53 protein-coding genes (2 of these 53 running past the window's edge) are annotated in these 57671 nt (G+C 33.8%); 25 read left to right on the plus strand and 28 right to left on the minus strand.

What is annotated here, in order from left to right:
• The 3 genes from rpoC to ABEB18_RS07095 form a co-directional block, all read left to right on the plus strand.
• Positions 1 to 388 carry the end of a DNA-directed RNA polymerase subunit beta' gene (gene rpoC / locus ABEB18_RS07085; RefSeq protein WP_348798501.1) on the plus strand. Its footprint begins 3920 nt before the window's first position, so the window shows 388 of its 4308 coding nt (coding positions 3921–4308); its start codon lies off the left edge, out of view; the stop codon is at positions 386 to 388.
• Positions 389 to 451: 63 nt separating this feature from the next.
• The gene (locus ABEB18_RS07090; protein ID WP_348798503.1) at positions 452 to 763 is read left to right on the plus strand and encodes a DUF3467 domain-containing protein; all 312 of its coding nucleotides are present in this window, start codon (positions 452 to 454) and stop codon (positions 761 to 763) included.
• A gap of 187 nt (positions 764 to 950) precedes the next feature.
• Entirely contained in the window at positions 951 to 1325 is a 375-nt protein-coding gene (locus tag ABEB18_RS07095) for a hypothetical protein (RefSeq protein WP_348798505.1), read from the plus strand.
• A 76-nt stretch (positions 1326 to 1401) separates the two neighbouring features.
• Here ABEB18_RS07095 and ABEB18_RS07100 read toward each other — a convergent pair whose 3' ends face one another.
• Positions 1402 to 2991, minus strand: a complete 1590-nt coding sequence (locus tag ABEB18_RS07100) for a peptide chain release factor 3 (protein ID WP_348798506.1) — start codon at positions 2989 to 2991, stop codon at positions 1402 to 1404.
• A 364-nt stretch (positions 2992 to 3355) separates the two neighbouring features.
• Between ABEB18_RS07100 and ABEB18_RS07105 the strand changes: the two genes are divergently transcribed.
• The 5 genes from ABEB18_RS07105 (at position 3356) to ABEB18_RS07125 (ending at position 13252) form a co-directional block, all read left to right on the plus strand.
• Positions 3356 to 4783 (plus strand): peptidylprolyl isomerase, encoded by a 1428-nt coding sequence (locus ABEB18_RS07105; protein ID WP_348798508.1) that lies wholly within the window; start codon positions 3356 to 3358, stop codon positions 4781 to 4783.
• A gap of 77 nt (positions 4784 to 4860) precedes the next feature.
• A complete protein-coding gene (locus ABEB18_RS07110) occupies positions 4861 to 5814 on the plus strand; it encodes an AAA family ATPase (RefSeq protein ID WP_348798510.1) in 954 nt (317 codons plus the stop codon).
• A gap of 462 nt (positions 5815 to 6276) precedes the next feature.
• The gene (locus tag ABEB18_RS07115) at positions 6277 to 9048 is read left to right on the plus strand and encodes a bifunctional aconitate hydratase 2/2-methylisocitrate dehydratase (RefSeq protein WP_348798511.1); all 2772 of its coding nucleotides are present in this window, start codon (positions 6277 to 6279) and stop codon (positions 9046 to 9048) included.
• Positions 9049 to 9180: 132 nt separating this feature from the next.
• On the plus strand, positions 9181 to 11442 hold the full coding sequence (locus ABEB18_RS07120) for an aconitate hydratase (protein WP_348798513.1): 2262 nt from the start codon (positions 9181 to 9183) through the stop codon (positions 11440 to 11442).
• Between the two features lie 337 nt (positions 11443 to 11779).
• Complete coding sequence (locus tag ABEB18_RS07125) at positions 11780 to 13252, plus strand: C40 family peptidase (RefSeq protein WP_348798514.1); 1473 nt, start codon at positions 11780 to 11782, stop codon at positions 13250 to 13252.
• 262 nt (positions 13253 to 13514) lie between these two features.
• Here the strand turns inward: ABEB18_RS07125 and ald are convergent, their stop codons facing one another.
• Positions 13515 to 14639, minus strand: coding sequence for an alanine dehydrogenase (gene ald / locus ABEB18_RS07130; RefSeq protein ID WP_348798516.1), 1125 nt, complete (start codon positions 14637 to 14639; stop codon positions 13515 to 13517).
• Between the two features lie 215 nt (positions 14640 to 14854).
• On the opposite strand from ald, the gene ABEB18_RS07135 reads away from it, so the two are divergent.
• On the plus strand, positions 14855 to 15313 hold the full coding sequence (locus ABEB18_RS07135; RefSeq protein WP_348798517.1) for an Lrp/AsnC family transcriptional regulator: 459 nt from the start codon (positions 14855 to 14857) through the stop codon (positions 15311 to 15313).
• A gap of 51 nt (positions 15314 to 15364) precedes the next feature.
• On the opposite strand, the gene ABEB18_RS07140 is transcribed toward ABEB18_RS07135, so the two are convergent.
• From ABEB18_RS07140 to ABEB18_RS07200, 13 genes are all read right to left on the minus strand, one after another.
• Positions 15365 to 16027: a thiamine diphosphokinase gene (locus ABEB18_RS07140; protein ID WP_348798519.1), complete on the minus strand. Its 663-nt coding sequence runs from the start codon at positions 16025 to 16027 to the stop codon at positions 15365 to 15367.
• Between the two features lie 136 nt (positions 16028 to 16163).
• The gene (locus tag ABEB18_RS07145; protein ID WP_348798520.1) at positions 16164 to 17000 is read right to left on the minus strand and encodes a DUF4249 family protein; all 837 of its coding nucleotides are present in this window, start codon (positions 16998 to 17000) and stop codon (positions 16164 to 16166) included.
• 6 nt (positions 17001 to 17006) lie between these two features.
• The gene (locus tag ABEB18_RS07150; RefSeq protein ID WP_348798522.1) at positions 17007 to 19397 is read right to left on the minus strand and encodes a TonB-dependent receptor; all 2391 of its coding nucleotides are present in this window, start codon (positions 19395 to 19397) and stop codon (positions 17007 to 17009) included.
• A gap of 147 nt (positions 19398 to 19544) precedes the next feature.
• Entirely contained in the window at positions 19545 to 20816 is a 1272-nt protein-coding gene (locus ABEB18_RS07155) for an MFS transporter (RefSeq protein ID WP_348798523.1), read from the minus strand.
• 11 nt (positions 20817 to 20827) lie between these two features.
• The gene (locus ABEB18_RS07160; RefSeq protein WP_348798525.1) at positions 20828 to 21055 is read right to left on the minus strand and encodes a hypothetical protein; all 228 of its coding nucleotides are present in this window, start codon (positions 21053 to 21055) and stop codon (positions 20828 to 20830) included.
• Positions 21056 to 21066: 11 nt separating this feature from the next.
• The gene (locus ABEB18_RS07165) at positions 21067 to 21657 is read right to left on the minus strand and encodes a TetR/AcrR family transcriptional regulator (protein ID WP_348798527.1); all 591 of its coding nucleotides are present in this window, start codon (positions 21655 to 21657) and stop codon (positions 21067 to 21069) included.
• Between the two features lie 167 nt (positions 21658 to 21824).
• A complete protein-coding gene (locus ABEB18_RS07170; protein WP_348798529.1) occupies positions 21825 to 24062 on the minus strand; it encodes an NADP-dependent isocitrate dehydrogenase in 2238 nt (745 codons plus the stop codon).
• A 285-nt stretch (positions 24063 to 24347) separates the two neighbouring features.
• On the minus strand, positions 24348 to 24698 hold the full coding sequence (rplS, locus tag ABEB18_RS07175) for a 50S ribosomal protein L19 (protein WP_348798530.1): 351 nt from the start codon (positions 24696 to 24698) through the stop codon (positions 24348 to 24350).
• A gap of 230 nt (positions 24699 to 24928) precedes the next feature.
• Positions 24929 to 25288, minus strand: coding sequence for a hypothetical protein (locus ABEB18_RS07180; RefSeq protein WP_348798531.1), 360 nt, complete (start codon positions 25286 to 25288; stop codon positions 24929 to 24931).
• Positions 25289 to 25351: 63 nt separating this feature from the next.
• Entirely contained in the window at positions 25352 to 25723 is a 372-nt protein-coding gene (locus ABEB18_RS07185; protein ID WP_348798532.1) for a hypothetical protein, read from the minus strand.
• 69 nt (positions 25724 to 25792) lie between these two features.
• The gene (gene trmD / locus ABEB18_RS07190; protein ID WP_348798533.1) at positions 25793 to 26470 is read right to left on the minus strand and encodes a tRNA (guanosine(37)-N1)-methyltransferase TrmD; all 678 of its coding nucleotides are present in this window, start codon (positions 26468 to 26470) and stop codon (positions 25793 to 25795) included.
• Positions 26471 to 26535: 65 nt separating this feature from the next.
• Positions 26536 to 27183, minus strand: a complete 648-nt coding sequence (locus ABEB18_RS07195; protein WP_348798534.1) for a DNA/RNA non-specific endonuclease — start codon at positions 27181 to 27183, stop codon at positions 26536 to 26538.
• Positions 27184 to 27213: 30 nt separating this feature from the next.
• Entirely contained in the window at positions 27214 to 27657 is a 444-nt protein-coding gene (locus tag ABEB18_RS07200; RefSeq protein WP_348798535.1) for a DUF1569 domain-containing protein, read from the minus strand.
• A gap of 408 nt (positions 27658 to 28065) precedes the next feature.
• Between ABEB18_RS07200 and ABEB18_RS07205 the strand changes: the two genes are divergently transcribed.
• From ABEB18_RS07205 to ABEB18_RS07245, 9 genes are all read left to right on the plus strand, one after another.
• Positions 28066 to 28503 (plus strand): hypothetical protein, encoded by a 438-nt coding sequence (locus ABEB18_RS07205; RefSeq protein ID WP_348798536.1) that lies wholly within the window; start codon positions 28066 to 28068, stop codon positions 28501 to 28503.
• Between the two features lie 174 nt (positions 28504 to 28677).
• The gene (locus ABEB18_RS07210) at positions 28678 to 29166 is read left to right on the plus strand and encodes a hypothetical protein (RefSeq protein WP_348798537.1); all 489 of its coding nucleotides are present in this window, start codon (positions 28678 to 28680) and stop codon (positions 29164 to 29166) included.
• A 228-nt stretch (positions 29167 to 29394) separates the two neighbouring features.
• Positions 29395 to 29889 (plus strand): hypothetical protein, encoded by a 495-nt coding sequence (locus ABEB18_RS07215; RefSeq protein ID WP_348798538.1) that lies wholly within the window; start codon positions 29395 to 29397, stop codon positions 29887 to 29889.
• A gap of 154 nt (positions 29890 to 30043) precedes the next feature.
• Positions 30044 to 30442, plus strand: coding sequence for a tautomerase family protein (locus ABEB18_RS07220; RefSeq protein ID WP_348798539.1), 399 nt, complete (start codon positions 30044 to 30046; stop codon positions 30440 to 30442).
• Between the two features lie 99 nt (positions 30443 to 30541).
• Positions 30542 to 31177, plus strand: coding sequence for a lipoprotein (locus ABEB18_RS07225; protein WP_348798540.1), 636 nt, complete (start codon positions 30542 to 30544; stop codon positions 31175 to 31177).
• Positions 31178 to 31710: 533 nt separating this feature from the next.
• Positions 31711 to 32154 (plus strand): hypothetical protein, encoded by a 444-nt coding sequence (locus tag ABEB18_RS07230; protein ID WP_348798541.1) that lies wholly within the window; start codon positions 31711 to 31713, stop codon positions 32152 to 32154.
• 27 nt (positions 32155 to 32181) lie between these two features.
• On the plus strand, positions 32182 to 32541 hold the full coding sequence (locus tag ABEB18_RS07235; RefSeq protein ID WP_348798542.1) for a cupin domain-containing protein: 360 nt from the start codon (positions 32182 to 32184) through the stop codon (positions 32539 to 32541).
• Between the two features lie 73 nt (positions 32542 to 32614).
• The gene (locus ABEB18_RS07240) at positions 32615 to 33775 is read left to right on the plus strand and encodes an MFS transporter (RefSeq protein ID WP_348798544.1); all 1161 of its coding nucleotides are present in this window, start codon (positions 32615 to 32617) and stop codon (positions 33773 to 33775) included.
• A gap of 288 nt (positions 33776 to 34063) precedes the next feature.
• Positions 34064 to 34996 carry a peptidylprolyl isomerase gene (locus ABEB18_RS07245; RefSeq protein ID WP_348798545.1) on the plus strand — a complete coding sequence of 311 codons (933 nt, stop codon included), beginning with the start codon at positions 34064 to 34066 and terminating at the stop codon, positions 34994 to 34996.
• A 73-nt stretch (positions 34997 to 35069) separates the two neighbouring features.
• On the opposite strand, the gene ABEB18_RS07250 is transcribed toward ABEB18_RS07245, so the two are convergent.
• The 7 genes from ABEB18_RS07250 to ABEB18_RS07280 are packed head-to-tail and all read right to left on the minus strand — an operon-like array spanning position 35070 to position 41806.
• Positions 35070 to 36191 (minus strand): ABC transporter permease, encoded by a 1122-nt coding sequence (locus ABEB18_RS07250; RefSeq protein ID WP_348798546.1) that lies wholly within the window; start codon positions 36189 to 36191, stop codon positions 35070 to 35072.
• Positions 36188 to 37294, minus strand: coding sequence for an ABC transporter permease (locus ABEB18_RS07255; protein ID WP_348798548.1), 1107 nt, complete (start codon positions 37292 to 37294; stop codon positions 36188 to 36190). Before ABEB18_RS07255 ends, ABEB18_RS07250 begins: the two co-directional genes overlap by 4 nt.
• 1 nt (position 37295) lies before the next feature.
• Entirely contained in the window at positions 37296 to 38039 is a 744-nt protein-coding gene (locus tag ABEB18_RS07260) for an ABC transporter ATP-binding protein (protein WP_348798549.1), read from the minus strand.
• Entirely contained in the window at positions 38029 to 38979 is a 951-nt protein-coding gene (locus ABEB18_RS07265; RefSeq protein ID WP_348798550.1) for an ABC transporter ATP-binding protein, read from the minus strand. The genes ABEB18_RS07260 and ABEB18_RS07265 overlap by 11 nt, the downstream gene beginning before the upstream one ends.
• A gap of 6 nt (positions 38980 to 38985) precedes the next feature.
• The gene (locus tag ABEB18_RS07270) at positions 38986 to 39888 is read right to left on the minus strand and encodes an HlyD family secretion protein (protein WP_348798551.1); all 903 of its coding nucleotides are present in this window, start codon (positions 39886 to 39888) and stop codon (positions 38986 to 38988) included.
• Between the two features lie 11 nt (positions 39889 to 39899).
• Positions 39900 to 41216: a TolC family protein gene (locus tag ABEB18_RS07275; protein ID WP_348798552.1), complete on the minus strand. Its 1317-nt coding sequence runs from the start codon at positions 41214 to 41216 to the stop codon at positions 39900 to 39902.
• Positions 41186 to 41806, minus strand: a complete 621-nt coding sequence (locus tag ABEB18_RS07280) for a TetR/AcrR family transcriptional regulator (protein ID WP_348798553.1) — start codon at positions 41804 to 41806, stop codon at positions 41186 to 41188. Before ABEB18_RS07280 ends, ABEB18_RS07275 begins: the two co-directional genes overlap by 31 nt.
• Before the next feature lie 147 nt (positions 41807 to 41953).
• On the opposite strand from ABEB18_RS07280, the gene ABEB18_RS07285 reads away from it, so the two are divergent.
• Positions 41954 to 42289 (plus strand): tRNA-binding protein, encoded by a 336-nt coding sequence (locus tag ABEB18_RS07285; RefSeq protein WP_348798554.1) that lies wholly within the window; start codon positions 41954 to 41956, stop codon positions 42287 to 42289.
• 31 nt (positions 42290 to 42320) lie between these two features.
• Here ABEB18_RS07285 and ABEB18_RS07290 read toward each other — a convergent pair whose 3' ends face one another.
• The 4 genes from ABEB18_RS07290 to capB all read right to left on the minus strand — a co-directional run bounded on the left by ABEB18_RS07290 (position 42321) and on the right by capB (position 46048).
• Positions 42321 to 43139: a sulfurtransferase gene (locus ABEB18_RS07290; RefSeq protein WP_348798555.1), complete on the minus strand. Its 819-nt coding sequence runs from the start codon at positions 43137 to 43139 to the stop codon at positions 42321 to 42323.
• Position 43140: 1 nt separating this feature from the next.
• Positions 43141 to 43689 (minus strand): RBBP9/YdeN family alpha/beta hydrolase, encoded by a 549-nt coding sequence (locus ABEB18_RS07295; protein WP_348798556.1) that lies wholly within the window; start codon positions 43687 to 43689, stop codon positions 43141 to 43143.
• On the minus strand, positions 43686 to 44516 hold the full coding sequence (locus ABEB18_RS07300) for an alpha/beta hydrolase (RefSeq protein WP_348798557.1): 831 nt from the start codon (positions 44514 to 44516) through the stop codon (positions 43686 to 43688). The genes ABEB18_RS07295 and ABEB18_RS07300 overlap by 4 nt, the downstream gene beginning before the upstream one ends.
• 269 nt (positions 44517 to 44785) lie before the next feature.
• Complete coding sequence (gene capB / locus ABEB18_RS07305; RefSeq protein WP_348798558.1) at positions 44786 to 46048, minus strand: cysteate-C-fatty acyltransferase; 1263 nt, start codon at positions 46046 to 46048, stop codon at positions 44786 to 44788.
• A gap of 509 nt (positions 46049 to 46557) precedes the next feature.
• Between capB and ABEB18_RS07310 the strand changes: the two genes are divergently transcribed.
• From ABEB18_RS07310 to ABEB18_RS07335, 6 genes are all read left to right on the plus strand, one after another.
• Positions 46558 to 50064, plus strand: coding sequence for a leucine-rich repeat domain-containing protein (locus ABEB18_RS07310; protein WP_348798559.1), 3507 nt, complete (start codon positions 46558 to 46560; stop codon positions 50062 to 50064).
• 21 nt (positions 50065 to 50085) lie between these two features.
• A complete protein-coding gene (locus ABEB18_RS07315) occupies positions 50086 to 51675 on the plus strand; it encodes a leucine-rich repeat domain-containing protein (protein WP_348798561.1) in 1590 nt (529 codons plus the stop codon).
• 42 nt (positions 51676 to 51717) lie between these two features.
• Positions 51718 to 52824: an AAA family ATPase gene (locus ABEB18_RS07320; protein WP_348798562.1), complete on the plus strand. Its 1107-nt coding sequence runs from the start codon at positions 51718 to 51720 to the stop codon at positions 52822 to 52824.
• A 3-nt stretch (positions 52825 to 52827) separates the two neighbouring features.
• Positions 52828 to 54030, plus strand: coding sequence for a vWA domain-containing protein (locus ABEB18_RS07325; RefSeq protein WP_348798563.1), 1203 nt, complete (start codon positions 52828 to 52830; stop codon positions 54028 to 54030).
• 308 nt (positions 54031 to 54338) lie between these two features.
• Complete coding sequence (locus tag ABEB18_RS07330) at positions 54339 to 55142, plus strand: NYN domain-containing protein (RefSeq protein ID WP_348798564.1); 804 nt, start codon at positions 54339 to 54341, stop codon at positions 55140 to 55142.
• A gap of 97 nt (positions 55143 to 55239) precedes the next feature.
• Positions 55240 to 56748 carry an FMN-binding glutamate synthase family protein gene (locus ABEB18_RS07335; RefSeq protein WP_438861438.1) on the plus strand — a complete coding sequence of 503 codons (1509 nt, stop codon included), beginning with the start codon at positions 55240 to 55242 and terminating at the stop codon, positions 56746 to 56748.
• A 21-nt stretch (positions 56749 to 56769) separates the two neighbouring features.
• Here the strand turns inward: ABEB18_RS07335 and ABEB18_RS07340 are convergent, their stop codons facing one another.
• Positions 56770 to 57111, minus strand: a complete 342-nt coding sequence (locus ABEB18_RS07340) for a hypothetical protein (RefSeq protein ID WP_348798566.1) — start codon at positions 57109 to 57111, stop codon at positions 56770 to 56772.
• Positions 57112 to 57436: 325 nt separating this feature from the next.
• Positions 57437 to 57671 carry the 3' portion of a NanQ anomerase/TabA/YiaL family protein gene (locus ABEB18_RS07345; RefSeq protein WP_348798567.1) on the minus strand. Its footprint extends 332 nt past the window's final position, so the window shows 235 of its 567 coding nt (coding positions 333–567); its start codon lies beyond the right edge, outside the window; its stop codon occupies positions 57437 to 57439.

A 57671-nucleotide genomic window follows, 5' to 3' on the forward strand; every position in this document is an offset into this window, starting at 1 on the left:
AGATTCATCTGTGTTAAAAGCAGGTCAAATTATAACTCCTCGTCAATTACGTGATGAAAATTCATTGCTAAAACGTACAGATAAAAATCTTGTTGTGGCTCGTGATGTAATTACGGCTACTGCAACTCCTGTACTACAAGGTATTACTAGAGCTTCTCTTCAAACTAAGTCATTTATTTCTGCTGCTTCTTTCCAAGAAACAACAAAAGTATTAAACGAAGCTGCAGTTGCAGGTAAAGTTGATTTATTAGAAGGATTAAAAGAAAATGTAATTGTTGGTCATAGAATCCCTGCTGGAACTGGTATGAGAGAATATGATAATGCAATTGTAGGTTCTAGAGAAGACTATAATGATATGATGGCAAATAAAGAAGAGTATATTTATTAATTCTTTCTTCAATATTCTCTCTCTGTAAATACGGAGAGAGAGTGTTGAAAAATTCAACTTTTTATGAGCAATTCTAACCAACAACAAGAACAGATTAATATCGAATTAGATGAAAAAATAGCGGAAGGAATTTATTCTAACTTGGCTATAATTAATCATTCTTCATCTGAATTTGTATTAGATTTTGTATGTATTATGCCTGGAGTTCCAAAGGCAAAAGTGAAATCAAGAATTGTTTTGACTCCGCAACATGCTAAAAGATTGCTTAAAGCACTTGGAGAGAATGTTCATCGTTTCGAATTAGCTCATGGTGAAATAAAAGAAGGTGAGCAAGTCCCGATTCCTTTAAATTTTGGTCCAACAGGGCAAGCATAAGCATAATAAAGAACAAAAAAAAACTCCAAAAAGGAGTTTTTTTTTGTTCTTTATTTTAAATATTATTTTTCCGTTAAGCATGTGTGAATAATGTATTTTGTCGATTATTTTGGTATTTGGTCGATTATTTTTTTTAACGGCGTGCCATACTTATATTTTCGCACCTCTTTTAAATAAAAAAAACAAGATGGTGACAGAATTTTTTTTTGGAATGAAACAAAATAATACTAGATTTTTTTTTCTATTCATTATTTTATTTGTTTTTTTTAATAATACTGTAGTTTTTTCGCAAAGTGTAAGTCTTGAGGAGCCAAGTGAAGATGTGTTAATGATTCATGGTTCTAATAGTGACATTAGGAAGCCCGAGACAGTTTTAGAATCTAAAGTAGATTCTAATGTGAATTTTATATTATGGTTTATGGGGACTAAAGAGAATTTTGAGAAGACCGCTGTTGATGAAGTGATTTTTTCTAAAAAAAGTTTAATGACATCAGGAAGAAGACCTAATCATTTATTAGTTAAAACACTTTTGAAAAGAACATTAAATAGTATGACTTCTTAACAAGGAAATAATAAGGTTGAATTTAATTTATATGGAAAGCGCCAATTCAAAATTGGCGCTTTTTTGTTTTGGTAACTTAATCAAATTCAGAAGTGAAAAATAATTTCACACTTGGGTATTTGTTTTGAGTCATTTGAATTGTAAAGTCAGAGTCGGCTAAGAAAACAAGTTGATTGTATTTATCTTTTGCCAAAAACTTTTGTTTGATACGTTTGAATTCTTTGAATTCTTCATTCTTAGGGTCATCAGGTTTTACCCAACAAGCCTTGTAAACAGGGAAGTTTTCATATGTACATTTTGCACCATATTCATGTTCTAAACGATACTGGATAACCTCGTATTGTAAAGCTCCGACAGTTCCGATAATTTTTCGGTTGTTAATTTCTAAAGTAAATAATTGAGCAACACCTTCATCCATTAATTGATCGACTCCTTTGTCAAGTTGTTTGGCTTTCATCGGATCAGCATTGTTAATGTATCTAAAATGCTCTGGTGAAAAACTTGGAATTCCTTTAAAACTCATGATTTCCCCTTCAGTCAATGTATCACCAATTTTAAAATTACCAGTATCATGTAATCCTACAATGTCTCCAGGATATGAAATATCTACAATTTCTTTTTTTTCAGCAAAAAAAGCATTCGGACTAGAGAATTTAAGGTTTTTCTTTTGACGAACGTGGTAATACGGTTTGTTGCGTTCAAAAGTTCCAGAGACAATTTTGATAAAGGCTAATCGATCTCTATGCTTTGGATCCATATTAGCATGGATTTTAAAAACAAAACCCGACATTTTTTCTTCAGTTGGATCGACTAATCTGGTTTCTGAATCTTTTGGTCTTGGAGCAGGGGCAATATTTATGAAACAATCTAAGAGTTCTCTAACTCCAAAATTATTTAATGCAGATCCAAAAAACACAGGTTGTAATTTTCCGTCTAAGTAGTCTTGTCTGTTGAATTTTGGATAAACTTCATCTATTAATTCAATTTCTTCTCGTAAACGATCAGCTGGCTTTTGACCAATAATTTTTTCTAATTCAGGATTTTGAATATCAGAGAAAGCAATAGTTTCTTCAATATTTTTACGGCTATCACCACTAAATAAATTAATGTTTTGCTCCCAAAGGTTGTAAATTCCTTGAAAATCATATCCCATACCAATAGGGAAACTTAACGGGGTAACAGTTAATCCGAGTTTTTGTTCAACTTCGTCCATTAAGTCAAAAGCGTCATTCCCTTCGCGGTCTAATTTGTTAATGAAAACAATCATCGGAATGTTTCGCATTCTACAAACCGCTACCAGTTTCTCGGTTTGTTCTTCGACTCCTTTGGCAACGTCAATGACTACAATAACACTGTCAACAGCTGTTAATGTTCTAAATGTATCTTCGGCAAAATCCTTGTGTCCAGGTGTATCAAGGATATTTATTTTTTTGTCTTTATAATTAAATGCAAGTACAGAGGTCGAAACGGAAATTCCTCTCTGACGCTCAATTTCCATAAAATCGCTCGTAGCCCCTTTTTTGATTTTATTACTTTTTACAGCTCCAGCTTCTTGGATTGCCCCTCCAAAGAGAAGTAATTTTTCTGTTAATGTTGTCTTTCCTGCATCGGGATGTGAGATAATCCCAAAGGTTCGTCTTCTTTGTATTTCTTCTAAAAAGCTCATATTTTTATTTCAATAGTTTGCAAAAGTACTATTTATATATGCCATTTGAAAAATATATAGTTGTAAAAACACAAGCCAGTATGTAGTATTTGTTTTATTATACTTCTTTTTCGTATTCTTCTTTGTTTTTAACACTTAATAAATTTTTGTTAATACCATAAGGGAAACTTGTTTAATGCATCCGAATTGTTATTTTTGTTCGGCTTATATTCGGAGTATTGTGAGTATTTTTGCTGAATTCTGATGATTCGGTTATGTAATATTTACAAGGGATGTGCTTTTTAATTTTAAAGAGTAGTATTTGAATACGATGCTTTTTTAGATTAATTTTTTTATAAAATATCAATACTATAAAATATTTAAAATGCCTTTAAAAATTATGCAAATAGAATTCATAACGCGTAAAGTTATGTTATCTTTTTTTCTTTTGTTTTCTGTTTTTACTTTTGTAAATGCCCAAGAGATTATTAAAGATTCATTAGTGGTAGCAGAGAATATCCCGACAGCAACAAAAAGACTTAAGGTTGATGGTGTAGTGGCAACAGTTGGGGATTATATTGTTTTGGATTCTGATATTGATAAAGGATTTTTGGAAATTTCAAGTTCAGGAGGTTCTGTAAAAGATATTACTAGATGTCAGGTTTTGGGTTCGTTGTTAGAACAAAAACTGTATGCGCATCAAGCGATTCAGGATAGTATTATTGTAAGTGATGCTGAAGTTAAAGGGATGATGGATGAAAGACTAAGTTATATGCTGGAACAGATTGGTTCTATGGATAAATTGGTAAAATACTATCAGAAAGATTCAGAAGAAGAATTCAGGACTTATTTTTTTGATGTTTTGAAGGAGCAAAAACTGACTTCCGAAATGACTAAATCTATCACAGAGAAAGTTGAGATTACTCCCGAGGAAGTTAGAGAATTCTTTAAAACCATACCAGCAAATGATTTGCCAGTTTTTGGTGCAGAATTAGAAGTGGCACAAATTGTAATTAAACCACAAGTTACAGATGCTGATAAGCAAAAAGTAATTGATAAATTAAATGCTTTTAGGAAAGAGTGTTTGGAAGGATCTAGTTTTGCAACAAAAGCGGTGTTGTATTCTGAGGATCCTGGTTCGAGTAAAAATGGAGGGTATTATAAAATGACCCGAAAGACTCCATTTGTAAAAGAATTTAAAGATGTAGCTTTTAGTCTTGCTGAAGGTGAAATTTCAGAGCCTTTTGAAACGCAATATGGTTATCATATAATCTATGTTGAAAAGATAAAAGGGCAAGAAATTGAGTTAAGGCATATACTAATATCCCCTGCGGTAACTCAAGAATCTTTAAAAGAAGCCAAAGAGAAAATCACCTTAATTAGGAAAAAAATTCTTGATAAAGAAATCACTTTTGCCGAAGCTGCTAGAACAATGTCAGATGAAAAAGAAACAAAAGCGAACGGTGGAACTTTGATCAATACAAAAACGCAAGATACTCGATTTGAGTTGACTAATATGGATCCGTCTATATATACTCAGGTTTCTAATCTGAAGGATAACGAGATTTCGATGCCGTATCTAGAAGATGCACAAGGGAAAAAGTATTATAAAATTATGACAGTTACCAATAGAATCGATTCTCATACTGCTGATTATGCTAAAGATTATGTGAAAATTAAAGATTTGGCTCTCAAAGAAAAACAAATCAAGGCTATCGGGAAATGGTTCGAGACAAAAATAAAGGATACTCATATTAAGATTGTCGATGAATATAGAGATTGTCCTTTTACCAATAACTGGATCAAAAAATAATTTTCATTAAATAAATAAAAGAGTTAGTTTTATGTTTTCATAGTACTAACTCTTTTTCATTAAATAAATATTTTAAAATGTCGGATGTAACAGCGATTCAAAATTTAGTTCAGAAACGTAATGAATTAAAAAAGGAGATATCCAAAATTATTGTAGGTCAAGAAGCTGTTGTAGATCAAATTTTGCTTTGTGTTTTTTCTGGTGGACATGCTCTTTTGGTAGGGGTTCCTGGGCTTGCAAAGACTTTGTTGGTAAATACTTTGGCAAGAGCATTGGGTCTTGATTTTAAAAGAATTCAATTTACACCAGACTTAATGCCTTCCGATATATTAGGGAGTGAAATATTAGATGAGAATAGGCAATTTAAATTTATAAAAGGCCCTATTTTTTCGAATATTATTTTAGCTGATGAGATTAATAGAACACCACCTAAAACTCAAGCTGCTTTATTGGAAGCTATGCAAGAGCGGTCGGTAACTATTGCGGGTGTAAATCATAAATTAAGTTTACCTTATTTTGTATTGGCTACTCAAAACCCAATTGAGCAAGAAGGAACTTACCCGTTGCCAGAAGCTCAATTAGATCGTTTTATGTTTTCGATAAAATTAGAGTACCCTACTTTTGAAGAAGAAGTACAAGTGGTTAAACAAACCACTACAGACACCGACAAAAAAATTGATGCTTTGTTTACAGCGCAAGAAATAATAGATTTTCAGCATTTAATCCGTAGAATTCCTGTGGCAGATAATGTGGTGGAATATGCTGTTGGGTTGGTTAGTAAAACACGTCCAGACAATAAGCTTTCAAATGAGTATGTTAAAAATTATTTAGATTGGGGGGCAGGACCAAGAGCATCACAGAATTTGATTTTAGCGGCTAAGGCAAATGCAGCTTTTAAAGGAAAATTTTCACCAGATATTGATGATGTTCAGGCTGTTGCGATTGGGATTCTTCGACATAGGATAATTAAAAATTATAAAGCGGATGCTGAAGGGATTACGGAAGAAGCGATTATTAAAAAGTTGTTGTAAAAAGTAATCTAAGATTTAAAATTATAGCCTGATTGTGTAAAAACAAGTCAGGCTTTTTTTTAATTTTTAATTTTTCCTGAATAAGAGCGTTTGAAGGTGAAAAAATGCTTTTAAAGCAAAACTATATCGATATAGGTGTTTATTTAGAATGTTTCTTTGTGTAAAAAGAAGAAAAATACCACTTGCTTTCTAACATTAAATTTTTTCTTTGTTAAATTAAAGAAGTTGAATTGTTGAAAAATTATTTTTTTAATAAAAAAATAACAATAATTTAATTTTACGCATTGATATTGGTTTTTTTGCAAATTATTTTTTTGAAAATCCAGCATCCTTTATATTTTTTTTAATTCTCAGCTTTAATTATTAAATTTGCGTGCAAAAAATAAAAATAACTAGTTACTAGGCATTTGGTTTTGAAATGATCAAAGAAATTTGCCTTTAACATTGAAAAGACCTACTATTATGAGTATTTATAACGATTATCTTAAGGAAATCGAGGAGCGTAAAGGTCAAGGGCTTCACCCTAAACCAATTGATGGCGCTGAATTATTAAGCGAAATTATTGCGCAAATTAAAGATGTTAATAATGCAAACCGTGCAGACTCTTTATCATTTTTCATTTACAACACCTTACCTGGAACTACTAGTGCTGCTGGTGAAAAAGCTAAGTTTTTAAAAGAAATAATTTTAGGTGAATCTGTTGTTGCAGAAATTACTCCAGCTTTTGCGTTTGAATTATTGTCTCATATGAAAGGAGGACCTTCAATCGAAGTACTTCTTGATTTGGCTTTAGGAAATGATGCTGCAATAGCAAAAGAAGCAGCAAAAGTCCTTAAGACACAAGTTTTTCTTTATGAAGCAGATACCAATCGTTTGAAAGACGCTTTTGAAAGTGGTAACGGAGTTGCAAAAGAAATCCTTGAAAGTTATGCACAAGCTGAATTCTTTACAAAATTACCAGAAGTTGCAGACGAAGTTAAGGTGGTTACTTTTATAGCAGGTGAAGGAGATATTTCTACAGATTTGCTTTCTCCAGGTAACCAAGCTCACTCAAGATCCGACCGTGAATTGCACGGTAAATGTATGATTACTCCAGAAGCTCAAAAAGAAATTCAAGCACTTCAAGCACAACATCCAGATAAAAGTGTGATGTTGATTGCAGAAAAAGGGACTATGGGAGTTGGTTCATCTCGTATGTCAGGGGTTAATAACGTGGCGCTTTGGACAGGTAAACAAGCAAGTCCATACATTCCATTTGTGAATATAGCTCCAATTGTTGGTGGTACAAACGGAATTTCTCCGATTTTCTTAACCACTGTGGATGTTACTGGAGGAATAGGACTGGATCTTAAAAACTGGGTTAAAAAAGTAGATGCTAATGGAAATCCTGTTCGTAATGAAGCTGGAGAACCAGTTTTAGAAGAAGCTTATTCTGTTGCTACAGGTACCGTTCTTACCATCAATATCAAAGAGAAAAAATTATACAATGGAGATCAAGAATTAATTGATATATCTAAAGCGTTCACACCACAAAAAATGGAATTCATTAAGGCTGGTGGATCTTATGCTATTGTATTTGGGAAAAAATTACAAACATTTGCCGCTAAAACTTTAGGAGTTACTGCTCCGATTGTATATGCCCCTTCAAAGGAGATTTCGCATGAAGGACAAGGACTTACAGCTGTAGAGAAAATTTTTAATAGAAATGCTGTTGGGAATACTCCAGGAAAAGTGTTGCATGCAGGTTCTGATGTTCGTGTAGAAGTTAATATTGTAGGATCTCAAGACACTACAGGATTGATGACTGCTCAGGAATTAGAGTCTATGGCTGCTACAGTGATTTCGCCAATCGTTGATGGAGCTTACCAATCGGGGTGTCATACAGCTTCAGTTTGGGATAAAAAAGCACAAGCAAACATCCCTAAATTGATGAAATTTATGAATGACTTCGGTTTGATTACGGCTCGTGATCCAAAAGGAGTTTACCATTCAATGACAGACGTAATCCATAAAGTATTGAACGATATTACTATTGATGAGTGGGCTATCATTATTGGTGGTGACTCTCATACTCGTATGTCTAAAGGAGTTGCTTTTGGAGCTGACTCAGGAACTGTGGCTCTTGCATTGGCTACAGGGGAAGCTTCTATGCCAATTCCAGAATCTGTAAAAGTGACTTTCAAAGGAGATATGAAAGGGTATATGGATTTCCGTGATGTGGTTCATGCTACTCAATCTCAAATGTTGAAACAATTCAATGGAGAAAATGTTTTCCAAGGTAGAATCATTGAGGTTCATATTGGGACACTTACTGCAGATCAAGCCTTTACATTTACTGACTGGACTGCTGAGATGAAAGCTAAAGCTTCTATCTGTATTTCTGAAGATGATACATTAATCGAGTCATTAGAAATAGCTAAAGGAAGAATTCAAATCATGATCGATAAAGGAATGGATAATGCTAAACAAGTATTGAAAGGACTAATCGAAAAAGCAGATAAGAGAATTGGTGAAATTAGATCAGGTGCAAAACCTGCTTTGACTCCAGATGCAAATGCAAAATATTATGCAGAAGTTGTAGTTGATTTAGATGTTATTGCTGAACCAATGATTGCTGACCCAGACGTAAATAATGCAGATGTTTCTAAACGTTATACGCATGATACTATTAGACCGTTGTCATATTATGGAGGAGACAAGAAAGTAGATCTTGGTTTTATCGGTTCTTGTATGGTGCACAAAGGAGATATGAAAATCCTAGCTCAAATGTTGAAAAATGTTGAGGCACAAAAAGGGAAAGTTGAATTTAATGCTCCTCTTGTAGTTGCGCCACCTACTTACAACATTGTTGATGAGTTGAAAGCAGAAGGAGATTGGGAAGTATTACAAAGATACTCTGGATTTGAGTTTAATGATGATGCACCAAAAGGCGCAGCGCGTACAGAATACGAAAACATGTTGTATTTAGAGCGCCCAGGTTGTAACCTTTGTATGGGGAACCAAGAAAAAGCGGCTAAAGGAGATACAGTAATGGCTACTTCAACTCGTCTTTTCCAAGGAAGAGTTGTTGAGGATTCTACTGAGAAAAAAGGAGAATCATTGCTTTCTTCTACTCCAGTTGTGGTTTTGTCAACTATATTAGGTAGAACTCCTACTATCGAAGAATATGTAGAAGCAGTAGATGGTATCAACTTAACTAAGTTTGCTCCTTCGCATAAATTATTAGTTAAATAATCATAAGATTAGATTTAATCCTATTTTAAAGCCCGAGTCCTAGACTCGGGCTTTTCTTTTATAACTCCTTTATTTTTTGTAACTTGTGGTGTTTATGAACGGAATAATGTAAATTAATTTAATATAAATCGTATGGCTTTTGATATTGAAATGATTAAAAAAGTGTATGCAAACATGGCAAGTCGTGTTGATGCTGCACGTGAAATTGTGGGTCGCCCACTTACATTAACAGAGAAAATTTTATATACTCACCTTTGGGACGGTGTTGCAAAAGAATCGTATAAACGAGGTGTTGATTATGTAGATTTTGCACCAGATAGAGTAGCTTGTCAGGATGCGACTGCACAAATGGCGTTGTTGCAATTTATGCATGCTGGAAAAAAAACAGTTGCTGTCCCGACAACAGTGCATTGCGACCATTTGATTTTAGCAAAAAATGGAGCCGAATTTGATTTGGCCGCAGCCAATACACAATCAAAAGAGGTTTTTGATTTTCTTTCATCGGTTTCTAATAAATATGGAATTGGTTTTTGGAAACCGGGTTCAGGGATCATCCATCAAATCGTTTTGGAGAATTATGCTTTTCCGGGTGGAATGATGATTGGTACAGACTCTCATACAGTAAACGCTGGCGGATTAGGAATGTTGGCTATTGGAGTAGGGGGAGCTGATGCCGTAGATGTAATGTCAGGAATGTCTTGGGAGTTGAAGTTCCCAAAACTGATAGGTGTAAAACTAACCGGAAAATTATCTGGTTGGACTGCTCCAAAAGATGTAATTCTTAAAGTGGCAGATATTCTTACGGTAAAAGGTGGAACAGGAGCAGTTGTTGAGTATTTTGGAGAAGGAGCTACTTCTATGTCGTGTACCGGAAAGGGAACTATCTGTAATATGGGTGCCGAAATTGGAGCAACTACTTCGACATTTGGATATGATGATTCTATGAGACGATATCTTTCTGCAACAGGACGTCAGGATGTAGTGGATGCTGCAGATAAAGTAGCGACTCACTTAACGGCAGATCCAGAAGTGTATGCAGATCCAGCAACTTATTTTGATGAATTAATTGAAATTAATTTATCCGAATTAGAGCCACACATTAACGGGCCTTTTACTCCCGATAGAGGAACTCCTGTTTCAAAAATGAAAGAAGAAGCCAAAAACAATGGTTGGCCGATAAAAGTGGAATGGGGATTAATAGGTTCTTGTACAAATTCTTCTTACGAAGACATGGCTCGAGCAGTATCAATTGTTAATCAGGCTGTCGAACACGGTATTACCCCTAAGGCTGAGTTTGGAATCAATCCTGGTTCGGAACAAATTCGTTATACTATTGAAAGAGACGGTATGATTGCCGCTTTCGAAAAAATGGGAACCAAAGTTTTTACCAACGCCTGCGGACCGTGTATTGGGCAGTGGGATAGAGCTGGAGCGGATAAAGGCGAAAAAAACACCATTGTCCATTCTTTTAATCGTAATTTCTCAAAAAGAGCCGATGGTAACCCAAATACTCATGCATTTGTAACTTCTCCAGAAATGGTTGCAGCATTAGCTATTTCAGGGAGATTAGATTTTAATCCTTTGACAGATACTTTATTGACTGATAACGGACAAGAAGTGAAGCTAACTGCTCCGTATGGGGATGAATTACCTAAAAAAGGGTTCGATGTAGAAGATGCTGGTTTTCAGGCTCCGGCAGAGGATGGCTCTAATATTCAGGTAAATGTCAATCCAAATTCAGATCGTTTGCAATTACTTGCTCCTTTTGAAGCTTGGGATGGCAAAAACATTACTGGTGCCAAGTTACTAATCAAAGCTTTCGGAAAATGTACCACCGACCATATTTCTATGGCAGGTCCTTGGTTGCGTTTTCGCGGACATTTGGATAATATTTCAAACAATATGTTGATTGGCGCTATTAATGCATTTAATCAAAAAGCCAATTCTGTTAAAAACCAATTGACTGATATCTATGAAGAAGTGCCAAAAGTGCAAAGAGCATACAAAGCTGCTGGAATTCCTTCGATTGTTGTAGGAGATCACAATTATGGAGAAGGTTCCTCACGTGAGCATGCTGCAATGGAACCTCGTTTCTTGGGGGTTAAGGCTGTGTTGGTAAAATCTTTTGCTCGTATTCATGAAACGAATCTCAAAAAACAAGGGATGCTGGCATTGACTTTTGCAAATGAAGCCGATTATGACAAAATTCAAGAAGATGATACTGTTAATTTCTTGGATTTAATCGATTTTGCTCCTAGCAAACCATTGTCAATAGAATTTGTTCATACCGATGGTAGCAAAGATGTTGTCTTAGCAAATCATACCTACAATGAAGGGCAAATTGGTTGGTATAAAGCGGGCTCAGCTTTAAATTTGATTGCAGCAAATGCATAATTTTAACCGTTATAAATCAAGAACTCTCAAAGTATTTTGGGAGTTTTTTTATTTATAACGATACTTACCAAGACCTTGTATAGTTTTTTTTATGTAGTTTTTTCTTCTCAAAAGTACTGTAGAGGGTTAGGATGAATTGTGCAATGCAACAATATTGTTCTAAAATGCGTTATAACTTTTTTGAATTTTAGTAATGATTTAACTTACATATTTACTTAAAAGTTTATATTTGTAAATCTTGAAAAAAAATGTTTTTTTTGATAGAAAAAATAATAATAAAGTTGATAATCTCTCTAGAATTTATTGTATTAATAAAAATAAGAGAAAAAATAATTATATGAAGTGCTTTAGAATCATTGTTTTAGCTTTTTTTGTGTGTGGGATAAGTAGTTATTCTCAAGATACTACTATTAAACATAGTATTGTAAAAGGTGAAACAATTTCTAGTATTGCAAAAAAATACAATGTTTCGATTGCCGACATTTACAAGATAAATCCAGAAGCCAAAAAAACATTACATCTGAATCAAATTATCTTAATACCAAATTCTGTATCAAACATAACGAATGATGCTGAAAAAAGGAAACTAGCCAATACAACTCAAATCAGTCATCAGGTTTTGCCAAAAGAAACATTATATGGGATTACCAAACAATTTAAAACAACTACAGAATTACTCTATAAAGCCAATCCAAAACTTGAATCAGAGGGTCTGAAAAATGGGCAAATTATTGTTATTCCATCAGGCTTGACTTCAAATGAAATTGCGGGTTTATCGAATACAAATAGTAACAATGAAGGAGAAAATACTTCAACTATCACTCATCAAGTAAAGCCCAAAGAGTCTTTGTATGCAATTGCAAAACAATACGGAATCTCGTTAAAGGAATTGCAAGAGGCTAATCCGAAAATTGGGAGAAAAGGTTTAAGCATAGGTCAAGAAATTACTATTCCTGCTAATGGAAAATTACATTCTAGTGCAGTTTTAGTTGCTAATGAGAATGAAAATATTCAAACAACAGCTGGTTTAGAAACCAAAAAAACTGATTCTATTGCAGTTGATAATGTTGCGAATAAAACCGAATTCGTAACCAATGATGTTGCTCTTGGAGTTCCAGTTGCTAATACAGTTTTGGTTCAAGATAAGATTAAGGCAACAAATAGTAATAAGTCTTCAGAGATTGTTCATACTGTTCTTACCAAAGAAACCAAGTATGGTATTGCAAAACAATACGGAATTTCTGTAGCTGATTTAGAAAAGCAAAATCCGAGTATCATTACAAAACTAGAAGTTGGTGCCAAATTGACCATTCACGTTTCAAATCTACCTGTTGTTGAAGAGAAAAAAATTGAAAATGTAGTTCAAATTGGTGCAACCGAAAAACAAACAGATTCGATAAGTGTACCTATTAATTTAGCGATGGAAGAGCTAATCAATAAGTTGATTGAATCAGCATCAGATAAGATTGGGACAAGGTATAGGATTGGAGGCACTACTACAACAGGATTTGATTGTTCTGGGCTTATTTATTCTACATTTGGGTCATTTGATATTAAATTACCAAGATCATCAATCGAACAATCAACTGTTGGAGAAAGAGTTGATGATGATAATGCTCAAAAGGGAGATTTGATATTTTTTAAAACTAATGGTCGAAGTAGGATTAATCATGTTGGAATGGTGGTAGAAGTTATTGATGACGAAATCAAATTTATTCATTCCTCAACACATTCTGGAGTTATTATTTCATCAACCAAAGAGCCTTATTATCAGCGAACTTTTGCTCAGGTAAATCGGGTTCTGAAATAATTAAATCGATTTTTTTTTAACTCTTAAGGGAAACTTAAGAGTTTTTTTGTTTAAAAGAGTATTGAACAAGTCGTTTTATTTTCGAATATTTTGAGCGTTTTATTATTATACAATAAATATCTGATATTGAGGAATCTTGCAAAGTTTTGGTTGCTTAGTGTAATTCAAAATATTTTACTTAGAGTGAAGAGGTGTTAAAAACAGAAAACCCGTTTTGATGGGCAAAACGGGTTTTTCTAGTGTAGTAAGCACTTATTTAATATTAGGAAACTTGGTTTTCTAACACTAACTCTTCATTAAAAGGAAGATTCCAAGCTTCGGCAACTCCTTTGTAAAGGATTTTTCCATTAGCAATATTCAATCCTTTTCTTAATTCTTCATTTTCAGCACATGCTTTTTGCCATCCTTTGTTTGCTAATTGTATCGCATAAGGTAAAGTTGCATTTGTTAATGCTAATGTAGAAGTATAAGGAACTGCACCTGGCATATTAGCTACGCAGTAATGTACAATATCATCAATTATAAAAGTAGGATCCTCATGGGTTGTAGGAGTACAAGTTTCAATGCAACCTCCTTGGTCAACAGCTACGTCAACTAGCACAGTACCAGGACGCATCAATTTAAGCATGTCGCGTGTAATTAAGTGAGGGGCTTTTGCTCCAGGAATTAATACAGAACCAATAATTAAGTCGGCATCAACAATTGCTTTTTTGATATTGTAATTGTTAGACATTTGTGTCATAACATTAGCAGGCATAATATCGTCTAACTGACGCAAACGAGGTAAGCTAACATCCATAATTGTTACTTGAGCTCCCAGTCCTGCTGCCATTTTTGCAGCTTGAGTTCCTACAATTCCTCCGCCTAATACCAAAACTTTTGCTGGAGGTACTCCAGGAACACCTCCAAGAAGTATTCCTCTTCCTTTTAGTGGCTTCTCTAAGTATTTTGCTCCTTCTTGTATAGACATTCTGCCAGCTACTTCAGACATTGGCACTAACAAAGGTAAACTACGGTCTGTTTTTTCTACAGTTTCATAAGCTAAGCAAATTGCCTCACGCTCGATCATAGCATGTGTTAATGGTTCTGATGATGCAAAGTGAAAGTAAGTAAAAAGTAATTGATCTTTTTTGATTAAGTTGTATTCAGAGGCAATAGGCTCTTTAACCTTGATTATCATATCTGCAATCGCATAGACTTCCTCAATTGTTGATAGTATTACAGCTCCTGCAATTGTATATTCTTCATCCGAAAAACCGCTTCCTTCACCTGCTGTAGTTTGAACATAAACGCTATGACCATTATTTTTCATTTCAGCTACACCTGCTGGAGTCAAAGCAACACGATTCTCGTTATTTTTTATTTCTTTTGGTAAACCGATTATCATAAAGGTTCTTCTTATGTTTGGTATTGTGATTTTACTTTACAAATGTAGTAGATATGAAAAAAAATTTCTTCGCAATACATTTAAATAAGAAAATATTATTTTAAATTGTTAGTTTTGAATAAAATTTTTCTTTTTAAATTGTTTTTTTAATTTTTCAAAAGAAAAAATATCGGATTATTTTGTTATTTTTTAATTGTTTTATATTGGTTTTTGTTATGATTTTAGATGAAATTGACAGAAAAATATTGCGCATCCTGCAGGAAGATGCTCATTTGACACTAAAAGATATTTCGAATAGAATTAATCTTTCCTTGACTCCTGTGCATGATCGTGTGAAACGTCTTGAAAAAGAGGGTATTATAGAGCGATATGTTTCGATTTTGAATAAAAAAAAGCTTGGAAAGAACTTAACGGTTTATTGTCAAGTGACTTTGGTAAGGCAGACTTTTGATATTTCGGGTAGTTTTAATGAGGCAATTTTGAATATGCCAGAAGTATTAGAATGTAATTTTGTTTCGGGTAATTTTGATTATTTATTAAAGATTGTATTACCTGATATGGAGAGTTATCATCATTTTCATCAAATGAAATTGTCAGCACTACCCGAAGTATCCTTGGTTAATAGTTTCTTTATTATTTCGGAAGTAAAAAGTACAACTGTTTTACCTATTTGAGTAGAATAATTTAGAACTGCTGATTTTTTAGTTTGGATTAGGTGTATTAATTCAATCAAAACATTCCATCAATAATAAGTCACCTGAGTTGTGGGTAATGATTACCATTCCATCCTGAACAACACTATTGCTACTTCCAGTTCGATAGCCCATCGTTAAGCTGTCGTTTTGTAACGGATAGGTCAAGTTTTGAGAATAGATTCCAGCTACAATTCCTATTGGGATCAATGATATTGGGGTGTTGGCTGTGTACCATTTTTCGAATTTTTTGGGTAATAAAAATATTTTAGAATGGTCGTCAAGAATTACAATCTTGAGTAAATCACGATAACGGACAATATTTGTAATGTTGGTTATCGTATGATCGGCTCTTTTGCCTGTCGCCCAAACAACATTTACAGCTGGAATTTTTCTTTGTATCAGATAATCAAATGCTTTTTCTAAATCGGTTTTGTCTTGATCTGGTGTGTGTACGATTTCTAGTGGGTATTGTGTTTCTTTGTATTCTTCAGGATCGAATCCGTGATCAAAATCGCCTAATAACACATCGACCTTAATGCCTAATTTTAATACTCGTTCTATTGCTGAATCCAGAACGATTACTAGCGGTGACCATTCTAGTAGCTGTCCCAATAATTCAGGATTACATTCTGCTCCGTTGGCAATAATTAAGGCTGGTTCTTGGTCGTCGCGAACGATATGGTGTGAAGACATATGGTAGTAATGATTTACGATTTTTGATATGATATTTTAGAATTGTTATTGTCAAATTCATCAATCACCAAAGGTAGTATTTCTTTGTTTGTAAACCATAATAGACAGTTTAGATATCGTAATCGAAAATCCCAAATTACTCAATCGTATAATTCTCGGAGTCTATTTCCGAAAGTTGAAAATAACCAAAAGGGAAATTATCGGGATTGGTCTGATTTACTATGTTTCCTCTTAATGTTGATGGTGCCGTGGCAAAAGGATTTCCGCCATCGGTACCAGCAATGTTTAGTAATTTGTTCATGTAGTTTGCATATTTTTCAGTAATTCCTTGTACACTAAAAAGCATTACATCCCCTTTTTCGATATTTTCATCACGGTAATAGGCAAACATTAAATTGCCTTGAGAGAACTCGTCTGTCATAACACCATATTCAGGATAAACAATTTTAGAATTTTTAGAACCAACTAGATAAAAATTATCTTCGGTGCCATTATCTTGAAAGTAGAATTTTATTTCGTAAACATCTTTTCCTTCAATTCCAGGTTTAAGCGTTTGTTCAATTTTATCTAATACTGGACTTGCTGTAAAAATAGATGTTGAAGTATAAGTTTCGCCTTTGTAAACAATAGTAAGTTCGTAAGTATCTCCAATAACTGGAGCGAAGTTGTTACAGTTGTACAATCCAGTTTGACCATCTTCAACAAAGATATAAGTAAGCGGTGTTGCCAATGAAATATTGCTGATGGTAACAGTTGCGCCAGTTGCAACAGGTATCGTATTCGCATAATAATCAGTCGAAGTTGTTAGTTTTATTTGTTGATTGTTTCCAGTAGTTTCTTTTTGCCATTTTATGGAAGCGTCAATTACTAATTTTGGTTGAGCAGTTTCTAAATCTACTTCAACAACATCTTCACAGCTGATATAGGTTAGCGAAATGATAAGTAAGATGATATATTGTTTTATGTTTTTCATATTGAATTAAAATTTAAAATTATACGAAATAGATGGTACTGCTCCAAAAATGGATAGTTTTACTGCTTCGTTGGCACCTGTATCCGTGTTTTCTCTAAAATTTATTGAGGCAGCATTTTTTCGGTTATAAACATTGTAAATGCTGAAAACCCATTCGCTTTGCCATCCTTTTTTTCTTTCAGGTTTTGGAATATAAGTAGCTGATAGATCTAAATGATGGTAAATGGGAAGACTGTTTTTGTTGCGCTCACCATAACTTGGTACACTAATTCCTTGGTAAACATATTGTCCGTCTGGGTAACTCACAGGTTGTCCGCTTTGTAAGGTGAAATTTCCACCAAAAAACCATTTTTCACTTAAAGTGTAATTTCCAGTTACGGCCAAGTTGTGCAGTTTGTCATAGGCAGAACGATACCATTCGCCGTTATTAATTCCAATTTCATCTGGTGTTCTACCAGGAGTTCTTTGTTGTGATTTTGATATTGTATAAGCAATCCAACCATTAAATTTACCAGTGTTTTTTCGCAATAAAACTTCAAGACCATATGAGCGCATTTCGCCATTAAGAATTACCTGTTCGATAGCTTCATTGGCGATCAAATCGGCTCCATCAATGTAATCCATTCGGTTTTGAATTTCCTTGTAAAAGGTTTCAAGTTCTAAAGTGTATTTGTTTTGACTAAAATTGTTGAAATAACCAATCCCTACTTGGTCTGCAATTTGAGGTTTTAGATAATTGTCGCTAGGAGTCCAGACATCGAGTGGTGTTGGTGATGCAGTATTAGATATCAATTGAAGATATTGTACCATGCGATTGTAGCTGGCTTTTATAGATTGATTTGGATTTAATTCATAGGCAATGGCAAAACGCGGTTCAAAATAACCGAATGATGCTATTGTTTGATTCTTTTTGTACGAAGTTGTGCCGATAGGTGTGGCTTTTTCATAAATTTTTAATTCCGAATCGTATGCAACAGGCTGATTGTTTTCATATAAATTTACTGTCGAACTCCCTAAACGATTAAATAAACTATATCGAAGACCGTAGTTTACAGCCAATTTTGAAGATATTTTTTGTTCGGCTTCAATGTAGATGCCGTTTTCAAAGGCATATTTTTTTTCTAATTGTTTATGATTCGTTCCCGAATTTTCTCCTTTTGGATTAATTGTTCCAGGATTAAAATCATAGTAGATAGAATTGAAGCCATAATTCAATTTTATCGAATTGGATAAATAATGTTTGAAATCGTATTTTAGATTATAGTTTTTAATGCCAGAATCCCAGTTGAATCCTAAGAAATCTAAGTCTAATCCGTAATAGTAATTACTGTAGATGAGTGACAAATTTGAGAATAATTTGTCACTAAAAAGATGATTCCATCTTAAGTTCATTGTTGCATTTCCGTAGGTGTTTGCAAAAGTATCATTTAACGAAAAAACATCACGTCCAAAATAACCTGACAAATAAAGGCTATTGTTTTGATTGAGTTTGTAATTTAATTTGGTGTTTAAGTCATAAAAATAAGCCGAGTTGTCATTGCCAGATAGCTTTAGGAATAAATGTGCATAAGATGCTCTTCCGCCCACTAAGAATGATCCTTTGTCTTTTACAATTGGGCCTTCCGCAAGAATACGACTGGTGATTAAACCAACTCCTCCATTCATGTGAAAATCATTACTGTTTCCGTCTTTTTGATAAATATCTAAAACAGATGAAGCTCTTCCTCCATATTTGGCAGGAATACCACCTTTGTATAATTTTAAATCTTTGATGGCATCTGGATTGAAAACAGAAAAGAAACCAAAAACATGAGAAGAATTAAATATGGTAGCTTCATCTAAAAGGATTAGGTTTTGGTCGGCACCACCACCTCGAACATTAAATCCAGATTGACCTTCACCAGCATTAGTAACCCCTGGTAAAAACAAAATGGATTTGATTACATCTACTTCTCCCATAACCACAGGCATTTTTTTGATGGACGAAATGGATAGTTTGTTGACACTCATTTCGGGTTTTCGGATGTTGGCAGTGTTTTTTTCAGAACTTATAACAACCTCTTTTAGCTGTTGACCAGATTCGGTAAGAGAATAATTTTTCTTCGTGTTTTGAGTCAAATTTATTTTTTCGTTTACCGTTTCAAAACCGACATATGTAATTTCCATTTCATATTCTCCTTTGGGTAAAGTGAGTGAATAAAAACCATATTCATTGGTCGTTGCTCCAATTTTTAAACTCGGAAAATAAACATTGACTCCTATTAAAGTTTCATTGCTTTTAGAGTCCGAAATTGTTCCGCTTATAATAAATTTTTGTTTGTTATTACTTTCTTGCGAAAAAACATGTAGCGAATTGAGGAGTATTATAATAATTAGAAGGCTTTTTTTGAGAATCATCGGTCGATTTTTAGAATAGCAAATTTCAATAAATTGCAGTTGCTTTCGTACTTACAACTTGTTAATCTATCGTTAAAAAATATAAATAAATATTCCATAAAAAGGTTTCTTTTTGATAGAATAGTTGTGGGTGTAAGTAATTGAATTTTAGATTTCTTGAAGGATAATTGAGTTGTCTTCAGTTTTTTGTTTGGTCTTTCTTTTCACCATTTTACTAACTCGTGACATTAGAATTATGGATAGTATTGAGATGCATATGATGATTATACCTAAAGTATCATAATGTTCTAACGGACTTATTTTGTCTTTTTGTACCACTATCGTTCCTGCAAAAGCAGCAGCAATTCCGCCAGCAATTTGTTGTAACGATGAGTTAATACTCATAAAGGCTCCGCGATCTTGCATTTCTGGAATTGAGGTTACCAAAGCAGTCGAAGGAACCATTCTTCCCATAATTCCTACCATCATTAAAACATTAAAAAGGGCAACTAAAACAAAAGGGGTAACTCCTAAATTGGTATAGATTCCAATCATGATAATAGCCCATAAAGAGCCAAAGGTAAAAATTTTAAATTTATCGATTTTGTCACTCAATTTCCCTATTATAGGCATCACAAAAAGAGTTGCCAAGCCCGAAATCATAAATAACATTGGTAATTCGTTTTCGGTTATGTGTAAATTGTTTATGGCAAAAGCGCTTCCAAAAGGCATCATCATAAAACCTCCAATTGATAATAAAGCAGTTGCTGTAAAACCTATGCGATAATCTTTTTTGGTAATGGTGTTGAATAAATGCTTTATCGCTGATTTGTTTGATTGTACTTCCAAATGTTTTGTGATAGGCTTTACTTTAATTGCAATAATAGTTGCAATAATTCCAGCCATAGCAGCAACCCATATAAAGGGTGCGTGCCAACCCCAAGCATTTGCTAAATATAACCCGATTGGGATTCCTAGAATTTGACTAGCTCCAAATCCCATTTGTATAAATCCCATAACTCGTCCACGTTGCTCAAGACTAAACAAATCGGCTACAATTGCCATTGATATAGAACCGATAACGCCGCCAAACAAACCTGTGATAATTCTTGCTGCTACAAGCCAATAATACGAAGTAACTATTCCGCATAAAATTGTGCCAGCAATAAAACCGATATAAAAGAATAAAAGTAATTTCTTTCGGTCAAATTTATCAGCAAAACCAGCTGTCAATAGTCCTGAAATACCTGCGCTAAAAGCATATGCAGAAACTACTAAACCAAAATGTGTTGGTTTTAGATCTAAAGATTTCATCAGAATATCGCCCAGTGGAGACATTACCATAAAATCTAGAATTACCGTAAATTGGGTAATAGCTAATAGAAATACAGCCAATTTTTGATAGGAAGTAAATGATAATTCCGAAGTGTTTTTTTTCATTTTAGAGTAGTTTAGTCTAGTATTTTACAACTAAAATTTTGCTCGTTTACAAGCTTAATTATTTCTGTTTCGGTTAAGGTGTTGGTTTCTATTCGTAAAACGCAATCAATGTCTTCTTGGTCAATATGCCATTGATAGATTTCTGAATTATGATCTAATATTTCTTTTATTGATTGTTTGTCGTCCTGAGTTTTTATGTTGGTAGCAAAGATTAATATATTTTCTAATTGGTTTTTCATGGTTATTTGTTTTAAGGTGTCAATGCTTTAAGTACACATTCGAATGCTTCGTCTGTTGCTTCTTTAGTTAGGGAAAATGGAAATCCTGCCATATTTTTTCCTTCATTGTGAAATCGGAGTAGTGTGTATAAAGGGCCGTAGGCAATACTCCAGAAAATTTCTTTGGGCATGGGTTTCAATTCTTTTCGTGTAATGGCATTTTTTAAAAAAATGTTCATTATGTTTTTAAAATCATGGATGCTTGCTTCCAAAATATGATCTCTATAACTAGAGTAGCTCAGTAATTCCCAACAAGCAACTTGGTTTGGATTTTGTGTTGCAAATCGGATTCTGTTTTCCCATTGCTTGCGTAAGCCCTCTCCAAAAGACATTGTTGTCGAAAAATCATAGATCATTTCTTTAAAGAAATTTTGACCAATTTCAACTCCGATCCTTTTAATCAAATCATCTTTGTCGGAATAATAGATGTATAGAGTAGCTACAGAAATGTTACTTTCTTTGGCTAGTCGATTCATGCTGAAACCTTCAATGCCATTTTTGACCAGCATTTCAATGGCTTTTTGTTTGACTATCTCTTCTTTGTTGGTATCTCTTGTTCGCATATTTTTGTTTTACCAAACAAAAATATTAATTATAAATGAATGTTCGCTTATTTATAAAAAAGATTAATATGTTAAAGTTTTTGATTAAAAATGGAAGGGAAGAGATTTGGTAAAAAAAAGACAACCCTTTCGAGTTGTCTTTGAAATATATAAACTAAGGATAAAAATTAAGCTGTTTTTAAAGCGGTAATTTTATCTAAAATTGTATTGAATGTAGTGCTTGGACGCATTGCTTTGCTTACCAATTCTGGAGTTGGTTGGTAGTAACCCCCTATAGTTTGTGGTTTGCCTTGTGCTTCGATTAATTCAGTGTTGATTTTAGCTTCGTTAGCTTCCAATTCTGCAGCAATAGGAGTGAAGATGGCTTTTAATTCTTCATCTTTTGTCTGAGCAGCTAGAGCTTGAGCCCAGTAGAATGCTAAATAAAAGTGTGAACCTCTATTGTCTATTTGTCCTACTTTACGAGCTGGAGATTTATCATTAGCCAAGAATTTATCATTAGCTTCATCTAAAGTTTCAGATAAAACAATTGCTTTTGCATTGTCTAATGTTTGTCCTAAGTGTTCTAAAGAAGCTCCTAAAGCAAGGAATTCTCCAAGTGAATCCCAACGTAAGTATCCTTCTTCGATAAATTGCTCAACGTGCTTAGGAGCTGATCCTCCAGCACCAGTTTCGAACAATCCACCACCGTTCATTAATGGAACGATTGATAGCATTTTGGCAGAAGTTCCAACTTCAAGAATTGGGAATAAATCGGTTAAGTAATCGCGTAATACGTTTCCTGTTACCGAGATAGTATCTAGACCTTTAACTATTCTTTCTAAAGTATATTGAGTCGCTTCAATTGGGCTTAAGATACGAATATCCAAAGCTGATGTGTCGTAATCTTTTAAATATTTCTCAACTTTAGCAATCAATTCTCTATCGTGTGCTCTGTTTTTGTCTAACCAGAATACAGCTGGAGTGTTAGATAAACGAGCTCTGTTTACTGCTAATTTAACCCAGTCTTGAATTGGAGCATCTTTGGCTTGACACATTCTGAAAATGTCATTCGTTTCAACATTTTGTTCCATCAAAACTACTCCGTTTTGGTCAATAACACGAACAACACCGTCTGCTTTCATTTGGAAAGTTTTATCGTGAGACCCGTATTCTTCTGCTTTCTGAGCCATCAAACCTACGTTTGGTACGCTTCCCATTGTTCTTGGGTCGAAGGCACCATTTTTTTTGCAAAAATCAATGGTAGCGGTATAAACACCTGCATACGAACGATCTGGAATAATTGCGATTGTATCTTGAGCTTTTCCATCTTTATTCCACATTTGTCCAGAAGTACGGATCATAGCTGGCATAGAAGCGTCAACGATTACATCTGAAGGTACATGTAAGTTGGTGATTCCTTTATCAGAATTTACCATAGCCAATGCTGGCCCGTTTTCGATAGCTTGTGCTAAGGCAGCTTCAACTTCTGCTTGTTCTGGTTGTCCAGCTATTTTTGCATAGATGTCGCCTAAACCATTGCGAGTATCTATGTTAATTCTTTTGAATAAATCAGCGTATTTTGCAAATACATCTGCGAAATATACTTCAACAATTGCACCAAAGATAATTGGGTCAGAAACCTTCATCATGGTTGCCTTTAAGTGTGCTGAAAGTAAAACACCTTCTTTTTTGGCTTCAGCAATAGTTTCGGCTACGAAAACTTTCAAAGCTGAAATGTTCATTACGGAGCTATCGATGATTTCTCCTGCTTTTAACGGAGTGCTTGCTTTTAAAACGGTAGTAGAACCGTCTTTGGCAATAAATTCAATTTTTACATCATTTGCTTCTGCAACAGTTACTGATTTTTCACTTCCATAAAAATCGCCTTTAGACATAGAGGCTACTTTAGTTTTAGAATCTGATGACCAAGCTCCCATAGAATGTGGGTTTGCTTTTGCGAAATTCTTAACAGCTCTTGGTGCTCTACGGTCTGAGTTTCCTTCACGTAAAACAGGATTTACGGCAGAGCCTAATACTTTCGAATATTTTCCTTTAATTTCCTTTTCGGCATCATTTTGTGGATCTTCAGGGAAATTTGGTACTGCATAACCATGAGATTGTAATTCGGCAATTGCAGCTTTCAATTGTGGTACGGATGCAGAAACATTAGGTAATTTTATAATGTTAGCTTCTGGAGTTGTGGCTAGTTTTCCAAGTTCGGTAAGGGCATCTCCAATTTTTTGATCTTCTTTTAAAAATTCTGGAAAATTGGCTAGGATTCTTCCTGCAAGTGAAATGTCTCGGGTTTCAATTTCGATATTTGAAGTAGCAGTAAATGCTTGGACAATAGGTAAAAAAGAGTAGGTAGCCAATAATGGAGCCTCATCTGTTAATGTGTAAAAAATTTTCGCTTTTGATGTCATTTTTTTATTTTTTATCTAAAACTTAGGTTTGTAAGTGGCCTTTCTGATAACAATACAACGATTGAGTGAAGGCTGGCAAAGATACAAAATGATGTTGGAAATGTGTTTTAAAATTTGTATAAAAAAATCATATTACAGAGCTATTCTGTGATATTTTGAATTTGATATTTTTAGAGGCTTTTCATTTGTGAATTGCCAATTTTTTAGTGGATAATTGTCAAAAAAAAAGTCCCAAATTCGATTGGTATCGAAATGGGACTCTTTGAAATTAATGAAGTTAACGAATTATCTTCTTTTATCTTTAATTTTAGCTTTTTTACCAGTAAGTTCTCTGAAGTAGAAAATTCTTGCTCTACGTACGTGACCTTTCTTGTTGATTTCAATTTTTTGTAAAGCTGGTAAGTTAACTGGGAAGATACGCTCTACACCAACTGAACCTGACATTTTACGGATTGTAAAAGTTTCAGTGATTCCAGTACCTCTTCTTTGAATAACAACACCTTTAAAAAACTGTGTTCTTGTTTTTTCACCCTCTTTAATTTCGTAGTAAACTGTGATTGTGTCTCCAGCTCCAAAATCAGGGAAATCTTTTTTTGCTACAAATTCGTCTTGAACGAATTTCAATAAATCTGCCATTTTGTTTTTATTTATGGATTTTATATTAGAGCAACATTCACGGGTCTCGCCAGAGGTTGGTCTAAATCGGGTGCAAATATAATCAAAAATCTTAAAACTGAATTCTTTTTTTTAAGTTTTTGTTTGTTCTTTAAAAAATTGTTTTATAGGGATTTATGATTTTATAAGAGTAAAAAAAAAGAGCTTTTTAGTAAAAGCTCTTCTGTATTAAGATGTGTTCAGTAAAAATGTTAAAGAACCATTTTTGCTAATTTTACTTTTCGTTTAGTGCTTTTGATACTTTTATTAAGACCACTTGATTTTTTTACACCTAACGATGAAGCAAGACTTTTGTCTCTTTTGTCAAATAATTTATCTACTTCTTTATCGCGATCTTCTTTAGATAAATTCTTTTTGTCTAAGCCAAGCAATCCTGTTACTAATTCGTTGTTGGCTTTTTCATAGCTAGCTTTTTCGCTGGCATTTAATGATACGCCATTGGTGTTATTTAATTCTTTTAGAAGAGATGCTTTGTTTAGACCTTGAGCATAAGAAGTTACCGAGATTAAAAAGGCGAGAACCAGACTTAATTTGAATAATGACTTTTTCATAGTTTTATTAATTTTCGTTGATAATGCTTTTATTTAGAAATATAAATTTATGAAAATTACGCATTATGGTGTGATTTTTCCTTGTTTTATTTTTTGGATTATTTCTTGGTTTTTTTCGTCTGTTTTGGCTTTGATGTCACTGTATTTATTTATGCCTAATGAGGAGGTCAAACTTTTGTCTCTCTTGTCAAAAAGTTTATCGATTTCTTTGCTGCGAATTTCTTTGGATAAATTCTTTTCGTCTAAGCTAAGTAAGCCCGAAATTAGTTCGATATTAGTGTTTTCGAATGTGTTTTTTTCTGTGGCTGTTAGTTCTATACCGTATGTTTTATTGAGTTCATTCAATAAAGAAACTTTGTTGATCCCTTGGGCAAAGGAAATGAATGAAGTAAAAAATAGAACAGTAAAAAATAATTTTGCGAACGACTTTTTCATGGCTTTATACTTTAAAGGATTATTATATACGAACGGTATTTTTAGTCTAAAAGTATAAGATTGTGAAATTTAATCGTTTAGCAAGTCCGGTCTTCTTTTTTTAGTGTGTTCGTAGGCGGTATCTTCTCTCCACTTGTCAATTTTGGCAAAATGGCCACTCAATAACACATCTGGAACTTTCCATCCTTTATAATCGGCAGGTCTTGTGTAGATAGGTCCTGAGAGTAATCCGTCTTGAAAACTGTCTGTCAAAGCCGAGGTTTCGTCGCTTAGAACACCTGGAATCAATCGAATGATAGAATCGCATAATACCAAAGCTCCCAATTCTCCACCGCTCAAAACATAATCTCCAATAGAAATTTCTTTGGTGATAAAATGATCGCGTACACGTTGGTCAACACCTTTGTAATGTCCACAAAGAATAATGATGTTTTGATAAAGCGACATAGTGTTGGCCATTTTTTGATTCAAAGTTTCGCCATCTGGAGACATATAGATTACTTCGTCATATTCCCTTTGACTTTTCAAATGTGTAATGCAAGCATCAATTGGCTGAACAGTCATAACCATTCCAGCGCCACCACCAAAAGGATAGTCGTCAACACTTTTTTGTTTATTGGTCGTATAGTCTCTTAAATTATGAAAATGAACTTCGACAAGTCCTTTGTCGATAGCACGTTTCATTATCGAAGCTTCAAATGGACTTCTTAATAATTCAGGTAATACGGTTATAATGTCAATTCTCATGTTGTACTTTTATGGACTGCAAATATAGTTCACAAATTTTAATATCAATATTGGTGCATCGTAAATCAGCTAAAACTCCATTCTTTATAATTCAATTCTTTTTTGATTTTTTCTTCAATTCGATCCGATAATCTTTGGTTGAAATCAATTTTAGTAATGGCTTCAATTTCGTCAATATTTTTTGCAAAAGTATAAAGCGGAGCATCAGAATCTTTATTGGGAACCAAAAACGAAATCATAACCAATGCATCATCCTGAACCCGAACCACAATTTTGAAGAAATATTCCGGAACCGAAACTTCTTCTTCGCCTATAGTGATCAAATTATCATGCAAAATTCCGCCGGTAACTATAAAAAGAGCTGTGTATTTATCGGCCCAATACCTTATTTTTTGTTCCAATCTATTCCAAACACCGGCATTAAAATCTCTGTTTTGCGGGGCTACATTCGAGGTCAAAAAAGTGTCCTTGTAGGCTTCCGCAGAAAATTTCATATCGGCTGCAGGAACCAGATGGCCTTTGTCGTAGCCAGCATTTTTATAGTTATTCCAGTGTGCCGATTCGGTATCTACAAGAGGGTCCTGCTTAAAATAAGGGCGTTCGTAATGATGCTCAAACTGTGATTTTCCAGTCAAATAATAGGCAGCCCATTCTGCCTGTTCATGCTCTTCAGAGTAGGATAAAAAGAAATGTTTATGTCTTATGATACTCATTGTAAGGCGTTTTTTTTTTGGAGGTTGCTACTAAACGTTAAATTGTTTTAGATGGTGATTAATGTGGTTCCACATCAATTTATTCCAATCCTCATAAGTCATTTTCCCCCATAACGGATGATCCATCAGGGTAATAACGTGTTGGCCTTCACTAAAACGACTAAAATTTTTTATCAATTCATTTTTAACATCCTCAAAGTCGTATTGACCAGTATAAATTAATTCTTTAGCAGTTGGACTGTTGGGCTTAAATTCGGAGTTTAATATTTTGTTTTTAAGTAGTTTTCCTATTAGCTTAAAGAAAAACGGAACCTTAATTTCGTTTTCTCCAAAAGCAACAATTATGGCTTCGTTACAATGTTTACACATTTGGTCCACCGTCATTTTTCCCCACAAAGCCTTGCTGTCTGGCTTAAGCAAATTAATTCTAGTAATTATTGAGTTATTGTCAGTCTTACTGTATATCGACCCCATTGGTAATTTGATTTTAGTTACAATTGATAAACAAATATAAATCATTGTGCCCAAATTTACTATTGCTTTCCAAACCCAAAATTTCGAAAGGAGGAAGAGGGAACAAATTTTCTGGAGCAATTTCCTGCTCTCCATTTCAAGCTTGTTTGCAGCTGTTTTTTTTTCTAAGCCCCAAAAGGAGCTTCCTTTGGTCGCTCTTTTGGGTCAGGAAAAATACACAGCTCCATCACAAGGCTTTCCATTGCGATCAGGGCTAGGCTCAAGTGTAAATAGTAACTGTAAGTAATTTGTTCCGATAATTTAGTTTTCAAAAACTAGGACACTGATAATTTTAATATATTTACGAGCCAAGAATTTTAAACGTAATTGAGTTAAGCGGTTAGTAATCAATAATTGTAATTTATACTTATGGCTTTTAGATTTACCGAATTTGGATTTATAAATGCACTTTGGTCATTAATTCCTATCTTTCCAACTTGGACATTATTTCCAGGTATACTTACTGCTATGGGAATACAAGAAATTACTAATAACTGCGAAACAAGTTACAAAATAGTTCTGTGGACTTCCATATTATTGACTGTTTTATTGATTATTATTTATACCTATAAAATTGACAAAATTTCATTTAAATCAGAAAAACACATTAAATATAACTTTAGATTTTGGAGTTTAATACTTTACACTTTGGTAAATACATTAGGTTTAATACTAATTATAGGCATTAATTTAGCTTGTAAAGGAGATGGACAGACTTTATTAGCTTGTATTATGTCTGGACCTATTGCAAGTTTGACACTTATTGCTTTTGGATTATTAATAGATATAAAATTGTCCTTAGACTAATATTAAAATTAAAACAACTGTTGCCGTTACAAGCGATTTGGATAATAGGCTTAAAGGAAAGATGGTTTTGTACTTGAAAATTTGTCCCCAATCGAAAAAACTCGCATCATTAACCCCAAACCTCGCAAAGCCGCGGAACGTAGGCAGATATTTTAGATAAGAATAGAGAATAATTTGAAAAGAGAGATTTTAATTTTTTTACTATGTTTAACTATAGTTCCAAATGTATTTTGCCAAGATAACTTGGAAATTAATACCAATTGGGAAAAGTTAAATCAACAATTAAAATTACGAACCGAAATAGTTTTTGAACTTTCCAAGCAACTTCAAAAATCAAAAAAGATTGATAAAGTAGAATTAAAAAACACAGAACTTTATGCAAAAGAATTAAAACTGGCTTGTGAAAAAAAAGTTTTTAATAAAGATGCTGTAGATTTAATTAAAGAAAAAAATGCAGAACTAACAACTTCGCTTACTCATGATTTAGTTAATTTAGAATTAGACACTAAACTTAGAGATAAAGAAGAAATTAAATCAATAATGGATAAATTACTTGTAGTTGAAAAACAGCTTCTTACGGAAATTAAAAACTACAATGAAAGTTGCAAAAAATATAAAAAAGAAGAATTAATTTTTAATATTCAGAACGGAAACAAATCTTAGAAGTAAGTAACTAACGAATAAAAATCATCTGTCAATAACCGTCACAATCGATTTGCAGATTTAGTGGAATTATTGTTTTTAAACACTATTTTGGTTTTACAGAAAACACTTAGTTTTAAATCTATAAACAGTGTGTTTATCAATATATTATAAGTTAATTTGCGAAGCCCTTTACCAAATATTAAAAGAGAAATGATATTTAGGATTAACTCTCATAATGCAGGAATTTTGACTAGAGAAGAATTGACAATCTCGCAATGGGATAGTAAAATTGATAGATTTACAAATCTGACTGAATTTATTGATGATAATAGTCTTATAGAATCATTAAAGTTGGAATTCAATCTTAATGATAAGCAAGTTAAGGAAATTGAAGGCTTGCTAAATAATGAAACCTTCCGAAATTTTAAATTTAGTTGCTCAAAATATGAACACTTCAAAATTGAACCAATCTATCTTGATATAAAAAATAATAAAGGGAAACTCATTTATTGGAAAGATTGGGATTATATATTTCAAAAAATTGAGGACGAATATTTTTTGTGGTGTTATTTAGGAGGTATAGCTGACATACAAAGAGAGATCAAATTGAGCGAAGAACATATTAAAATGTACAACAAAATTGGTTTAGCGCAAATAGATTATTTAATTGCGAATTTAAAAAAGCTTAATGATTCAACAGAGTATAAAAATGCGATTGAAGAAAATAGACGAATAATATAAAAACGGCCACTAATATTGTGTTTGTGAAAGAGCGTGTTAATTGCAAAATTAAGGGTCAATACTTTTTACCTATACTCTTTGTAAGTACTTGATAATAGTTGGTGTTCGTATTCATATTGAAAAAATGAAACTTTAAGATTATAAAAAATATATTATGCCATTTGTACGAATAAGTTTGCCTAAAAAATTTTCACAAGAAACTAAAGATGGAATTTCAAAATCTATACATAATTCTTTAGTGCAGGAATTTAATATTCCACAAGACGATTATTTTCATATTATTGAAGAATTAGAACCACATCAAATAAAATATCCAGAAACTTATTTGGGAATTGCTCACACATCCGACATCGTTTATATTCAAATTATAGCAGGACAAGGTCGGACATTGGAACAAAAGAAAGGCTTGTATAGAGAAATAGCCAATCGAATAGCCAATACGACAACTGTTACCCAAAATAACATCATCATTGTTCTCCTTGAAAATGACGGAAGACAAAATTGGTCATTTGGAAATGGGAAAATTCAAGAACCTAAGCATTTGAATAAATGAAAATATCAAAATGCATTATCATATAAGATAGTTACTGGCTATATTTGCACAACTACGGGGAAAGCTGAAAACCAAAACAGAGTAAGCAAAAAAAACGAAATGAAAAAAATATTATTAGGTTTAGTTGCTTTGATACTATTATCAAGTTGTGCTGTAAATCAAACAATTAAATATGATGGTTTAAAATTAGATTTGTTTGACATAAAAACAAAGAATATAGATTTAGCACTTTTAGACCATCGTGAACAAGTTGTTAATGGTTCTAAAAAGCCAGATTTTGTAGGTTATATGAGAAGTGGTGTGGGTATTGCGTATACCATAAAAACTAAAAGCAAGAATGAATTTGTTGTAGACTTATCTAATAATATAGTTAATTCATTAGCCAAATTTGATATAAATGTTACTAATTTAAAAACAAAATATCAAGATGACGAGAATACTGTAAAGCAAGAATTACTAAAGCTAAACGGAAATAAAAAAATACTTTTAGTCATTGACCAATTACATACTGATGGTTATGGAATTGAGTTTTTAAAATATAAAATCAATCTTTATATCTACGATAAAGACGGAAAATTATTGAAATATAAAGCTATTAATGGGGATGAAAAATTAGGCGGAAATATTGCATTCGGTCCAGGTTCATATAAAACATATATGCCCGATGCTGTTTCAAAATTATTTGAAAATATTTTAAAAGACAAAGAAATTTTAGAGATAATTAATAATGATTAAAACATTCAAAAACAACACCTAAATATTAATACAGCCAGTAACAGCCGTTACACGAGATTTGGGCATTAGGCTAAATTTAAAGATGGTCTTGTATTTGGAAGATTTGGCAAATCCGAAAATAGGGCTTAATTTAATCCCAAACCTTGTGTAGCGTCAGAACGATATCGAAACATATTTTATCTTTAACGGACAAGGTGCTGTACGAACAGGAACAATAATAAATGAAGATATCATTTGGAACGATGAGCAGGAAGTAAATACAGGAGATTGTTTCATTATTTATCCAGGAGAAATTCATGAGTTTAAAAATATATCTGAAGAAGCATTGCTGATAATTGCAACAGCTCCGTTGCGCCGCAGTCAAAAAGATAGGTGTTTTGACGATAGCACAAAATGCCCAAACTGCTAACAACAGTCATAATCGTTTTGCGGATTTACTAGAATTATCGTTTTTAAACACTATTTTTGTTTTATCAAGAATTTTTTGTCCTAAAAACCCAAAGTCACTTGTAGTGACTCAATGAAAAACCTCAATGAAAAACCTATTCTATATTCTTATTTTGTTTTTTTGTAACCAATTGTTTTCACAAAAAATTACGGTGCATACAATGTATAAAAGTATTCCGCCACAAGAATTTTCGTTAGAAGACAACGATTTTGTATTCGATATAAATGAGGGAACTCTCATCAAGACTAATACTAAGGAAGCCATAGAAAATAAGTTTTTTATCGAGTTCAAAAAAGAATTCTACGATTCTAACAACGATTTCTATTTTGTAGAATATAAAACCGATTTCAAAAAACGTTCGCAATATACAGGAGACAAATCAGATGTGGGCCTTTTTACAATTATGTACGATAAAAAAGACGGAATCGTTTTGGCGGTTTTTCTAAATTTGTTAGAAGCCGAAAACACCGCTTTGTATCTTACCGAGAAAGGTGAGGAATCTCCAAAAGTGAAAACACTTTTTGAATAATTTGATAACTAAAAAAAAATAAATGACATGCAAAAATTTGGATCAAGCAAAGAGTTTTTAAAAGACGAAGATTTCGAATGGGAAGTTGTTGGCGAAGGTATCAAACGCAAAATCATGGGTTATGATGATAGTATCATGATGGTAAATGTGCTGTTTGAAAAAGGAGGAATAGGTACGCCGCATAGTCATTATCACGCTCAAGTAACCAATGTAGCCAAAGGATCTTTTGAAGTAACCATTGACGGTGTTACTAAAATAATGAATGCAGGTGATTGTTTTTATATTCCACCACATATTGTGCATGGAGTGGTTTGTTTGGAAGAAGGTTTGTTGATTGATGTTTTTAGTCCGATTCGAGAGGATTTCATGCAGAAAATGACTTACTAAAAAACCTGTTTGATTGATAAAATTATATTTTTTTTTAAAGTTTTGGTAAAGATTAGAGTGGTACTTTTGCAAAATGAATTTATCCAAAACTAACGTATTGTTTATGGCGGCCTGTACAGGTCTTATAGTTGCTAATCTATATTATTGCCAACCTCTAATTGTTTTAATTGCGAAGGAATTTAATATTCCCGAAGCCAATGCCGGAACGATAACCTATTTTACTCAAGCTGGATATGCAATAGGCTTGTTTTTTATGGTGCCTCTTGGTGATAAACTGGAACGTAAGAAACAAATTTTAATGACCACTTTTGCTTCTGTAATCGCATTGATGATTGCAGCTACGGCCAAAAGTTTCTTAGTTTTAGAAATCGCTTCTCTATTAATTGGTATCACATCCATAGTTCCGCAACTTATTTTGCCTCTAGCAGCCTCATTAAGCAGTCACGAACAAAGAGGAAAAGTTATTGGAACTATTATGAGTGGTTTGTTGGTCGGAATTTTATTATCGCGAACGCTTAGCGGATTTATCGGACAATTGCTTGGGTGGCGATCAATGTTTTATATCGCTGCTGGGATTTGTCTTTTGATCTTTTTTGTTATTCAACGTACTTTTCCAGAAAACCGACCGCTGTTTAAGGGAACTTATGGTGAGTTAATACGATCCTTGTTTACATTAATCAAAACACAACCTATTTTGCGCGAAGCAACTCTAATTAATGTTTTTAGCTTTGCACAGTTTGGCGCTTTTTGGACCACTATGGTTTTGTTACTTTCTGGAGAGCCATTTCATTTTAATAGTGCTACCATTGGTTTGTTTGGAATCGTAGGCGCTTCTGGAGCCTTGGCAGCACCTTTGGTTGGAAAAATGGGCGATAAAGGAAATTCTAGAATTGCCATTGGTTACGGATGTTTGTTGATTTTAATTAGTTTTCTAACTTTTTATTTTTCGATAGAAAGTGTCATCGGAATTGCAGTAGGGATTGTATTTATCGATATCGGTATTCAAGTAGTTCACATTTCAAACCAAACTCGAGTGTATGCTTTGTTGCCAGAAGCTAGAAATAGATTGAATACGGTTTTTATGTCGTTTAGCTTTTTAGGAACTGCAGCAGGATCTGCTTACGGATTGCTGTTGTGGAAAATTGGTGGTTGGCATGCGGTAACCATCGGTTGTATGGTTTTGTCATCATTGGCTTTGATTGTTTATGGCCTTACCTATAAAGCTAAAAAATAAATAATCGTACAGCAAGTAATTGCAAAAATGAACTATTATTTCTCTTTAGCCCCGATAGTAGCGAAAATCTCCCGATTTAGAAAAACAAGGCTTTTTAGCCGTAGTTTTTGTTAATCGGGAATTGCAGCGAATAGCGGGAACCCATACTCGCTGAAAATGCCTAATTTTTCTGCTCCTAAAGAAAAGAATACTATAAATTTCAAGTTAATTTATTCTTATAGTAAATGACATTGAATAGTTAACTCTAAATATTTTTGTAAATTCGCACCTCAATAAAAAATAAACAAAATGGAAAACGGAATATACGCTAAATTCAATACCGATAAAGGTTCGATTTTGGTAAAATTAACACACGATTTAACTCCAGGAACAGTTGGAAACTTTGTAGCTCTAGCTGAAGGAAATATGGAAAACAGAGTAAAACCTCAAGGACAAAAATTCTATGATGGTTTGAATTTTCATAGAGTAATTCCTGATTTTATGATTCAAGGAGGTTGCCCTAAAGGAACAGGAACAGGAGATCCAGGTTATAAATTTGATGACGAATTTCATCCATCTTTAAAACACGACAAACCAGGAGTGCTTTCTATGGCAAATTCTGGACCAGGATCTAATGGTTCTCAGTTTTTTATCACTCACGTTTCTACACCTTGGTTAGACAATAAACATACTGTTTTTGGTCATGTAATCGAAGGGCAAGAAGTGGTTGATGCTGTTGCTCAGGGAGATGTTTTGAAAACTTTAGAGATTATTAGAGTAGGTGAGGAAGCTCAAAAATGGAATGCTATCGAAGCTTTTATTGGTTTAAAAGGTGCTCGCATGAAAAGAGAAGCTGCTGCTAAAGCGGAATCTGAAGCAAAAATGGAACAATTAGCAGCTGGTTTCCAAAAAACAGACAGTGGTTTACGTTACCAATTCATCCAAAAAGGGGAAGGTAAAAAAGCTGAAGCTGGAAAAACAGTTTCAGTTCACTACGAAGGTTCTTTAGAAAATGGAAAAGTTTTTGATTCTTCTTACGCTCGTAAAAAACCAATCGAATTCAAATTAGGAATTGGACAAGTTATTGAAGGTTGGGACGAAGGTATTGCTTTGTTGCAAGTAGGAGATAAAGCTCGTTTTGTGATTCCATCTGATTTAGGATACGGACCTGCTGGAGCTGGAGGTGTTATTCCACCAAATGCAATCTTAATTTTTGATGTTGAATTGATGGATGTAAAATAAGTCAATCAATTATATATAAGCAGCCGTTTCAACCTAGGTTTGAAATGGCTGTTTTTTTTAAATGTTTTCAGTTTTAACTGGTTTTTCTATAATTATAGATGGCCATCGCATTGAGTACAATTGCAAAAATGATTAAATAAATAAATTCAGTACTTACATCTGAAAATTCACTTCCCTTTAAAACAATCAAGCGAACTACAGTAACAAAATGGGTTACAGGTGTCAATTGCGAAATGACTTTTGCCCAGTTTGGCATACTGTCGGTGCTGGTAAAAAGTCCGCTCATCAAGATAAAAATCATCATAAAGAAAAATGCTATAAACATAGCCTGCAATTGAGTATCTGCAAAAGTCGAAATAAGCAACCCAAATCCCAATAAAGCAATTAGATACACTCCCGAAAACAGATACAATGTAGAGAGGCTACCTTGGGGGTAAATTCCGTAAATGATATACATTACTACTAAACCTAACGTAAAAACAATCTGACCAACAATCCAAAAAGGGATAAGTTTGCCTAAAATAAACTGCCATTTTTGAATAGGGGTCACGTTGATTTGTTCGATGGTACCAATCTCTTTTTCTCGGACAATATTAAGTGCTGTAATAAATGCACCAATCATAGTTAGGAGTATTACCAAAATTCCCGGAACCATAAAATATTTGTATTCGGCTTTTGGATTGTACCAGTTTGAACTGGTAGTCGTAATAGAAGCCATAGGAATTGCATTGCCTTTGGGTGATTTGAAATTGATATCCAGATTCTGATTAAAATCGTTAATTACAGATAACAGATAGGTTCCTCCAATTGATGATTTCGTTCCGTTGATAGCATCTACTGCGATGTTTATTTTTTGTTTTCCGTCTCGTAATAAATTGCGTTCAAAATTATCAGGAATTTCTAAAACCAAATCGGTGTTGCCGTCTTCAATGTGTTTCAAACCTTCGGTGTAAGACAAAGGAGAGTCTATAATCTGAAAATAACTAGACGAAGCAATCTTGGTAATTAGTTTTTGCGAATAGCTGCTGTGATCGTGATCTACAAAGGCAATTTTGATGTTTTTGACTTCAAAATTGGCAGCCATTGGCATAATAATGAGTTGAAAAATGGGCATCACAAACATCATAGCCAAGATGGTTTTATCCCTAAATATCTGACGAAATTCTTTTTGCAATATAAATCGAAGTACTTTCACGATAACCTAATTTTAAATCTTTTTAATGCGATGGTCAATAATACAACCGACATTACTAAGAGTATTAATGTTTCTTTCCAGACATAGCTAAACCCAAGCCCTTTTAGCATTACAGCCTTTATAATGATATAATAATATCTTGATGGAATGGCATGTGAAAGCACTTGAAAAAACACGGGCATATTTTCGAGGGGAAACATAAATCCTGTGAGTAACAAGGTTGGTAACATCATTCCCATCATAGAAATTAGCATTGCTGTTTGTTGTGAGTTGGTCAGATTCGAAATCAAGAGTCCCAATGATAAACAGGTAATGATAAATAGAATGCTTTCGACTAAAATGAGTACGAGGTTGCCTCTTATTTCGATGTCTAACAAGTAAACCGATAAGGTCAAAATAATGACAAAATTGATTAATGATAAGACCAAATACGGAATTGCTTTGGCAATCAAAACCATTATGGGTTTAAAAGGGGAAACCAATAAGATTTCCATAGTTCCTAATTCTTTTTCCCGTACAATTGAAACCGAAGTTAGTGCCGTACTCACGATCATAAAAATTAGTGCAATCACGCCTGGGATGAAATTGAGAGATCCGTTTTGTTCTTCGTTATACAACAATCTGTTTTCGGGTATAATTTGGTAAGAAAGTTTGATCGTTGGGTTTAATTCCTGCTGATAATTGTTGATGATAGAATTGAGATAATTAATGACCGTAGTGGCTGTATTAGGATCAGATGCATCTGCGATGACTTGAATTTTGGCACCTCCAGTTCGGTAAAGGTCACTGTTAAAATGGGCTGGAATAATGACCGCACATTTTATTTTGCCTTCTTTAAATCGTTTTTCGATCTCATTATAGCTATTTACGGGCTCTTTCATTGCAAAGTATGAGCTGGTGTGAATTCGGTTTATAACTTGTTCCGATGCATTATCCCTTGCATTATCCAGAATGGTAATGCTAATGTTTTTTACTTCGCTGTTTAGGGCAAACCCGAACAAAACAATTTGTGCTATAGGAAGTCCAAACAAAATGAGCAATGTTCTTTTGTCTCTAAAAACATGGTAAAATTCTTTTCGTATAAATGCTAATAACTGTTTCATGTTAATCTGATTTTCGTTTAGCACCTCTAGCCAATTGAAAAAAGACTTCGTCCATCGAGTGGGTGTTGAATTGCTTTTTTAAATTGGTAGGACTATCCATTGCTTCGATTCTACCATCTACCATAATACTAATACGATTACAGTATTCTGCCTCGTCCATATAGTGTGTGGTTACAAAAACGGTAATGCCATCCTCGGCCGCCTGATAAATCATATCCCAAAATTGTCTTCTGGTTAAAGGATCAACTCCACCTGTGGGTTCATCCAAGAATACTATTTTTGGGCGATGAAAAATAGCTACAGAAAAGGCTAGTTTTTGTTTCCAACCTAAGGGTAGTTCGCCTACCATTTTTTTGGCTTCTTTTTCTAAGCCTAATCGAACGATGAGTTCTTCGCTTCTTTTTTTTATTTCAGGACGCGAAACGCCGTAAACGCCTCCGTAAAATTCTATGTTTTCCAGAATGCTTAAATTGTCATATAAGGAGAATTTTTGACTCATATAGCCAATATTCTTTTTGATTTGTTCTTGCTCTTTATAGACATTGAATCCCGCCACAGTTGCTTCGCCAGAGGTAGGATAGGATAATCCGCAAAGGATTCGCATTGCAGTGGTTTTGCCTGCTCCATTCGCACCTAAAAATCCAAATATTTCCCCCTGATTTACATCAAAAGTGATTTTATCTACTGCCTTAAAATCGCCAAATCTTTTTGAAAGATCTTTGCAAATGATTGCCTTATTTTCCATCGGATACTTTGTTTGTTGCTGATTTTAAATTTTGTTCTTCCATAAGACGAATAAAACTATCCTCGATTGTAGGGGTGATTTTTTTTACCTCTAAGTTCTGGGCTTGATACTTCATGGCGATTTTTCGTACTGCATTTTCAGCTGTTTCATCCGAAACTAAAGTGAGATGTATGTACTCTCCAAAAGCGTAACAGCTTTCTACTTCTTCATCCGAACGTAAATCTTCCAATAATTTATAAATAGAGTCTGCCTTTGTAGCAAAAAGTGTCTTCGGAAATTTTTTTATAATACGATCTGGCTCATCAATAGACATTATTTTTCCGTTTTGCATCAATGCAATGCGATCGCATAATTTGGCTTCGTCCATATAGGGTGTCGAAACAACTATTGTGATATTCTGTTCTTTTAGTTTTGCAAGCATATCCCAAAATTCTTTTCTCGATACCACATCAACTCCAGTGGTTGGTTCGTCCAGAAAAAGAATTTTAGGTTTGTGAATCAAGGCGCAACATAAGGCAAGTTTTTGTTTCATACCACCAGAGAGTTTCCCAGCTCGTCTGTCATTAAAAGGTTTTATCTGGTTGTAGATGTCTTTTATTAGTTCGTAATTTTCTTCGATTGTGGTATTGAATACAGTTGCAAAAAAAGTCAAATTCTCTTCTACGGTCAAATCCTGATAGAGAGAGAAACGCCCAGGCATATACCCTACAATATCACGAATGGCTTTGTACTCGTTTACAACATCAAAACCTTCAACGGTGGCTGAACCCTTTTCGGCCAATACTAAAGTAGTGAGTATTCTGAAAAGCGAAGTTTTTCCTGCACCATCAGGGCCAATCAATCCAAAAAGTTCTCCTTTTTTGACCTCAAAGGAAACATTGTTGACAGCCATGACATCGCCATAGGTTTTTACTATATTTTTTACGCTTACAGAATGCATAGAGTTTTATTTTGAAAAAAGTACTTCGCCATACATTCCGATTTTTAAGTAGCCGTCGTTTTTAACCTTAACTTTGATGGCATAAACCAGATTGGCTCTTTCGTCTTTGGTTTGAATCGTTTTGGGTGAAAACTCCGATTTGTCCGAAATCCAGATTATTGTTCCAGGATATTCTTTGTAATTTTCTTTTCCATTATCAATTCTAACTTTTACTTCTTGACCAATTTTAATTTGAGAAAGTTGTGTTCCCGTTACATAAGCTTTTAAATTTAGGGTTTCGATATTGGCAATTTTATAAAGAGGTTTACCAATTACGGCCATTTCATATTGTTCGATATATTTTGTTAAAACAACACCTTTAATAGGATTTGTGATAACACATTTGGTAAGCTGGTCCTGAATTCCTTTTAACTGAACTGCTACGGTATTTCCTTGTTCGTTAAGATTTGCAGTTGTGGTTTGTAGTGTGTTTTCTTGTGCACTAATTTGCGCACGTAGTGTAGCTACCTTAGCATTGGCGTCGTCTAGTTGTTTTTGCGAAGCAACACCTCCTTTAACAAGTTTGTCCATTCTATTACTGTCTAGTAATGCGTTGGTAAGTTGTTTTTTTAGGCTTTCGGTTTGGATGTTTTCGGTAGGTCTGCCACTTAGAATTGCTTTTTGGTTTTGTTGTAGTTGCAATTTGCTGATGTAGAGTTGTGTGCTGTCAATGTAGCCCACTTTTTGCCCTGCCAACAATTCTTTTCCTTCTTCTACCGAAAGGGCAAGAATTTTACCATTGGCTTCTGCCGAAAGTATTGTTTCTACCGCTTCAAAGGAACCAGAAGCGTCAAATTCGTTATTGTTTTTAGTACATGCTAGAAAGCAAAATGTAAAGGTTGAAAGGTATATAAGTCGAGTGATTTTCATAATAAAAAGTGTTAGTTTCCTGAAATAGTTTGATATTCATATTTAGAGATAAGCAGTTGTATTTCATGTAAAGCTTTTTCGGCTCGAGCTGCACCTTCTTTTTCGGTTGCGTTGAGTAAATCGGTTAATGGGCCAGCTCCTGTGTCGTATTTTAGTTGGTATCCTTCTCTGATGTTTTGTCGTAGTTTAACGATTTCCTGATCGTCTTTTAGGATGGCTTCTTTTCTCTCGATATCAGCATTCTTCTGCTTCATTTGAAAATTGGTGTTAAACAGAAAGGTCTCTTCTTGAACATTAATTTGATCTAATTTTTGCTGGGTTAGTTTCTTTTCGTTTGCGTTTTTATATAAAAATTGGGTATCCCAAGAAACACTCACACCTAGTACACCAACAGATGACATTTTGGTTGCTCCCAGATTTATACCAGGTGCAAACACAACTCCTGTTCCCAACAAACCCAATTTTGGCATGAGTCCAACTTTTTGCATTTCGGATTGGGCTTGAATGAGTTCTCGCTGTTTGTTGTACAATGTTAGTTCTGGACGATTAATAGACTGCTCTGTTGTTAATTTTGAAAGAGGGATTTCGAAGTGGGTGCTTTCATTTAACGAGATTCCTGTTAAATAAGAAAGTACTGTTTGGTAGCCTTGTCGGGTATAGATAAAATCTTTTTTTTGCTTTTCAATATTCAATCGTTCTACTTTTATTTCGTCAACATCTGTTTTGTAGGCTAAGCCATTATCGAACATTTTGTTTACTTTGTCTAGCGTGTTTCCGAGTATTTTGTTTTGAATGTCGAGTTGTTTTATTTGCTCGTCAATGAGCAAAATACCAAAATATAATTGATTGACTCTTGATCGGAGTTCGTACATCGAAACATCTATTGAGGCTTTATCCGCATCCGAAGATGTTTTAATGATGTTTTTTTGTGTTTTTGTGGCGCCTCCATCCCAAATGGTTTGATTAATTTGTCCCAAACCAATAAATTTAAATTTGCTATCATCGCCCGTTCCCATACTCGGGAAATCTCCAAATACATAACCTTCAATTGCTGTAATGCTTACTTGTGGTAAATAAGCTTTGTTAGCATTGCTAATGGTGTATTCTTTGCTTTTTTCGATCAATGAATATTGTTTTATTAATGGATAATTTTGGGTTGCCATTTCATTGCATTGGTCAAGAGTTATCTGTTGTGCATTTATATTGCCAATAGTGGCAAACAAAAGAAAACATAAGGATAATAATGGTTTTTGCATGGTGTAAATCATTTTTAGAGCACTTTTAAAATTTTGATACTTTATTTGATTATAAACATTGATTGAATCCATATCGGAATTAATTTTTTTCGGTCTTGCATTAGTCGATCAAATTCCTCAAGTTGTATGTTTTGACTTCCTATTAATAGCGGTTTGATTATAAATGGAAAAACAATTAGTCCCATCATATTCATTAAAAAATGCAACGGATTGGGTTCTGAGATTCTTTTTTGTGTTACCAATTCTTTATGTTGTTTAAAAAATACTGAATTACTCATAATTTCTTTTATGGGTAAATGTTTTAGTAATAATTGGGGATTGTTTCGGATTTCTGTGATTATAAAAGTTGGAATTTCGGGTTCTTTGCTTATTAAATCAATATAACGTATGGCAATGTCTTGGATTTTGTCTTCGAATGTAGTTTGGTCATTATTTAAGGCAATGACTAAATTTTTAATAAATCCAGTAAGAACTTCTAGCATGATTACTTCAAAAAGTTTTTGTTTACTTCTGAAATAGTAATTTAAAAGGGCTAGATTAATATCGGCTTGTTCGGCAATATCTCGTGTACGTGTAGCTGCAAAGCCTTTTTTGTAGAATACAATTCTAGCGGCTTCTTTTATTTTTTCTTCGGTACTTTTTTTGTCTAATGCAGATGTCATTGATTTTCAGTTTTGTAATGATAAATTTAAATAAAAAACAAATAAGTTAAACAAAATATTTAATCATTTGATTAAATTTTGTTTTTTCTAATTGAAAAATGTTTCCAAAACTCATGGAAAACGGTAGTATCTTAGTAAAAAAAAGTTATGGATTTAAAGTGGTCAGAATTTGAAAGAGTCGAAATGCGAGTGGGAACGATACTCGAGGTAAATGATTTTCCTGAAGCCCGGAAACCAGCTTTTCAACTCACCATTGATTTTGGAAATGCAATAGGAGTCAGAAAAACTTCGGCGCAAATAACTAAACGATATACAAAAGAGGTTTTGAAAGGAAGGCAAATTGTGGCAGTGGTCAATTTTCCAAAGAAACAAATAGGGAAATTTATGAGCGAGTGTTTGGTTCTTGGTGCAATGGGAGAGGAGGGAGATGTTATTTTACTAGCTCCCGATTTTAAAATAGAAAATGGCTTGAGGATTGGGTAGTTTTGGGTAAATAAAACTACCCTTTTTTGGGTTATTTTTCAATGGGTAAGTCGCTAGCGCCCCATTCTGTCCAAGAACCGTCGTAAACAGCTTTTGAGTTTTCTGAAACTAATTCACTTGCCAATAAAACAATACAAGCAGTTATGCCAGAGCCACATGTAAAGTATAAAGGTTGGTTGTTGAAGTTTAAAATCTCTGCTAATTCAGATTTTGATTTGTATTTTCCGTTTTGTTGAAGCGTTGTATAAGGAATATTAATAGAATTTGGAATATGACCGCTTCGCATACCAGCTCTAGGTTCTTCTTGTATGGCATGAAATCGATCTGATGATCTTGCATCAATAAGTAGAGCTTCTTGAGATGAAATGTTTTCTAGAATTTGTTCTTTACTTTTTATTGCATCCAAATTAAGGTTGGTTACAAAATTTCCTTTTGGATAAGTGGTTTTACAATATTTCTCTGTCGGATACCCTTCTTTAATCCATTCCGGAAGTCCTCCATCTAAAACAAAAACATTGTTATGTCCCATTGTTTTAAACATCCACCAAGCTCTTGGGCTAGAATAAATTCCCAAAGTATCATAAACCACAATAATGCTGTTTTGGTTGATGCCTATTTTTTGGCTTTCGGTTGTGAATTTTTCCACCGATGGAAAAGTATTGGGCAAAGGATTACTGGTATCGCTAAAATTGTTTTTGATATCAAAAACGCGGGCTCCTGGAATTTGCAAGCCTGGATTTTGATTTTCTACGTTCGATTGGTTTTGTTCTAATCGGGCTTCGAGTACAATAAGATCGGCATGATTTAAATGTTTGAAAAGCCAAGCAGGTGAAACTATCGGATTACTCATTTTAAAAATTTGTTTTAGCAATTAATTGATGTAATAATTCTTGTCCATCTTCCCAGTAGCCTAAATCAGAATCCGAATTGATGTGGCCAATTTGGCCCATATTGATAAAATCACTTCCCCAAAATGCAGCTAGTTTCTGCGCTCTTTCGAGTGTCATATAGGTATCATTTTCGCTTCCTAAAACGAAAGAAGGGATAGTTAGTCGCTGAATAGGAATAGGAGAGAAGTGTCTTAAAAAATCGGGGGTGTGCAAGGGCGAATCTACATCGGCTGGAGCAACAAGCATAGCGCCTACAATGTTGGTATTCGTGTTTTTGGATAGCCAATGCATTACTAATGAAACCGCTAGGCTATGGGCTACTAAAATGGTGGGCTGGTTTATTTTTTGAATAGTTGCAGAGAGTCTTTCTAGCCATTCGTCGAGTTGAGGCACATCCCAATTGTCTTGAATTACTTTGGTTGAATTGGTGAATTTTTGCAACCAAAAGCTTTGCCAATGTTTTTCTCCAGAATCGCCAAGTCCAGGAATAATAAGTAAGTGCGGAATCATTTTTTTTTATTTTTTAAAGCTATAATTCGGCTAATTTCTTTTACGACCAATGGAAATGCTGGTTCGGTCATATTGTGTCCATAGCCTTGTAATTCATACAGGGTGGTTTCTTTATGATTGTTTATTTTCATTATTCTCGCCATATAGGCATTTTCTTCGTAGCGACCTAACATTTCTAATTCCCGATCTCCTGTAATCAACAACAATGGTGGCGCATCGAAACGAGAATGATACAATGGTGAAAAGGCATCAATAATGGGTTGAGTTTCTGGAATACCTCTCTCTTTTCGGGATTCGAAATGGGTGATGGTTTGGCCACTTAGCGGAATCAATCCTGCAATTTTGTTGGCATCGATGCCTTCGGCATGTAGCCACTTTTTGTCTAAACCTACCATCATGGCCAAATAAGCTCCAGCCGAATGTCCTGAAACAAATAGCAATGAGGTGTCTCCGCCATAGGTTGTAATGTTTTGAAATGTCCAGGCTACGGCTTTGGCAGCATCTTCAATGCATTGTTGCACTTTTACATTGGGTGATAATCTGTAATTTACGGCAATTATACCTAATCCTTTATTTTTTAATCCCTCGGGGAGTTCTTTGTTACCACCAGTCAAGCCACCGCCATGAAACCAAATTACAGTAGCGAAATTATTTGTGTTTTTAGGATAGTAAATATCAATTACACAGCGTTCTTTTTTATAAGAATCTGTTTTAGAATTAGTTTCACTATAATAAGGAATGTTGCTAATCGTGGCATATTCTGTTTTTTGTGCAAAACTAAATCCGACTGAAAATAAGAGTAGTATTAAAATATTTATTCTTTTCATTTTGAGTTTAGTTTGTGTTTTGAAACTATAAAAATACAGATTTTTTCATACGCTTTTTAGGTGTTCTTATGAAAGACTAAAAGTTCTAAAATAGCCCTGATGGAAGTGGAAATCCTTTTGTAGAGAGGGGTTTTAAACCCTTATCTACAAAAGATTGCAGCGGACAGCAGGACTAAACTTGATGTAAACTGGCTCAAGTTGTGCTCCTGCAAAAAAAAATCCACTCTAAAAAATAGAATGGATTTTGTGATGATATATAGAAATTAAAATTAAGCTTCCATGTCAACCGTTGTTCTGGCAGCAATTTCTTTATAGGTTCCGTTAGTAAGTTTCTCACGAATGGCTTCAAAAGCAGTTAAAGTTTCTGCAATATCCTCTAAAGTATGAGAAGCAGTTGGAATCATACGCAACAAGATAATTCCTTTTGGGATTACTGGATACACAACTATAGAAAGGAAAATACCGTAATTTTCTCTTAAGTCGTTTACCATAACCATCGCTTCTGGAATACTTCCTTCTAAGTAAACAGGAGTAATACAAGTGTTAGTATCACCAATATTAAAACCTTTTTCTTTCAATCCGTTTTGTAATGCATTTACATTAACCCAAAGTTTGTCTTTTATAGCCGATGATTGACGTAGCAATTCTAAACGTTTCAATGAACCAATTGTTTGAATCATTGGTAATGCTTTGGCAAACATTTGAGAACGTAAATTGTATTTTAAATAATCAATAACGTCTTTATCGGCAGCAACGAAAGCCCCAATATTAGCCATCGATTTAGCAAATGTTGAAAAGTAAACATCAATTCCGTCTTGGCAACCTTGCTCTTCACCAGCACCAGCACCAGTTTTTCCTAGAGTTCCAAAACCGTGAGCATCATCAACCAAAAGGCGGAAATTGTATTTTTCTTTCATAGCAACAATTTCTTTCAATTTTCCTTGTTGACCACGCATTCCAAAAACACCTTCGGTGATAAATAGGATTCCTCCTCCAGTTTCGGTAGCAATTTTGGTAGCACGTTGCAGGTTTTTCTCCATACTTTCGATGTCGTTGTGCTTGTAAGTAAAACGTTTTCCGCTATGCAAACGAACACCATCAATAATACAAGCGTGAGCATCAACATCATACACAATTACATCGTTTCGAGTTACTAATGCATCAATTATAGATACCATTCCTTGGTAACCAAAATTTAGCAAATAAGCCGACTCTTTCATTACAAAAGCAGCCAATTCGTTTTCTAATTGTTCGTGGTATGTAGTGTGACCAGACATCATACGAGCTCCCATTGGCGCAGCCGCACCATAAGCAATAGCGGCATCAGTATCGGCTTTACGCACTTCTGGATGATTGGCCAATCCTAAATAGTCGTTCAAACTCCAGTTTAAAATATCTTTTCCTTGAAATTTCATTCTTGGACCAAGTTCTCCTTCTAATTTTGGGAACACAAAATATCCCTCAGCTTGCGAAGCCCACTTTCCTAATGGTCCTTTATTTTCTTGAATTCTTTCGAATAAATCTTTTACCATAATATATAATATGTAATTCTTTTAAATTTGAGAAGTTGCAAAAATAAATATTTATAGCGTATTAGCACCTTCAAAGCTTAAAAATATTCACTCCCATTCTGTTAATATTAAGCAAAACAATCATTTGTATCCATTCTGGCTGTTCATTACAAGTTTTTGAATACAACCTTTTTTCCTAGTTGACTCTCAGGGGATTTATGCAATCTCTCAGTAAAAAAAAGCTATTAATGTACCGAAATCACTATTTGTAATGAGGTTGGTTAATAGCAGCAATACTACATTTAACTTTTAATCAGAGGTGTTTGAATTTATTAAAAAGAATCAAGATTTGAGAAGAAACTAGAAAGATAAAAGACTCTATTTTATTTAAATCTACTAAACTCAATTATTAACTGTAAGATTAAAATAGGGTTGTTGAACTTAGATTAATGAAAAGTACATCAGGAATCTGTATGATGTTTAGAATGTCAATGTTTTATATTAAAAAGTAATGTTTAGATAAAGTTGCTATGAAAAAAGAATTGGTTTTTAAAGACGATAAGTCTGATAAATTTTGGAATATTGAGGTTTCCGGTACATTATTTACTGTAACTTATGGAAGAAGTGGAACTACAGGACAATCATCAACTAAAACTTTCGAACAAGAAACTATTTGTCTTACACAAGCCCAAAAACTAATACAAGAAAAGCTCAAAAAAGGATATGTTGAAGAGGATCAGATATCAATGATTGAGACTGTGACTCCAGCAAAAAAGGCTGCAGTTGTAAGCGATAGCGTTATATTGACAAAAGAAAAATCAAAAGTTACAGTAAAACCACAAATTGCTGAAATTACTGAAGTTGTAGAAAAACGGACAGAAACCAAATTAATAGATGGGAATTTCGAAGAAAATTTGATTACTATTCGCTCATTAATTCAAAAAAACGAATTAATGAAGGCCAAGGATATATGTGAATCTCTTAGTGCGCTGGTGAAAAGTCAAAATGAATCAGAACAATTAGCATTGTTAAGAGGGGAAATTGCACTTATTCAAAATGATTTTGATACTGCAAAAAGTTATTTTTTGAATGCGGGGCATGGCGCTAACTTTTTTTTAGGACAGGTATATCAAGCACAAGAAGATTTCGAAGATGCATTACAATATTATTTAGATGCGAAAACTTATATGGGGTATTGCTATGCTGCCTGGATTGCTTTAAACCAAAATAATAAAACAAAAGCAATTGAGTATTTTGAGTTAGCAACCATAGAAGGCGAAAAGACAAATGAGACAGAAGTTTGGCAAAGTTATTTTAGATGGGCCTATACTTTGCACCAATTGGGAGAGTTTAAAGCAGCAATTCCAGTGTATCAAAAGACAATAGATACTGGTAATGCTGATTTTTGGACATTTAATAATTTTGCCATAGTCCAAATGGCATTAGGTAAATACAATGAAGCGATTACTTTGTTAGATAAAGCGATCGCTAAATCCCCAGAAATAGGCTCAGGCTATTTTAATAAATGCTGTTTATATGCTTCAATTAATAATAATGAAGAAGCTCTTGTTTGGTTACAAAAGGCATTTCATTATGGCTATTTGTTCAATAACGAACATAATGTAACTAATGACCCTGATTTAGAGCTACTAAGAACAACAGACGAATACAAAGAATTAATTAAGAAATATAAACGAAATTACAGTAATGAATACTGTAAAGATCTTTTCTCGGAAGAGTTTAAAGAGCATCCTGAAAAATTTAATAGATTAGAAATAAGATTCTATAATAAATCTTTACCTAACGGAACTATTCCTGATGTGATTGCAAATGGAATTAATATAGAAAGTATTTATATAGATGAAACAGGTCTAAAATCAATTTCCCCTGCTGTTGCTCAATTAAAAAAACTAAAGCAAATTCAACTATTAGATAATCCATTGGTAGAGTTTCCTAAGGAATTGTTAGATCTCAAATTGGAGACTGTTGATCTAGAATTTAAACGTCTTGCAGCATTTCCTGCTTATTTAGGAAGATTGGGTAACCTGAAAAAATTGATATTAAGTAGTCTGAAAATTAATAAAATTCCAAAAGAGATAAGTCATTTTAAAGACCTTGAGGATTTTTGCATTAAGCATGGGCAAGTAGAAGAAATAGACAGAGAAATAGGTAGTTTAAGTAAATTATATTCGTTACAAATTAGCGATACAGCACTGAAGAGTTTGCCTGTTGAAATCGATCAGCTTTTGAAATTGAGAACTTTAATTATTTGCGAAAATAAACAATTAACACATTTACCAGAGTCTATATTTACCTTACCATTATTGGAAAGGGTAGAATTATCCAAAAACGGATTCCCAAGTACAGAAGCTAAAAAAATATTTGAAGAAGGATTAAATGCAAAAACAGAAAAGAGACAATTGGCTGTGTTTTTGGCGTTGCTTCAGAAAAATAATGAATATGTCGCTACTCATGGTACATTTGAAGATGCTTTTGCAGCTCTTAATTCTAGTGTTGGAATGTTGAGAACAAATACTTTGTTGTGGATTGGTAATACTGTTAGTACATCGTTATTAGATAACCCAATAGTTTCGGGTTCAGAAGTATATATTGTCGGGAAGTTTTCAAAAAGTTTGGGTGATATTAAAGCTGAGGTTCAAGCATTGGGAGCAACTGTTACTAATAAGATTTCAACAAAAACCACACACATTCTTGTAGGTGAAAAACCAGGTGATATACTGAACAAGGTAACATCTTCAACTATTCAGTGGGTTACAGAAAGTAATCAGAATAAAATTGGTGTTTCCGAAAATCTACAAATGGATATTGCCGAAGATTTTCCGCAGGAACAAATTCTTTCTTTGCTCTTAAGCTCTGATGATAGCAACGTATCCATGGCTATAGAGTTAATTAGAGAATATAACGCTACATCAGTTTTTGAGACTGAATTATTCATTAGCTATCAATATGCTACTGATAAAAAAGTAAAAAAAGAAATAGAGCAGTTGATAAAAGTTTTTGGTTCAGAAAATTTACAAACTGTTTTAGCAGGGAAATATGGGTTTAAATCAGCTAGTGAGAAAAAGATTGAGGAATATATTAATACATTTTCTGAAAAAGCAGGCTTGGATAAATTGAAGATCGCTTATACAGTATTTCGAAAAACACAATTCAAAGCTTTCGAATATTTGCTTGTACATGGGACTTCGGCTATTAAAAAGGAAGTGTTGGAGGCATCTATAGATAGAAATTATGATTATTATGGAGAAAAAAACAAGGTAGAAGAAGGTCAGATTTATATAGTATCTGATGAGATTGTAGAACTGAAAGACCGAATCAGAAAAATTACTTGGCGAGGAGGTAAGTATAAAGAATTTCCTGTATATATTACCGAATTAGAATTGCTGGAAAGTTTAGATATTTCACAGTCTAGTTTTAGTAAATTACCAAAAGAGATTGCTAACCTTAGTAATCTTAAAAAACTTAATATTAGTACAGCTGCTTTTAAGAAGTTTCCTGATGAAATACTTGGTTTGCATAAATTAGAAGAATTGATATTGAGTAACGGAACCAGTCATACAAGGTATTCCATATCTAAAGTTCCAGAAAGTATTGGTCAACTGAAAAATCTTAAAAAATTACATTTAGCAAATAACCCTTTTGGTATGTTTCCGATGGAAATATTAGAATTAGAAAACCTAGAGGAACTTTGGATTGGAAGCATCGGTATTTCTACACTTCCTGATGAATTTAAGAGGTTAAAAAAATTAAAACGATTATCTGTCTTTAGTACTTGGGCAAGTCCTGGTAATGCTAATGTGTTTGAAACATTTCCAAGCATAATTTTAGAGTTGCATACTTTGGAAGAACTGGAAGTAAGCATGTATTTACTCTTAAAGAATCCAAAGGTTCTTGCTTCGTTAACGAACTTGAAAAAGATAGTGGTTAGCGACGGATATAATGATGAGAATAGGGAAAAGTTAAAAAAAGCTGTTAATGAGATGTTGCCAGAGTGCGAAGTAATCATTTGGAGGTAGTTTTAATTTGTCTTAAAAGTTATGAAAGAGCTTATATTAACCGACATAGCGGTAGTACCAGAGGAAGTTTTTAAGCAAACCGATTTAGAAAAACTAACCATTAGCAATTCAACGTTGGCGATACCAGCTTCTATTACAAAATTAGAGCGTTTGAAAGAATTACGTTTTGTAGGAAATTCAAATCTGTCAGTACCTGTAGAAATACTAAGTCTTAGCAAAACGTTTATCTTTTTTGAAAGAAACAAACCAGAAGACATACAGTTAGTAGGGCAAATTATTTTTGATTTTCAACGAAAAAAAATTTCTGAGGCACAAGCGAAGGTGTTTCTGATGCTTTTACAAGAACAGGAATTTGATGTTGTACCAGAAATAGATCAGGTGATTGCAGCCTTGGATTATAGAGTGAAAGAGGTTCAAACGAATGCCTTAACAAAACTGAATGCTGTATTCCCTATGGTAGAAACGATAAGTGCAAAAGAACAAATTTGTATTCTTGGAAATACAGAAGCCTTTACATCTGTTGAAATAAAGCCTAGACTAAAAAAGTTAGATTTAAATCTTCAAAACACTATTAACGAAAAAACCAAAGTAGTCGTATTAGCCAAAGAACCAAAATTGAAATCTCCATTATTCAATGTACCCATAACGACAGAAGAGAATTTTTATAATTGGATTAATAAAGTTGATAAGCTACTGTTGTCTGAAAAAACAGAAAAAAATGAAAATGCTATTAATAATGTTGTAGCGATGCTTAACAGTGCGAATCCAGCCAATGTAGCTCTTGCTTTTCAAATGATGAAAACCAATGGTGTTTCCAACGAACTACTTGCTGAGTTGCTTATTTTTATTAACACCTCCAAGGACAAGACATTTGTAAGAACTGCGAAGACGCTTTTTAAAAAGTATGGTCCAAAGGATTTTATCGAATTTATTGAATCTAATAAAAGTAGATACAATAATTCGTTGGAGTTTTATTCAAGCGATGAAAAAGTATATGATTGGCTAGAACAACATACGGATTTAGATGTTATGTATATAGTGCAGAGGCTTAGTAAATCTACTTATTTTAAAAGGTCAGAAAGTCAACAAAAAATGATTATTTTAAAAAATAGAATTACAAATGATTCCTTGGATTTGAGTGATTTAGAGTTAGATGAATTTCCTCAAGAACTTAAACAATTTGCTTCACTCAAAAAATTATATCTGGTAGATTCTAAAGGGAATTCTAAAATTAGATTTCGAGAGATTCCTGATTTTATTGGCACATTGGTTCACTTAGAATTATTAGATTTTTATTTTTTAAGTTTTTATGATTTACCAGATAGTATTTCAAATCTAACATCTTTAAAATATCTTGGGTTGCCATACTTTAATAATTTTCCTGAAGTAGTTAGTACATTAACCTCACTTGAGGTGTTAGAAATAGACATAGAGCTGTTAGAGGAGCTTCCTGAATCATTGCAAGCACTGACAAATTTGAAACAATTGATTGTAACAGGATATAATTTTGAGGACATAGATTATAAGTCGATTTGGCAACAGAAACAAGCATTTTTACCTAAAGAATGTCAAGTTTTATTCCAAGATTCTCATAAAAGATGGAGCGTTTAGTAGCAGCATGACTTTAAAAACAAGTATATCCATTAAAGATAAATGATTAAAAACAACGAACAACAATACGTTTATTACGGCACACATGCCAGTGCACTTGAAATAGAAAAATTCATTTTGCATGTGGTTAAAGTCAACGAATTTGCAATTAAAGACAATAAAAAAAGAAAATCGGTCTGTATTTGGGGCGAACATGGAATTGGTAAAACAGAACTCGTAGAGAAATTAGCCAAAGACAATGGAATGCAGTTTGCCTATATTGCACCAGCGCAGTTCGAAGAAATGGGGGACTTGCTAGGGATGCCTAAAATCATAAACGATAAAACAGTATTCGTTCCGCCAGCATGGGTGCCAACAGAAGATGTACCAGGTATTCTCTTGCTGGATGATGTAAATCGTGCCGATGATCGAATTCTGCGAGGGATTATGCAGTTGCTTCAAAATTACGAGTTGCAGAGCTGGAAACTTCCTTCAAAATGGACTATTGTACTTACTGCCAACCCAGATGGAGGTGACTATTCGGTGACATCAATGGATGATGCTATGATTACTAGAATGCTACACGTAAGCATGCAATTTGATGTAAAAGCTTGGGCTATATGGGCCGAAAAAAGTGCTGTTGATGAGAGAGGGATCAATTTTGTTTTAACTTATCCCGAACTTATTTCGGGAGGTCGTACTACACCAAGATCGCTCGTTCAGTTTTTTGATACAATTTCATGTATTAAAGACTTGAAAAAAGAATTTGCACTAGTACAATTGTTAGCTGATTCAAGTTTAGATCCTATAGCTAGTAATGCATTTATAGCTTTTGTGCATAATAATTTAAGTAAACTTGTTAGTCCAGAGGAAATTTTAAATGCCAAAAATTTCGATAAAGAAGTAAAGAAACCTTTAGAGGTATTGATGCAAGATCATCTTCGTTTAGATATTTTGGCAACTATTTGTACACGATTAGTTAATTATTTACAGATAGGTGAAATTAAACTAAGTGCAGCTCAGGTAGAAAACAGTAAGAAATTTCTAAAACTCGAAGTGTTGCCAAATGATATTAGACTATCATTGGTTCAGGATATGATCAAGCATCCATTGCTTAAGTCTATAGTGGCAGATCCTTATATTACCGAATTGTTATTGTTAAATATGTAGTTTATGAATGTTTTAGACGACATTCGCAAAACAGCCATAAAACTATTGATTCAAGAGTCTTTTTATGGGCATTTTTTTACTCATATTGATAGAATTATTAGTGAAGAAGTTAGTCGGGTTTCAATTTCAATAACAGAAAATAAAAGTATTGTTTTGTTAGTTAATTCTGATTATTGGAAAAGCCTTCAAAGTGACGAACAAAAGATAGGCTGTTTGAAACATCAAATAATGCATTTGATATTAAAACACATTTTCAGATTGAAGTTTTTTGGGAATAAAGATATTTTTCATATAGCTGCTGATGTTGTGGTAAATCAATATTTGGTACCCGAACAATTAACTCCAGATGCTATTTGCCTTCATGATTTTCCGTCAATAGATTTTTTACCCAATCAGACAGTCGATTATTATTATCATAAACTGGCACAAGTTTATGGTGAACAAGAATTATCTGTTACGAAGAGAGTGAGTGAAGAAGATAACAAAGATATAGTTGTAGAAAAGAATCCATTAGATGAACATCAAAAATGGTATCAACTTAGTGATCTTGAAGGAGCAACAAAACAGTATATACAGAATACGATAGATGTTTGTTTGGAGAATAGTGCAAGACGAATAAATACTCAGGAATTTGGATTGCTTCCAGCTGAACTTCAGATCTTATTAACTGAAGTCTTGCAGCGATTTCAACCTTCGGTAAATTGGAAACGAATGCTTAAGTTGTTTTTGGGAAGCAGTAAAAAAACATTTGTTCATAATACCTTAAAGCGTCCTTCTAAACGTTATGGTACGACACCGGGTATTAAGATCCGTAGTAAGCAAAAGATATTAATTGCATTGGATACATCGGGTAGTATTGAAAAAAATGATTTGGAGGTATTTTTTAATGAAGTATATCATATTTGGAAACAATTGTGTGATATTATGATTGTTGAGTGTGATACTGTTATCCAGAAGGAATATCTTTATAAAGGAAAAATGCCTAAATTAAGTAATGGAAGGGGGGGAACTTGTTTTAATGAACCCATAAAATTTGCAAACGAAAAGCACAAACCAGATGTTTTAATTTATTTTACGGATGGTTTTGGTCCAAAACCAATTTACAAAAGCAGATGTCCCATTTTGTGGTTGATAACTTCCAATGGTATTGCTAAGGAGAATTGGGGTTTCTTAGTAGGAAGAAAAATTAAAATTGCATTTGTCTAATTCCTGATAGCCTTACCGTTTTTAATCGAATCTTGCCATAAGTTTAGAGCTATTGAAAAGGCTTTTATAATTAGAAAATCCTTGTCTGTCTCTTTTAAAGTCAATATCTTTCAAGTATAGATTGGAGTTGTTTGTTCCCATTTTTAGGAGCCAAACCTAGATTTGGTATTAGAATTAATTGAGAACAATTGTTTGTCCAGATGTAAAAAAAAACGGGGTTACATATAGGTTACCAAACATCTTTGCTAATATTTTTTGCACTTAAAATATTACTGTATCTTTGATAGGAACATTTTATTAAAATATTCATGTCACAAAATACCAAAGAACTAAAACTCGCCGTGCTTATTGATGCCGATAATGTTCCCTACAGCAATGTCAAAGGAATGATGGAAGAGATTGCCAAATACGGTACGCCAACCACCAAACGAATTTATGCCGATTGGACCAAGTCAAACTCAAACGGTTGGAAATCAGTTTTACTCGAACATGCTATTACACCCATTCAGCAATACGGATATACTACAGGAAAAAATTCTTCCGATTCGGCCTTGATTATCGATGCGATGGATTTACTCTATTCGGGTAAGCTAGATGGTTTTTGTATCGTTTCCAGTGATAGTGATTTTACTCGTTTGGCTATTCGGCTTAGAGAATCTGGTATGGTTGTCATTGGTCTCGGAGAGAAAAAGACACCCAAACCTTTTATCAGTGCTTGTGATCGATTTGTGTTTATCGAAGTTTTAGATGGAGCGATCAAAAAGACAAGAAAAAGTATTAACACACCAACCAAATCGGTAAAAACAGGTGCAACTCCAGCAGCTGGGATCAAAAAGATAGCCGAAAAAGAAACCTTTACTAAAATAGACAATCAAACCATAGAACTTATAGAAAGCACTCTAGATGCCATTGGCGACGATGATGGTTGGGCTTTTCTTGGCGATGTGGGGAATCTTATCGTAAAGAAAAAACCCGAATTCGACCCTCGAAATTACGGTTTTTCTAAATTAACACCAATGTTGAAATCATTAACAGACATTCTCGAAATAGACGAAAGAGAATCAGACAAAAAAGGCATAAAACATGTTTATGTGCGACTGCGTTACACCTAAAATATTTTGACTTAGATCTAAACAGGTTTTCGAAATCTGTTAGGGACGAATTGTATAAAATAGCAGAAACAAAATTAACTTTTAAAATATATCACTAATGAGAAAACTGTTGTTTACCATAGCTTTAGGAATGTTGTTTGTTTCCCTTGGATTCAATTATTTCCTGAAAACAGGATTTATATTTTCGACTGTAATGGTGATTCTTATTATTGTTGGTTATTACAATACGATCCAAAAGAAGCATGCTATTTTAAGAAACTTCCCTGTTTTGGGGTATTTTAGGTATTTTTTTGAGATGATTTCGCCCGAAATTCAGCAATACTTTATTGAGCGATCTACAGATGGTAAACCGTTTTCTAGAAACCAACGTTCTTTGGTGTATCAAAGAGCTAAAAATATTGATGCAACATCTCCATTTGGAACACAATTGCTTTTAAATCAAGCCAGCTACGAAGGAATCAAGCATTCGATGTTTCCAGCTACTGTTAATGAAGAATTGCCTCGTGTTTTAGTTGGAGGTCCCGATTGTAAACAGCCTTATTCGGCTTCGTTATTGAATATTTCGGCTATGAGCTTTGGTTCGCTGAGCGAAAATGCTATTGTAGCGCTAAACAAAGGTGCTCAAAAAGGAAATTTCTATCACAATACAGGTGAGGGTGGTTTAACACAGTTTCATCAGCACGGTGGTGATATTACTTGGCAAATAGGAACGGGTTATTTTGGTTGTCGTAATGCAGAAGGAAATTTTGATGCAGAAAAATTCTCTGAAAAAGCCAATCTTCCAGCGGTAAAAATGATTGAAATCAAGTTGTCGCAAGGAGCAAAACCTGGACACGGTGGAGTACTACCAGCTCAAAAAAACACAGAGCAAATTGCTAAAATTAGAGGAGTAGAACCTCATACAACTATTCTTTCGCCTCCTTGTCATTCCGCTTTCTCGGATGCAAAAGGATTGGTTGAGTTTATTGCGCATCTTCGTGAATTATCCAACGGAAAACCAATAGGATTTAAATTATGTATAGGTGAAACTTCCGAATTTGAAGCACTTTGTGACGAAATGATTCATCAAGATTGCTTTCCCGATTTTATAACAGTCGATGGAGCCGAAGGAGGAACTGGAGCTGCACCGCTAGAATTTGCTGATGGTGTTGGAATGCCTTTTGAACCAGCACTTATTTTTGTAAACAAAACATTGATTCGTTTAGGAATTCGTGAAAAAATTAGAGTGATTAGTAGCGGAAAAATAATTTCAGGTTACTCTATCTTAAGAGCTATTGCTTTAGGGGCAGATATGTGTAACTCAGCTCGTGGATTTATGTTTTCTTTGGGCTGCATTCAAGCATTGCGCTGTAATAATAACGAATGTCCAACAGGTGTGGCTACTCAAAATAAAATGCTAATGAAAGGATTGGTAGTCACGGATAAGTCCGAAAGAGTGTATCATTTTCATAAAAATACATTGCATGCTGCCAACGAACTTCTAGCGGCTGCTGGGAAAACTTCTTTTGCCGATGTCGATATTACTATTTTTATGAGAGGTGATGAGTTTACCAGTCTTTCTGATAAATATTTCCCAGACAATTTGTCTAATGTAACGAAACATTAAACCATAAAACGAAAGGATTTTTTATAAATCAGCTTGTCGTAATTCTTCGCCCAAATGAACCAATTCCCAAAATTTGATTTTATCGTTTGGGATGGGTAAATCATTTAAATTGGTTTGAGGAAAGTCCTTTTGTGTTTCTAAAGAGTTTGAATACCAAAGAGCAAAAAGGTAATCGTATAAATTTTCCAGACTGAAAATATCTTTGTATTCAATGCGTAATTCATCTACTTCAGCAAAACAGACATTGTTGTTGGATGTCTTTTTGCTTGTAAAAAGCATTCCTAAACTTTCTGCAAAATCTGCGATAGTTCCATTACCTAATGTTGTAATTGTTTTTGGCTCAACAGCTGTAGTACTTTCCATGATTGATAATAGTTTTAATGTTTTTGGTTTATAAAGACACAAAAGGAGGATCTTTTACGATCCTCCCAATTGTAGTTTTGATTTATCATTATCTAACTTATACGTTACTATAATTCGGTATAGCTGACTATCAAGATATTTTTTCTAATTATTCAAATTTGTGATATTATATCTCAAGTAATTAATCAAAACTGCATATCAAATATACAACTTTATTGTTTTTAATCTTCTGAATAGTAGTGTTTTAACTGTATTTTAACGTAGTTTTTATGTTGTTCCAATCATAGTTTACATATTAACAAAAAGAATAACATTAAAACTTAAATTATACCAATACCTTAACTACAATTTTGTCCAAATCATTTTCACTAATCATAGGGGCATGAACGTCTTCTGGAAAGAAAATTACAAATTGACTGGCTTGTAATTCGAAATAGGTGTCTGGGGTGTCATGAAAAAAGCGAACATCTTTTTCGGTATTGTAATCTCCGTTTGGTAAAACACATTTTGCTCTAGGCTTCCATAAAAATCCTTCGCTTCCAGTTATGCAAAACTGAATG

Source organism: Flavobacterium adhaerens, assembly GCF_040045115.1.
Classification (GTDB): Bacteria; Bacteroidota; Bacteroidia; order Flavobacteriales; family Flavobacteriaceae; genus Flavobacterium; species Flavobacterium adhaerens.

What these genes read in the sequence shown, in the direction of transcription:
- ABEB18_RS07090 (WP_348798503.1), top strand. Translation starts at nt 452, where the DNA reads ATGAGCAATTCTAACCAACAACAAGAACAGATTAATATCGAATTAGAT.
- ABEB18_RS07095 (WP_348798505.1), top strand. Translation starts at nt 951, where the DNA reads ATGGTGACAGAATTTTTTTTTGGAATGAAACAAAATAATACTAGATTT.
- ABEB18_RS07100 (WP_348798506.1), bottom strand. Translation starts at nt 2,991, where the DNA reads ATGAGCTTTTTAGAAGAAATACAAAGAAGACGAACCTTTGGGATTATC.
- ABEB18_RS07105 (WP_348798508.1), top strand. Translation starts at nt 3,356, where the DNA reads ATGCCTTTAAAAATTATGCAAATAGAATTCATAACGCGTAAAGTTATG.
- ABEB18_RS07110 (WP_348798510.1), top strand. Translation starts at nt 4,861, where the DNA reads ATGTCGGATGTAACAGCGATTCAAAATTTAGTTCAGAAACGTAATGAA.
- ABEB18_RS07115 (WP_348798511.1), top strand. Translation starts at nt 6,277, where the DNA reads ATGAGTATTTATAACGATTATCTTAAGGAAATCGAGGAGCGTAAAGGT.
- ABEB18_RS07120 (WP_348798513.1), top strand. Translation starts at nt 9,181, where the DNA reads ATGGCTTTTGATATTGAAATGATTAAAAAAGTGTATGCAAACATGGCA.
- ABEB18_RS07125 (WP_348798514.1), top strand. Translation starts at nt 11,780, where the DNA reads ATGAAGTGCTTTAGAATCATTGTTTTAGCTTTTTTTGTGTGTGGGATA.
- ald (WP_348798516.1), bottom strand. Translation starts at nt 14,639, where the DNA reads ATGATAATCGGTTTACCAAAAGAAATAAAAAATAACGAGAATCGTGTT.
- ABEB18_RS07135 (WP_348798517.1), top strand. Translation starts at nt 14,855, where the DNA reads ATGATTTTAGATGAAATTGACAGAAAAATATTGCGCATCCTGCAGGAA.
- ABEB18_RS07140 (WP_348798519.1), bottom strand. Translation starts at nt 16,027, where the DNA reads ATGTCTTCACACCATATCGTTCGCGACGACCAAGAACCAGCCTTAATT.
- ABEB18_RS07145 (WP_348798520.1), bottom strand. Translation starts at nt 17,000, where the DNA reads ATGAAAAACATAAAACAATATATCATCTTACTTATCATTTCGCTAACC.
- ABEB18_RS07150 (WP_348798522.1), bottom strand. Translation starts at nt 19,397, where the DNA reads ATGATTCTCAAAAAAAGCCTTCTAATTATTATAATACTCCTCAATTCG.
- ABEB18_RS07155 (WP_348798523.1), bottom strand. Translation starts at nt 20,816, where the DNA reads ATGAAAAAAAACACTTCGGAATTATCATTTACTTCCTATCAAAAATTG.
- ABEB18_RS07160 (WP_348798525.1), bottom strand. Translation starts at nt 21,055, where the DNA reads ATGAAAAACCAATTAGAAAATATATTAATCTTTGCTACCAACATAAAA.
- ABEB18_RS07165 (WP_348798527.1), bottom strand. Translation starts at nt 21,657, where the DNA reads ATGCGAACAAGAGATACCAACAAAGAAGAGATAGTCAAACAAAAAGCC.
- ABEB18_RS07170 (WP_348798529.1), bottom strand. Translation starts at nt 24,062, where the DNA reads ATGACATCAAAAGCGAAAATTTTTTACACATTAACAGATGAGGCTCCA.
- rplS (WP_348798530.1), bottom strand. Translation starts at nt 24,698, where the DNA reads ATGGCAGATTTATTGAAATTCGTTCAAGACGAATTTGTAGCAAAAAAA.
- ABEB18_RS07180 (WP_348798531.1), bottom strand. Translation starts at nt 25,288, where the DNA reads ATGAAAAAGTCATTATTCAAATTAAGTCTGGTTCTCGCCTTTTTAATC.
- ABEB18_RS07185 (WP_348798532.1), bottom strand. Translation starts at nt 25,723, where the DNA reads ATGAAAAAGTCGTTCGCAAAATTATTTTTTACTGTTCTATTTTTTACT.
- trmD (WP_348798533.1), bottom strand. Translation starts at nt 26,470, where the DNA reads ATGAGAATTGACATTATAACCGTATTACCTGAATTATTAAGAAGTCCA.
- ABEB18_RS07195 (WP_348798534.1), bottom strand. Translation starts at nt 27,183, where the DNA reads ATGAGTATCATAAGACATAAACATTTCTTTTTATCCTACTCTGAAGAG.
- ABEB18_RS07200 (WP_348798535.1), bottom strand. Translation starts at nt 27,657, where the DNA reads ATGGGGTCGATATACAGTAAGACTGACAATAACTCAATAATTACTAGA.
- ABEB18_RS07205 (WP_348798536.1), top strand. Translation starts at nt 28,066, where the DNA reads ATGGCTTTTAGATTTACCGAATTTGGATTTATAAATGCACTTTGGTCA.
- ABEB18_RS07220 (WP_348798539.1), top strand. Translation starts at nt 30,044, where the DNA reads ATGCCATTTGTACGAATAAGTTTGCCTAAAAAATTTTCACAAGAAACT.
- ABEB18_RS07225 (WP_348798540.1), top strand. Translation starts at nt 30,542, where the DNA reads ATGAAAAAAATATTATTAGGTTTAGTTGCTTTGATACTATTATCAAGT.
- ABEB18_RS07230 (WP_348798541.1), top strand. Translation starts at nt 31,711, where the DNA reads ATGAAAAACCTATTCTATATTCTTATTTTGTTTTTTTGTAACCAATTG.
- ABEB18_RS07235 (WP_348798542.1), top strand. Translation starts at nt 32,182, where the DNA reads ATGCAAAAATTTGGATCAAGCAAAGAGTTTTTAAAAGACGAAGATTTC.
- ABEB18_RS07240 (WP_348798544.1), top strand. Translation starts at nt 32,615, where the DNA reads ATGAATTTATCCAAAACTAACGTATTGTTTATGGCGGCCTGTACAGGT.
- ABEB18_RS07245 (WP_348798545.1), top strand. Translation starts at nt 34,064, where the DNA reads ATGGAAAACGGAATATACGCTAAATTCAATACCGATAAAGGTTCGATT.
- ABEB18_RS07255 (WP_348798548.1), bottom strand. Translation starts at nt 37,294, where the DNA reads ATGAAACAGTTATTAGCATTTATACGAAAAGAATTTTACCATGTTTTT.
- ABEB18_RS07260 (WP_348798549.1), bottom strand. Translation starts at nt 38,039, where the DNA reads ATGGAAAATAAGGCAATCATTTGCAAAGATCTTTCAAAAAGATTTGGC.
- ABEB18_RS07265 (WP_348798550.1), bottom strand. Translation starts at nt 38,979, where the DNA reads ATGCATTCTGTAAGCGTAAAAAATATAGTAAAAACCTATGGCGATGTC.
- ABEB18_RS07270 (WP_348798551.1), bottom strand. Translation starts at nt 39,888, where the DNA reads ATGAAAATCACTCGACTTATATACCTTTCAACCTTTACATTTTGCTTT.
- ABEB18_RS07275 (WP_348798552.1), bottom strand. Translation starts at nt 41,216, where the DNA reads ATGGATTCAATCAATGTTTATAATCAAATAAAGTATCAAAATTTTAAA.
- ABEB18_RS07280 (WP_348798553.1), bottom strand. Translation starts at nt 41,806, where the DNA reads ATGACATCTGCATTAGACAAAAAAAGTACCGAAGAAAAAATAAAAGAA.
- ABEB18_RS07285 (WP_348798554.1), top strand. Translation starts at nt 41,954, where the DNA reads ATGGATTTAAAGTGGTCAGAATTTGAAAGAGTCGAAATGCGAGTGGGA.
- ABEB18_RS07290 (WP_348798555.1), bottom strand. Translation starts at nt 43,139, where the DNA reads ATGAGTAATCCGATAGTTTCACCTGCTTGGCTTTTCAAACATTTAAAT.
- ABEB18_RS07295 (WP_348798556.1), bottom strand. Translation starts at nt 43,689, where the DNA reads ATGATTCCGCACTTACTTATTATTCCTGGACTTGGCGATTCTGGAGAA.
- ABEB18_RS07300 (WP_348798557.1), bottom strand. Translation starts at nt 44,516, where the DNA reads ATGAAAAGAATAAATATTTTAATACTACTCTTATTTTCAGTCGGATTT.
- capB (WP_348798558.1), bottom strand. Translation starts at nt 46,048, where the DNA reads ATGGTAAAAGATTTATTCGAAAGAATTCAAGAAAATAAAGGACCATTA.
- ABEB18_RS07310 (WP_348798559.1), top strand. Translation starts at nt 46,558, where the DNA reads ATGAAAAAAGAATTGGTTTTTAAAGACGATAAGTCTGATAAATTTTGG.
- ABEB18_RS07315 (WP_348798561.1), top strand. Translation starts at nt 50,086, where the DNA reads ATGAAAGAGCTTATATTAACCGACATAGCGGTAGTACCAGAGGAAGTT.
- ABEB18_RS07320 (WP_348798562.1), top strand. Translation starts at nt 51,718, where the DNA reads ATGATTAAAAACAACGAACAACAATACGTTTATTACGGCACACATGCC.
- ABEB18_RS07325 (WP_348798563.1), top strand. Translation starts at nt 52,828, where the DNA reads ATGAATGTTTTAGACGACATTCGCAAAACAGCCATAAAACTATTGATT.
- ABEB18_RS07330 (WP_348798564.1), top strand. Translation starts at nt 54,339, where the DNA reads ATGTCACAAAATACCAAAGAACTAAAACTCGCCGTGCTTATTGATGCC.
- ABEB18_RS07335 (WP_438861438.1), top strand. Translation starts at nt 55,240, where the DNA reads ATGAGAAAACTGTTGTTTACCATAGCTTTAGGAATGTTGTTTGTTTCC.
- ABEB18_RS07340 (WP_348798566.1), bottom strand. Translation starts at nt 57,111, where the DNA reads ATGGAAAGTACTACAGCTGTTGAGCCAAAAACAATTACAACATTAGGT.